The following is a 57,671-nucleotide window of genomic DNA, read 5'->3' on the forward strand; positions in this document are numbered from 1 at the left end:
GGTGCTGCGGGTACTAACGTGCCTCGAAGCGATCGCAAAAAAGGCATATGAGCCACTACCGGAACCGGTGAGGATGACGCAACACTACAAGGTAGTCGAACGGCGAACCGCCCCAAAGGATAAATTGGTAATGGTACAAGAAGCGCAAGAGCTAGGGCTTTACGCTTACGCCAAACACTTTGGGGACTTGAAGTCGGGCATCACCTACAGTCGGTTGCTTACCCACTACGAACGGGGTGGACAGTTCCCTAAAGGTGAATATGATGCTTTCCTTGCCAAGCATCCAGAAATCGAAACGTACTGGACTGATTTAGAAGCCCTTAAAGCCCGATGCTTCACCATTAACGGCAAACCGTACCTCCTCATTACCGAGGGGTGCATAAAGGCAATAAAAGGCTGTATGTGGGATATCCCTACGGTAGCGGTAATGGGAGTTGACATAGCCCTAACACCAGCGGCAAAGGGTACACCCGACTTGATACCAGGGCTGAAACGATTAGCTGAAGCGGGTCTTAACTTTATCATCGCTTACGATTCCGATCCACCTGAGAAGGTGGAAACCGTAAAAAATGTCCGCCGTGCCGAAAAAACCCTCACTAAACACCTGAAAGCCTATGGCTGCGAGGTACTATCGGTTACAGGCAATTGGAACCACGAGGACGGCAAGGGGATGGATGATTTCATCAATAATCAAGGGATTGAGGCCTTCAGGGCGGTGTTGATGAAAGCTAGCAATGTAGTTTAATCGCTTGACACAAGTGACACCAGCTCGACAACTCGGAGTAAAAAAACACCGACACCGCGCGAGATTGCAGCACAACTGGCCGAAGAATATCGCCCCCAGTGGAAATACCACGAAGAACAGCAAACATGGCGGGGATGGACTGGCAAGTGTTGGGAAAAGATAAAACCAGGGCCGTTTAAAAGCCTGATTGTCACTACGTTGGACGCAAAGGGCGTAAACTACAGCGGGATTGAGTACGTTAATAACGTCATTGAGATGCTCAAGTGTTACCTGCGAGAGGTTTACTGGCAAACATGGGATAAGTCCCGATACATCAATTTCGAGAATTGCGTACTCGACGGCGATACCCTTGGAACCTTGCCACACTCACCCGGCATGGGGTTTACTTCCTATTTACCCTTTCCCTACCAGCCACTAACAGGCGATCTAAGTGACCCCTTGGAAGCACTACGGGTGAACTGCCCTAGTATCCACAAATTTTTCCGGACGGCGATGCAGGGTGACGCCAAGAAAATATTCAAGCTACTGGCAATCATCAATAGTTGTCTCCGGTTTAGCTTTCACGGATATCAGCAGTTTGTTCACTTTATCGGGGTTCCTGGTTCCGGCAAGGGTACTTGCGCTCGGTTAATAGAGAAGGTAGTAGGGAAGGATAATACCCAACCTTGCAGTCTTGACAGCCTAAAAGACGGCTCAACTATTGCCAGCATTATTGACAAGCAATTAGTAGTTTTTGGCGATGAACGTAAACCCGTGGGAGTTGATAGCATTCTCCGGCTAACTGGTGGGGATAGCGTCAACTACCGGGAAGTGTACCAGCCAGTGGCAAGCGCACACTTTTATGGACTACTCCTTATCTGTAGCAATGACCCTATCTTCATGGGAAATACCACCGGGCTAGAGCGGCGCTTGTGTCTGGTTAATTTTGAAAACGCCATTCCCAAACACTTGCGGAATTCAGAGATGGAAGCCAGCTTCGATCCGGAAATAGGGGCGCTAATCGCGATCGCACTTTCACTCCCCAGTAGTGAGGTAAAGCAGGCAATTCAGGGTATCGGTGATGCTGAGATTGCAGATTTCAAGGCTGCTGAATGGGATATGAAAGTACGGATGGATAGCTTGGCCGCGTTCTTCGAGATGGAGCTAATTGTTGAGGACGGCGCACAAACCCGTGCGGGCGATCTGTTTGACAGTTATAAAGATTTTTGTGAGGAAATTAAAAAACCTGCGATGAGCCTGACAACTTTTTCGCCGGGTCTAGAGAAACTTTGCACTGAACTGCACCTGCCAGTCGTTCGCGATCGGAGCGGTCGTCACGTTACTTTTGTCGGTTTAAGGTTGAGGGGTAAAAATGATTATCACCCTACTTACTCCCAACAACTAGCACCGCTTTGCAGGACTTCTGACAGCACTAGCAGCACTTCTGCAGGACTTGTTGCAGGACTTCCGCCCATACAGGATATAGATTTGCAGGACTTGCAGGACTTACCTCCAAACATTTTGGGAAATTGTGAAAACACCGAGAAAAAGCAAGGTGAACCGGAAAGTCAAAACCAGGACAACCAGGAAAAAGTAGAAGTAAAGAAAGTTACCCCTTTAAGTCCTGCAAGTCCTGCAAACCCTATACAAGACAAGGATTTAAGTCCTGCATCAAGTCCTGCATCAAGTCCTGCAAACCCCCCCCAAAGTCCTGCAACCGCACAAAGTAAATTTCGTGGCGAAAAACTAGCAGACCAGATGCGAGAGGCAATAGCTAAAGGCAGCCGGGAAGATGCAAAAGAAGTTATGGAGCGTGTCGCTGCGTCGGGGCTGCAAGTAAGGGGCTTTTTTGCTAAAGCTTTTACTAAGGAGGAAAGTCTCAATATCCGTCTCTTAAGGGATTTTGACCTGACTAAAGGCACATCGGTTCAATATGTCGGGGCTAAGTTTGCGGAACAGTATAAAGGGGTCGTGCTAACAGTTGAGGGAGCTAACGCCCAGAACGAACTTTGTTGCTCCCTCCCGGATAGTGGCGGATACACAACTTGGTTGAAGCCGGAGGACTTACGCAAGCTCTAGTACAGCTCGGCGTAAGTACACAGACTATATTTGTGGTAGAAGAACATAGTTAGCTGAGACCCGTTTAGGTGGGTGATCGAGGAGTCAGAGATGGCCTTATTAATGCCTAAAATATTAAATTTAAGCGATGGCGAGCGTCATCAACTTCAGAAGTTGATCGACAAACACAAAACGCCCCAACAGCTAGTGCTACGAGCCAAAATAATTCTCATGGCATCAGATGGTCAAAACCATCGTGAAATAGCCCGAAGCCTAGAGATTAACCGACAGATGGCTCGCTTATGGCGAAACCGATGGTTGGAAAGCGAGGGAAAAGACTTATCGATTTTGCAAAGATTGCAAGATCAAGAGCGTGTTGGCGCACCAGTAAAATTTACCATGGAACAAGTAACTGAGTTATTTGCACTTGCCTGTTCCTCACCGTCCGATTATGGACGACCAATAAGTCACTGGACAGCTAGAGAACTGGCGGAGGAAATCATGTTTCAAGGCATTATTGAAAGTATATCATTCCGCCATGTTGGCAGATTATTAGAAGAAGCAGAAATTAAACCACACGCCTCGCGCTACTGGTTAACCCCCCCCCTGTGGATGAAGAATTTGATGCAAAAGTTAAAGATATTACAGGCTTATATCTGACTGCGATTGAACGCAGTCAAAATGGAGAACACACTATATCGGTTGATGAGATGACAGGAATTCAAGCCATTGAGCGTCTCGAAAAAGACTTACCAATGCGACCAGCAAAAGTTGCAAGAAGAGAGTTTGAATATATTCGTCATGGCACGCAGACCTTGATAGCGAATTTCAATATTGCGAATGGTAAGATTATCGAGCCAACTTGCGGAGATTCGAGAAAAGAATCCGATTTTGTACTGAATATTCGTCACATCATTGAAACTGACCCCGATGCCCAAAAATGGCATCTGATTATGGATTGTCTGAATACTCACCAATCTGAATCATTGGTGCGTTTGGTCGCCGAAAAAGAAGGCTTAGATATCGACCTCGGTATTAAGGGAAAAAGCGGCATACTTCAATCCATGAAATCTCGTGCTGTTTTTTTAAGTGACCCAACACATCAAATTGTTTTCCACTACACGCCAAAACATTCTTCGTGGCTTAATCAAATAGAGATTTGGTTCAGCATTTTAGTGCGGAAATTACTCAAGCATAGCAAGTTTCATTAGTCAGTACGATCTGAAAAATCGCATCCTCAATTTTATTAACTACTTTAATCAAACAATGGCAAAGCCTTTTAAGTGGACATATAAGGGTAAAGTCTTGGCGGTATAATAGTCTGTGTATTTACGCCGAGCTGTACTAGTAGTTTTTGGTTTTGGCTCCCTAAAGTCTAACTTTCTCCCTCTAGTCACTTGTGTCACGTGACTAAATACTTGACAGAACTAAAGCATTCGTGTCAACCTGTTAATAGTAAATCACCTGACACAAGTGAAATGACTAAAAACATTAATGACGCTAGCCTAGCCAACCTCAAGCACTATGAGGGTAAATGGGAACACGGGAAAACCCGCACTATCCGAGTACCGATCGCCCTAGCAGATCGGGTGCTGACTATAGCTCGACAGCTAGATAATGGAGAATCATTTTACACAAGTGATTTACCTGATGCTGCTGTCTTACTCAACCAATTGAAAGCTAAGCGCAAAAAGTCTAAATGCGACCTAGCGGACGTAGAAGCGATTTTGGATATGCTGGGTGACTTCTAGCATGAAGACTGCCTTAACCAAGCGAACGACTGGCACGGGGAGTGCGATCGCATCACTCACGCTATGTGTATGTTGTGATTGTAGGTTTTTGGGTTCTGACCGGGACGGGATAGCATTCTAAAGCAGTAGCCGCCAACTGTAGGCGGCTACTTTAGGAAATACACACAAAAGCACTACCTCACCCGTGTATCCTAAGCCGATCGCAAATATCGCTAAGGGGTAGGCTAGAAGATTGATAGAAGAGCTTGCTTGTAAGTGACTATCGGATAAGGGACACTGGGACAGGTGAACAGCCAAAAATGAGGCCCAAAAAGCCCCTAAAATGGCTGTTTTGCAAGAGTGTTGATAGAAATCAGGTACTTAAAGGCTGAAAGTATGGAAAAAACGTTATTAACCTTAGTCTGGATGGATTACCGGTTGTCTGTGTTATTAACAATTTCGATCCCGCTGGTAGTGCTGATTTGGGCTGTTGTGGCAAAAGCTGAGCCGATCGTCCGTTTGTCAATTATTTATTGGCGGGTGGCGAGTTTGCTGGCAATTACACTTTACCTGATGATGGCTGCGCTGCCTGTGAGCTTTGTGTCGTCGGTGATTGCCAGGGCCTTAATTCCTGCTAGTCTGTGGTTTTGGGAGGATTTAAACGAAGAAATTGCCGATCGACCGCAGTCGCCCCTGAAACTGGCTTTTACAGCTTGGCGGTGGGCGATTACTGTTTACAGCGGTTTGGGCGCTCTAGCTCAACTTTTCTTCTTAAGCTGTGCCTTTAAATCTCAAATTCAGATAATTGATGAACCTTTTTGCCGCGTTTGGTTAGATCCACCTTGGCTGTACAAACAAATGTTTCACCCTACGGCAAACCCTCAATTTTTGGGATTGTTGGGTATGATCGGTTTAGCAATTTATGTACTTTACTTGTCATATTTTGTGCTAATTAGACTAGGAAAACAGGGGAGGTCAGCTACCGGAAATTAAGTTTATTTGAAGTTAGTATTTCCCTCCTAAATTGCAGCTAAAGTATTTCACAAAAAGCTCATAAATCCCAAATAAAAACAGCCGGGGCGCATCTAGGACAATCAAACTACAGCATATTCCAGGTTTGTGAAGTACACCTCAGAAACCGGGTTTCTTTACAGTTCTAGCCTTTAAACTGATTCTGTTCAAGAAACCCGGTTTCTCTGTACTACACATATATGGAATATGCTGTAACAGCAGGTTGGCTGACGTGACCAGCCCAAAAACGGATACAAGCCGTGGACTCCAGTCGTGGATATCTAAAAATTTTAGACGAAGGTTCCAGCTTCCAGATTCATCTGTGGAGTAAATCTAAAGTCTAAAATTTAAAATCTAAAATCGACTGACAGCAATGTTATTGGGAAAGACTGTGATGGATAGCAAACAAGCCTACTTACAGTGCTTAGAAAGGCTGATTTGGGCGATCGATCGCCTGGAAGCAAAAGTCGAACCAAGTGAACTCGCTCGGATTGCCGAACTGATTGTTCAGCCGATGATGGGGCCCTGGCGGTTTTTTCACACTCCCGAACATATTTTTGATGTGGGGGGAGATGAAGACGCGATCGAGGTTTTGGCAGCTTTATTTCACGATACCGTCTACGTGCAAGTCGATCGCAGCATTAACTTTAACGTCAGCTACTACATCACTCCTGTTGCAAAAGAGGTTAACAAACAACTACAAATTCGAGATCGATCTGAACTGCCGGCGGATGCTATTTTCGAGATGGTAATGCTGGTATTCAATTTTGTACCGGGCGAAGTCCTCAATCCTTTCTCCGGACAAAACGAATTTCTCAGCGCTGTGGTAGCAGCAAAAGCTCTAGAACCCTTTCTCAAACGCGAGCAATTGCTTCAAATTGCAGGCTGCATTGAAGCAACAATTCCTTTTCGCGTCGCCGATTCTGGAGTAACGGTAAGCCAGCGCCTTTATGAGCGATTGCAAGCCATAAATAGCCTGTTTAACCTTAGTTTGACTGACGATGAAATGCGGGAAACGGTCAAAAAAGCTGTGCGAATCTCTAACCGGGATGTGATGAGTTTTGCTCACCATAGTTCAGCCCATTTTTTGGCAAATACCTGGAATTTACTGCCGGAAACCAATCACAATCTCATCTCCTGCGGTTTTTACACGGTTCGCGACTACCGAGTTGCTTTGGTGAAGATGGAAGGTTTTCTCAATTATCTCAAGCCAGAGATGATTTTCCGGCAGTTTGAAGGATATCCAGACGATCGCACCTATCAGCGCTGGGAAACTACTGCTAAGTACAATCTCGAAATTGCGAAGCTTTATTTGGGGTGCAAACTGGCTGCCCTAGCCCTGCTAGAAGCTCTTTCTTCGGATGTGGGGATTGAGGTTTCTCTGGCGATGATGACGGGAGGAATTCCGGATCGAGCTCCTAACTGCGTGCGCCTGGAAAGCTTTTTTCCCGAAATAGAGAAACCTTATAAACCTAAAATTAGTTTAGAAGCGGAAGTATTGAATTTATTAGAAAATGGGCGGGCTAAAAGCACTTCTAATACGGATTTGGAGAGTTCGCCCCTGACAACGTTTGTGGTAAAAATTGTTGGCTTTGACGAAATGCGCTATCAGTGCGATCGAGCTAAGGAATTTTTTCGAGAAAATCTCAACGCCGACGACTTTATTTCCGACTTTAACCCGATAGTTACAGAAATTGTCATAGATTCAATTCTCAAGTTGTTTGACAGCCGGAAATCTACTATCTACCGATACTACGATATCACTTCTAAGTTAAAGTCGCAACCCCAGAGCAATTTTCCCGATCGCCCTTTTCGCTCACATGGTTAACGAGCTTTAAATACAGTATTTTTGCCTCCTCTAGATAAAAAACTATTACTCACCTTATACAAGAGTGCAGCGATTACACCGTGACAGGATTGATTGCCTAGCCAACCTACGTCAATCTGGCTATCCATCCCGACACCAACAGCCCTACAGATATGGTGTGGGGCTTCCGGCCAAGATGCTAAAAGTTGATAAAAAATGGAAATTCGCTGGGAGCATCTCATATTTGTAAAAATACTTCTTCTGGCTCCTTCCTTCTTCTGGCTCCTTCCTTCTTCTTCTTTCCTTCTGCCTCCTGCCTCCTGCCTCCTGCCTCAAAGCTCCAATTTCTAGCGGAGGGCTGCAAAGGTGAGATGCTCCCAATTCGCTGCTGTTTGCCTTTGACAATTACTCTGTACAAAACGGATTTGATAGCTGGCTGTCACTCATCTGAGCTACCCCAGATAAGCGTCACTATAAAAAGCGACTGTTAAAGCACTTCCCCCCACAGCTACAACTGGGGAATAGCAAGTTCAAACGACTTGCCAACCACTAATCCCCAATCAAACCATGCAAACCACAAATTCAATTTACGCTCAATTGCCTCTTTGCTCTTCACTGCCCACACTGAAACGAAATAATAGCACCACTGCCAATCAAAACGTGCGCTATCTCCAACAATCCTTAGTTAAAAAGGGATATTCCGTCGCAACTGATGGATTCTTCGGCCCAAAAACCGAACAAGCAGTCATCAAATTTCAAAAGGAAAATAAGATTGCTGTTGATGGCATTGTCGGCCCTCAAACTTGGAGTCTATTAGGCGCTTGTTATACAGATGAACCCGGATGTTAAATCCAAGTTAACTAATCCTAGGCGCACGGCTAGCAAGAAACTGGGTTTTTTCACAACAATACTTCGTTTCAGCCCCCAGAAACGCTAAAAAAACTGGTGGTTGAGCGAAGCCAAAACCCCGTTTCTGCCCGTCAAAAGTGCATCCAGGACTATTAACATCATTTCCGCACTTCTCTGCTTTCAAACAACTTGCAAACAACCAATGGAGACTCAAACTATGCAAACCACAAACGCAATTCACATGGAATTACCTTCCTGCCGTTATTTTCCCCTACTCAAACGCAACGATGGCGTCACCCAAAATGAGGACGTTCGCTACCTCCAGCGGCTCTTGAACGCCAGCGGATTTTCCGTAACTACTGATGGAGGATTCGGCCCGAAAACCCAACAAGCAGTAATCAATTTTCAAAAGCAACAACAACTCGTTGCTGATGGCATTGTCGGCCCTAAAACTTGGAATAAATTAGGCGTTTGTACAACTATATTTTAAAGTTTGTACAACCATATTTTAAAAATAGTAGGGCGTGCATTGTGCGCCCTATTTCTCCGTCGAAGTTTCCACCCCACACCACCCATCCGGGGCGCCGTACATTCGATACTTGCGAGAGCGTTGGAAATACAGCATTGCTACCCGATCGTCCGGATTGATTTGTAAAATATTCTGAAATACTTTTTGGGCGGCCACAAATTTTTGCTCGTAGTAAAAATTGAGAGCTTCTTGAAAAACCTCCGCAGTTTGCTGCTTGAGTACAATGCTCTGCTCTGTTTCTGTATCGTAAATTTCAAACACTGACACAGCATTTGTCTTTCCTTTCACCGTTACTCGATCGACAAATCGGTACTTATATTTTTCAGGATCGTCTAGGCGATCGATAATTGCACCGCTAACTAGAATGCCCGCGCCGTAAACCTTAGTCAATCCTTCCAAACGAGACGCGAGATTCACCGCATCAGCAATCACCGTACTTTCCATCCGTTCTCGCTCGCCAATTGTACCCAACATCAAATTGCCCGCGTGCAAACCGACGCCGATCGCGATCTGAAACAAGCCATTTTTTTGTCGCTGCTGGTTATAGATATTTACTTCTTTCTGCATATCAATTGCTGCTCGCACACCATCTTCAGGAGATGTAGGAAACAGTGCCATGACCGCATCTCCAATGTATTTGTCAATAAACCCGTTATTTTTCCTGATTGCAGGGCTAACCCTTCCCAAATAAGTATTAATAAATGCAAAATTTTCATCCGGTGTCATCTTTTCCGAAAGCGCCGTAAACGAGCGAATATCAGCAAACAGCACTGTCATATCTCTTTCCTGATGTTCCCCTAATTTTACTTCAATAATACTCGGCTTTTCCAGCAAGTTTAGAAAATCGTGCGGCACAAACCTACCGTAGGCTGCATTCAGTTTTGCTAGGCGAATTTGCGTGTTAATTCTCGCCAACAATTCCTTTTTGATAAAAGGTTTAGTTACATAATCATTTGCTTCTAAGTTAAAAGCTTCTACCAAGTCGGTAGTTAGATTTTTTGCCGTCAGCATCAGAATCGGCATTTCTAAAGGCGAGTATTTTTTGCGAACTTCTCGACACACTTCATAACCGGTCATCTGCGGCATCATTACATCGAGTAAAATTAAGTCGGGCTTAAATCCTGATTCAATCAGATTTAAAGCTTCTAAGCCGTTGCTCGCTTGAGTAATCTCGTAGTTTTCTACAGAAAGACTGTTGATGATGACATGAATATTAATCGGCTCATCATCAACTACCAAAATTTTTAATTTTTCACTTTCTAGCAAGTCGCTATTGTCTGATAGAGGAGAATTTATTATAGAGGATTGGCGGGCTAGTTCAGGAGTGATTAAAATGCGATAACCCTCGATTAAATGCGGCTGTGTGCTGCTAAATTCCGGCTGACTCTCAGATACGGGCAAAGTAAAGGTGAATTGGGAACCGACACCTACAGTTGAAGATACCGAAATTTTACCTCCGTGCAATTCCACTAATTGCTTGGCAACCGTTAACCCTAAACCCGTGCCACCATATTCTCTACCAGTGGAACCGTCAGCTTGTTCAAAGGATTCAAAAATTCGCTCTAATTTATCTTCGGGGATGCCAATACCCGTGTCAGATACACTAATGGCTAATTGTGAGTTAGACGGTGATTGTGCGTTGCCCGTTACCAATTCTGCTGAAATTTCAACTCTGCCGCTTTCGGTAAATTTAATCGCATTGCCGATTAAGTTATAAAGTATTTGCTGCAAGCGATTCTCGTCGGCTGCTATTGGCGGCAATTCCGGAGCTACTGAGTTAATCAACTGCAAGTGTTTTTTGCCTACTAATGGCTGAGACAAAGTGAGAATTACAGAGACTATTTCTCGAATACCGACGGACTTAATTTGCAGTTCAATCGTTTTGTGTTTGAGCTGAGAAAAGTCCAGAAGATCGTTAATTAAAGAAGACAATCTTTTGCCAGAGGATGAAATCAAAGCTAAGTTAAAATTTGTTGGTTCTGGTAGTTGTCCTGTAGCACCGTCTATTAAAGATTCTGCAATCCCAATAATGCCGTTGAGGGGAGTGCGGAGTTCGTGGGAAGTATTGGCTAAAAATTCGTCTTTTAGTTTGTCGAGTCGCTGCAATTCGGTATTTTTAGTTTCTAAGGCAGTAAAAGATGCTTGCAGTTGTGCTGCCATGCTGTTAAAAGCAGCGGCAAGTACGCCCAACTCGTCGGAGCGATCGAGCTTTACAGTTTGGTCAAATTGTCCTTCTGATAAAGCTATTGCTGCATTTTTTAATTTTATAAGAGGTTTGATAATCCAGCGAGAAGTGAGAATTCCTAACACAGTTGCCATGCCCAAAGCTGCCAGACATAGTAACACTGTAGTTCGGTTGCCCGCATTAATTTGTTCCATAAAGTCGGCTTCCGGAACGACGACGACAATCAGCAAATCTAAACCCTTGTCGTCTTGGAAGGGCAGGACTTTTAAAAATTTATGCTGACCGTTTATCTCAACATTTAGTTGCTGTGCTTTTGTAATCTTGTTCAAGTTTTGAAAGTGAGTTTCTAAATATTTTGCTGTAGTTTGCGTTACTGCATCGCTGCTTTCTGTAACTTTAAACAGTTCTTTTTGACCGTTTTGGGTGCGGAAAGGTTTTTCGGGTGTGGAAGTTGCCAGCAGCGTGCCGTTTCTTTCGATAATAAAAGTTTGACCAGATTTACCTATTTTGAGGCTGTTTAAAAATTGACCGATACTGTCGAGACGCAAAGCAGCAATTAATACTCCTTCTAGCTGTTTCTGGCTGTTGTAAACTGGTTGCAGCGCGCTGAGGAGCAAGGTGGGTTCTAGGAAGGATATATAAACTGAACTCCAAGTTGGTTTGGCTTCGAGAGCCGCATAGGTGTAGGAAGGGTGCTGTCGGATGTCGAAGTTTTTGACGGTGGCTGCTAATGTCGCGCGATCGCCCCTATCATTAGTATTGTAAGAATAAAAATCAAAACCTGTAGATGGGCCCGATGCGTTAATCAATAAAGTGCCGTTAGACATCTTTTCGCCAGTGCGATATTCTCCATCTGAATTAGCGATGGATGTAAAATTGATATAAGGATATAATTGCACTTGTCGCCACAGATACTTTTCCCAAGCTGACAAGTCTTTCATGTTCACAAAACCCAGTTTCACTGCATCCAGCTTGCTTTGATTGATTTGGTGCGGAGTTTGCAGATAAGTTCTCAAATTTTGCTCAATGCGATTGCTCACCTCGCCCATCAACTGATCCGCCAGGTCATTAACTGCTCTTTGACTATTTTTAAATGATAAATACCCCACAATTCCTACCGCTGCAAATACTTGCAAGACAAAGGGAACTATGAGTACAGTTTGCAGCGTTGCTTTTCTTGAAAGTTTTGCCACTAAGCGCTTGAGAGAAAGAGTGGACATAACATTAGTTTAGGTTGAACAACCAGTTAATACTTGGAGCCAAGGCTTACCGCTGGTAAGTATTATAAACCATTTTGTACTTAAACACAACTTACGCCCGGAAGACCTGGTATTGTTTCTACAATCCTCAATCTTATACCAAATTATTAAAAGTCAAAGAGAACCCTAGGGACACGGCATTTCCGTGTCCTACTCCCGGCGGCGGACAAGGCATTGCCCTGTCCCTACCGATGTTCACATACAATATATCTGTATCACTACTTTCCATAATAGAGGTTACTTGTACTACTTTTCATCCAAAGCTTCTATCCCCGACCATCCTCCAGGCACTCCATACATTCCCTTCTTTAGAGAGCGCTGGCAGTAAATTGCTGCCAACTTATCTTGAGGATTTATGGCGCAAATCTTACTGAATAATTTTTGCGCTTCAGTAAAATTTTGCTCGAAATAAAGCTCCAGACCTTTTTGGAACTCAGCAGCACTTGCCTGTTTTAGTTGAATGCTTTGTTCTGTTTCTGCATCATAAATTTCAAACACCGATACGGCAGATTTTTTCCCTTTTACTGTGACTCGCTCGACAAATCGGCACATATATTTTTCTCGATCGCCCAAACGCTCTAAAATGGAGTCACTAACTAGAATGCCCGCCCCGTAAACCTTAGTCAATCCTTCCAAACGAGACGCGAGATTCACCGCATAAGCAATCCTTGTACTTTCCATCCGTTCCTCCTCCCCAATCGTACCCAACATTAAACTACCCACGTGCAAACCGATGCCGCTAGTAATCGGTGGGTAATTGCTCCGTTGTCGCTCCTGGTTGTAAATAATAACTTGTTTTTGCATTTCCACCGCCGCGCGAACAGCATCATCTGCCGACTCAGGAAATAGTGCCATAATCGCATCGCCAATATATTTATCGATAAAACCTTGGTGAGCGCGAATTACAGGACTCACTCGGCGGAGGTAGCTGTTGATAAAACTAAAGTTTTCTTAGGGAGTCATCGCTTCTGAGATAGTCGTAAAAGAGCGAATTTCAGAAAATAAAACTGTCATTTCTTTCTGAATTTGATCGCCTAGTCGGACATCAACAATACTTTCGTGTCCCAAAAATCGCAGAAAGTCGTGGGGGACAAATTTACCGTAAGCTGCATTGATTTTTGCCAGACTGATGTGAGTTTGATTCTGGCTAGCAATTCATTTTTGACAAACGGTTTAGTTAAAAAATCATTAGCCCCTGCATTGAAACCTTGCACTAAGTCAGCTACTTGAATTTTGGCGGTTAGCATCACAATTTGCCCTTCGATACCCGTGAATTTATCCCGGATTTTCTCGCCAACTTCGTAACCAGTCATCCGTGGCCTCATGAGATATAGCAAAATTAGAGCCGGCTTGTAGCCTCTGTCTAGAATGGCTAAAGCTTCTCTACCGCTGCTAGCGTGGGCGAGCGCATATTTTTCGAGAAGTAAATTGTTAGCCAATACCTGAATATTCACTATAAATCTAATTTTTGTTTCCAGATAACATCTTCAATCCAAATGCGATAGGGAAGCAGTCCCAACCGAAATAAAATTTCAGCAATCCGCTGCTGTTCTTCAACTGCCCTGTCCTGAATTGGCAGCAAATCGTAGCGGCGGCTTTTTGTTAACATGATAGCTGTGGTTATTTTCATTCCCGTTCGAGCGCTGATAAATTTCGCTGCTGGCTCGGGATTCTTAGTTATCCAAGTAGCCATCTGTCGCGTTTCTCCCATCACTATTTTAACAATATTGGGAAAGTCGCTAGCAAAAGAGCGACTTGCCAAATAGAAGTTTCTATCATTCATCAGCCCGTTGCTGTTAGTCAAGAAATGAACAGGCATAGTTTCCTGTAACTGAGCTAGAATTAGATAGTCCGACAGGGAATTAATTCCACGGGGCTTATAGCTAAAGTCCTCGCTATGAGGACTAATGAGTTTAAAAATTCGGCGTTGCTGTTGCTAAATACAGGTAGGAATTTAGATTTCCCAATTGCTATAAGACAACTATGGTGAGTTTTTTAACATCAAGCAAAAAGTTGATTCCTACCGTGAATCAGCAACGTCAAAAATTCTTTTTCCCAGTCCTCATAGCGAGGACTTTCGCTATGAGACAGGGATTTCAATCCCTGCCGGATTGGCGGACTAACGGGTGGGCGGCGTGAATCAGCAACGTCAAAAATTCTTCTTCTCAGTCCTCTTTGAGAGGACTTTCGCTATGAGACAGGGATTTCAATCCCTGGCGGACTACCGGGTGGGCGGACTACCGGGTGGGCGGGCTGACAGCTTAAGTTGACACCAATAAGCCGAAGATCCCGGAACGGGCTCTCCGGCCCGTTCCACAACACATCCAATTTTTTGTGGGGAGTAGGGGTTGGGCCGGAGAGCCCGCCCATAAAAGGGTTTATCGCCCGCTAGCTAAAGCCTCCCGCAATTTGCGGCCCCGCGATTTATCCCGAAGTTCTGGAGTCGCCATCCGCAACACAAAATCCAGCAACCAAGGCGCAATTCGGTGACACCAAACTGCTAGATGACTTTGCCATCCTACCAAGATTTCCGGCGCATCTTTCTGCAATCCCGCGACAAGTGCTAGGGCCACTTTTTCGGGAGTTGTGGGCACTACCCACCGGAATTGTTCCAAGTCTCGCACCATGTCGGTATCTGTTAGAGATGGCAGCAAAGCTGTGACTCGAACATTGTACTGAGTTAACTCGCTACGTAAAGCTTGGGTGAATCCCAAAATGGCAAATTTGGTAGCAGAATAAGTCGCCATTGTGGGAGCGGCTATTTTGCCCATTAAGCTAGAAACATTGACGATTGTTCCCTCTTTTTGAGTCGCCATTCGCCGAGCTATCAAGCGGGTAATTGTGTAGGTTCCGAGCAAGTTTAAGGCGATTTCTTCCTCGATTAACGGCAGCGGGGAACGCAAGAAAGATGCTTGGTGGGCGACGCCTGCACAGTTGACTAGCAGGTGAATCGGGCCGCAATCTCGCCAAGCTTGGGCGATCGCAATATTCACCGCTACTGACTGAGTTAAATCCAAAGCTAACGGCACTACTTCCGTGCCAAAAACATCGATTTCCTCTGCCAGTTCAATTAATTGCTTGCGGTTGCGCGCCACAATCAACAAGCGTTTGACTCCTTGTCTCGCTAATGCCAGGGCGATCGATCGCCCAATTCCGCGCGAAGCTCCTGTAACAAGAGCTGTTTTTCCTTGAAGTTGCATAGATTAAACCTTTTGGTAGATGCTCACTGCGGCACGGAGTTATGAGTTGTGAGTTGTGAATTATTAGTTATGAGTTAATTTTTTTGGCGGTAACAACTCATAATTCATAATGGTTTAAAAGGCTATCTTGTTCCGATAAGCCTAATTTATTCGTGGGGTTAACTCAAAACTAAAAACTGTTGAATCGCTAACGTGCGCGTGAGTTGAACTAAACTTTGGGTTCGCCAGAAATCAGTCAATTATCTGGTCATTTAACCTCATTCAAGCAGACAAACCTGAGATGGGCCAACCTAGTCGAGAATCATGTCAAAGCGGGCTTTATTACCGCTTTTTCTTCAGTCTGCAGAGGCGGACTTTGCCTGTGTAGCCGCGAATTTATTCGCCGGGTATTGGTTTCCTTCAGTCTGCAGAGGCGGACTTTGCCTGTGTAGCTGCGAATAAACTGGCCGGGAATATTCGCCCGGATGGGTTATTCGCCAGGGCTTAATTACCCCTCTTTTTTTAGTCCGCAGAGGCAGACGATATCCTGTGCCGGCGCGACTTACAATCGCCGGGGATTCGTGCGAATTGGCACAGGATAATTGAGCAATGCAGATTATCAATTCCACACCTCCTAGATATGAGAATTTCCTATCTACACACACCTTAACAACTTGACAGAGAAGCGGCAACAATTTTTAATAAATCTTCCGCAACACTTCTTTACAATTTTCTCAGACTGCCGCTTTCCAAGTGCCGTGAAAGCCCAAAGGTATGACACCAGGCAATTCTAGCTTGCAAATAGGTTCGCGGGAAAGTCCGTCGCTGTCAAATATCCAGACTTCGCTGCTGTCAGAATTGCCGTCATAAATAACTGTTACTATCCAACCTTTCTCCGACGAAATATCTGGAACGTAGATGGGCTCGGCGGGATAGCGATTTTCGCCACAGTCGGCAATTGTGAGATTGCGGGTTTGCGTGTCCAAACGGGCGATCGCACCGAAACGTTCCGGTACAATATCAACGTCAGGCCGATACATTGCCAGATAAATATATCGTGCGTCTTGCCCTATTTCGGCAGCAGGTACGATCGGAAACTCACAAGGTTTATCCAACAATTCTTCTATTCCTGTCACTTTCGCCGTCAGAGGATTGAGATGCACTCGGCAAAGAGTACCCTCCGCATCGGTGCTAGTTTCACCAGTCGGTACTTCTTTCAGTCGCTGATTAGTTTGAAAGTCAGCGAAGCGCACAAAATCTACCGCCACCGAACCATCTTCCTTCACAAAACCATTAGCAAAATGCCACTGGAACCAAGGTTCTGTTTCGCCGCGACTAACTAAAGAGAGAGTTTCAGAGTCAAAAACTAATATCTGAGTACCTAACTCCGGTTTCCACTGAAAGGACTCGCTATAACTGCTAATTCCCGTTAACAATGGCAAAAAATTGACTTGCACCGGCGGGATGAAAAATATCAGATACTTTCCCGCAAAAACAAAATCGTGGAGCGCGTAAATTCCATCTAAAGCAACTGTTGATTGTTGCACGACTTGGCCAGTAAAATCGCTTTTATACAGATTCAACTTTGTAGTCGCACCGTTGGTAACTCCAAAGTTGAAAATATTGCCAGTAATCGGGTCGCGCTTGCAGTGAGCAGAATAAACAAATTTACTATCTAAACTGCCTAAATCGTCCGTTCCCTGAGTTTCCAGGGTTTGCAAATCGAGGCGGTGAGGCGGGCCACCTTCCCACAATGCCAAAAGGCGATCGGGCAAAGCTAAAACAGAAGTATTGGCAGCATTTTTAACAGTTTTAGTCCACCGCAACCACACAGGGCCCGGTGCTGTCATGCCATAATTACTGTAGAGAAATTTATCAGCTTTTTCTTCAGCTAGATATCCCGCTGTTTTCACGTAGCGATAAACAGCCGTAGCACCGACATCGGTAAAATGTACTGCCAAAATTGCACCGTCGCCGTCAAACCAATGTCCGGCAGCAACACCGCCACGTTCCAAACGTCCGGGCCCGTTGCGGTAAAGACTGCCGCGCAATCCTTCGGGAATTTTACCGCTTTTAACCGATAGCTGAGTCAGCGGAAACTCTGCAGCCGGACGAGCTAAAGATTTAGCCCAAGATTTTTTAGCGGAGATTTTAGTGTCTGTTTTCATTTGAAACTGGCAATTTTAAACTGATATGACAGAAATTTTCCTATACAATTATAGCAAAAATTACCTAACACCTATGACTCTCCGCCGCCGTGCTCTGCTCAGAACTTTTGGGCTGACTGCTATTGGTACTCAGCTTTTGCCGCTCGCCCAAACTAGCCTATCTCCCCAAAGTGCGATCGCTAATCCGCGCCGCCTGCAAGTCGGCGATACTGTAGCCTTAATCAATCCTGCCGCTTTCAACTACGAAAAAGAAGTGCAGCCATTTTTTAAAGTTCTCGATAACCTGGGTTTAAAAGTTAAATTGGGAGAGCATTTTTACGATCGCTACGGGTATTTAGCAGGCAAGGATGCCGATCGCGCCGCCGATGTCAACGCAGCCTTTGCCGATGACTCAGTGCGAGCTATTTTTACCGGGATGGGCGGCTGGGGCTGCGGTCGGATATTGCCGCTCCTAGATTACAATATTATCCGCAATAACCCCAAAATTATTATGGGATTCAGCGATATTACTGCGCTGTTATTGGCGATTTATGCTAAAACTAATATAGTTACTTTTCACGGCCCTTTAGGTGTGTCAACTTGGAGTCCATTCACAGTAAATTACGTCAAAAAAGTTTTGTTTGACGGAGGTTCTGTGATGATGCAAAACTCCCACACCGTGCAAGTTCAAACAATCGGGCGCGGAACAGCTAGGGGAAAACTAATCGGTGGAAATTTATCAGTAATAGCAGCAATGGTGGGTTCTGCATATTTACCGCAGTGGGAAAACAGTATTTTGTTTGTCGAGGAAGTTGGCGAAGAAGTTTATCGCATCGATAGAATGTTGACGCAGCTCAAATTAGCGGGCATTCTTGATAAAATATCAGGTTTTATTTTCGGACAGTGTACCAAGTGCGAAGCTGAAAAACCCCAAGAGTCCCTAACCTTACCTCAAGTCTTGTCCGACCACATTCGCCCTTTGAAGATTCCCGCGTGGTACGGTTCAATGGTGGGACACATCCGGGAACAGTTCACTTTGCCGATCGGTCAAGAAGTCGAAATCGACGCTGACTCTGGTACAATTAAATTGTTAGAATCCGCTGTCAATTAAATCTTGAACTGTTCTGGATATTCGCTCGGCTCTTCCTCTGGTTCTGCATTACCGGGCTCTGACCATTAATGACAACTTAAGACTAAAAACCGTTGTATCTCTCGTTCACAGCCGAGTCTAGATCCCCCTAAATCCCCCTTAAGAAGGGGGACTTTGATCCATTTCCGGTTCCCCCCTTGTTAAGGGGGGTTAGGGGGGATCTGGGCCTAATCATCAACCAGCAGACCGGTATTACGTTTAACGTTAAATCGTCACCAACGGGCCGATGCCGATCATGAAAAAATTAAATATACAATTAGGACGATCGTGAAAAACCGACAATTCATTAAACCGCTAGCAGCAATTATCTTAGCAATAATTTGCCTGTTGCCGCTCAATGCCTGTGCGGCAGCAAGTAAAACCGCCAACAGCGACTCCATTTATCAGCAGCGAACAGTCCACAATCCCGACGGCATCGGCAAATTTTACATGGGTCGAGAAATTGCCCAAGTCATGGGATATCAAGGCGCTAGTTGGCTAGAAAGACCGTCTCGCGGCATGGAAGAAAAATCAGCTCGATTAGTCAATAATCTCGATTTAAAACCCACCGATATTGTCGCCGACATTGGAGCAGGAACAGGATATTTTAGCTTTCGCATCGCTCCCTTAGTTCCAGAAGGAAAGGTTTTAGCAGTTGACGTGCAGCAGGAAATGATGAATTTTCTAGAATTGAATAAACAAGAAAAAAATATCGCTAACGTTGAGCCAGTTTTGGGAAGTATCGACAATCCGAATTTACCGGAAAACAGCGTAGATTTAGTTTTGATGGTCGATGCTTATCACGAATTTGCATATCCCAGAGAAATGATGCAAGGAATTGTGAAAGCACTCAAACCGGGAGGCCGCACGGTATCGATCGAGTATCGGGGCGAAAACCCGCTGATTCCCATTAAAGGTTTGCACAAAATGACGCAGAAGCAGGTGAAAAAAGAAATGGCCGCCGTCGGTTTAGTATGGAAAGAGACAAAAGATATCTTGCCCCAGCAGCATTTGATGGTGTTTGAGAAAAAATCTCAAATTTAGCAGCCAAATAGAGCGATTGTTTACCATTTTTACTCATTTTTGTCAAGGTACAAAAGACGTATTTTTGAGGCGCGCGGGCGATCGGTCAAAAATTCTAAGCCTTAAGTAACCCTTAAGAGAGACATTTTACTAAAAATACCATTTACAATTAAAAATTGATAACCCAGAGGCGCTTCCTTCATTTTTCAAGCGAAGAAGTGTCGCTATTAAGAAGTACCAGCGTGAACATTCCAAGTTCCATCCTCACCATGCTCGCCGGCATCGGAGTGACTCTGATCAGTCTCTGGTACGGGCAGAATCACGGTTTGATGCCGATCGCCGCCTCTGACGAAGCATCCGACATAGACGCACTTTTCAATACAATGATGACCATTTCCACTGGACTATTTATCATGGTGCAGGGAATTCTCATCTTTGCTGCAATTAAATATCGCCGCCGTCAAGGAGACAATACAGACGGGCCGCCTTGGCATGACAACTTTCCCTTAGAAATTCTTTGGACAGCCGTGCCGGCGGTGATTATTTTAGGAATCGGAGTCTACAGTTTTGAGATTTACAACTCAATGGGGGGCCTCGATCCGATGGGCAATCATGACCACGGCACCATGCAAGCGCACTCTAAAATGCGGGGAAGTGCGATCGCAGCCACACTCTCAGATACACCCCAAAACGCCCCTCAAATTCCGTCTCAAAAACTCGTTGCTTTAGGGGTAGGCGCTTCCCCAGAAAATGAAGACAAACCAGCAGACTTAGTTGTCAATGTCACTGGTTTGCAGTACGCCTGGATTTTTAGCTATCCAGAAAGCGGCGTTAGTTCTGGCGAACTGCATATGCCAGTCAACCGCGACGTACAGCTAAATATCTCAGCCCAAGACGTGCTGCACGCATTTTGGCTGCCGGAATTTCGCCTCAAACAAGATGCAATTCCCGGGCGGCCGAGCGAACTGAGATTTACACCAACTAAAACCGGCGAATACCGGGTTGTTTGTGCTGAATTGTGCGGCGCTTATCACGGAGCGATGAAAGCTGTAGCAGTCGTTCACACGCCCGAAGAATTCGACGGTTGGCTGCAAAGCCAGCAAGTTGCTAGCAGTCAAAACTTAGAGCAAGCAGTTGCAGTCAATCCAGGGGAATTGTCAGACGGTGAATTTTTGGCTCCCTACGTCAGGGAAATAAAAATTAATTCCGAAACCCTCGAACAACTTCACCCAACTCATCACTAAAAATAGTCATTAGTTCCTGGCACTGGGTCTTCGATCCTGAGCTAATAACTAATGACTAATAACTAATGACTAATAACTATGACACAAGCACAGTTCCAAGAAAGTGCAAACACTGAGGCTCGCGGAACAGCGCCCGCCGATAGACATTGGCGCGACTACTTCACTTTTAATACCGACCACAAAGTCATCGGTATTCAATACCTGGTAACAACATTTATTTTCTATCTAATCGGCGGCGTGATGGCAACTTTGGTGCGAACAGAACTCGCCACCCCCGACTCCGATTTTGTCACCCCCGAACTCTACAACAGTTTATTTACTGTTCACGCGACGGTGATGATCTTCCTGTGGATCGTACCCGCCGGAGCCGGGTTTGCTAACTTTTTGATCCCCTTAATGATCGGGGCCAAAGACATGGCATTTCCCCGCCTGAATGCCGTTGCCTTTTGGATGATTCCCGTAGGTGGCGTCTTGCTATTGAGCAGTTTTTTTGTAGGAGCTCCACAGGCTGGTTGGACTTCCTATCCGCCTTTGAGCTTAGTTACTGCTCAAGCCGGGGAAGAAATTTGGATTCTCAGCGTTTTGATTCTGGGAACTTCTTCGATTTTGGGGGCGCTGAATTTTGCCGTTACCATCTTTACCATGCGGGTTCCGAGCATGGGTCTCAATGATATGCCCTTGTTTTGCTGGGCGATGATTGCGACTTCAGCGCTGAGTTTGATTGCTACTCCAGTCTTAGCCGCAGCTTTGATTTTGCTGTCGTTTGACTTGTTAGCGGGGACGGCATTTTTTAACCCGACCGGCAACGGCGATCCGATCGTCTACCAGCATTTATTCTGGTTTTATTCGCACCCCGCAGTTTACATTATGATTCTGCCCTTTTTCGGGGTGATTTCAGAAGTTTTGCCGGTGCATTCCCGCAAGCCAATTTTTGGTTATTTGGCGATCGCCTATTCCAGTCTCGCGATCAGCTTTTTGGGCTTGATCGTGTGGGCGCACCATATGTTTACCAGCGGTACTCCCGGCTGGCTGCGGATGTTTTTTATGATCACGACTATGATCATCGCCGTACCAACAGGGATTAAAATATTTAGCTGGTTGGCAACTATTTGGGGAGGCAAACTCCGGCTTGTCAGCGCGATGCTATTTGGGATGGGTTTTATCTCAACATTTGTCCTCGGCGGCATCACCGGGATCATGGTAGCTTCCGTACCTTTCGACATTCACGTTCACGACACTTACTTTGTCGTCGCTCACCTACACTACGTGCTGTTTGGCGGCTCAGTGTTTGGCATTTACGCTGCTTTTTACCACTGGTTCCCCAAAATGACGGGGCGGATGATTAATGAATTTTGGGGTAGAGTTCACTTTGTTTTAACCTATGTTGGCTTTACTGTAACTTTCCTGCCGATGCACGCTTTGGGGATGCAAGGAATGCCTCGGCGGGTGGCAATGTACGACCCGAAATTTACCACAATTAATGTCATTTGTACTGTCGGTTCTTATATGCTGGCAGTGTCTACAATCCCGTTTATCATTAATGTGATTTGGAGCTGGATGTACGGCCCCAAAGCAGGTGACAATCCTTGGCAAGCTTTGAGTTTGGAATGGATGACGACTTCGCCGCCCCCGATCGAAAATTTTGAAGGAGTGCCGGTATTGGCAACAGGGCCTTACGATTACGGCATGGAAAAAATTCAGAATACAGGGGAACGTCTCAGACTTAAGTTGAGGGAAAATGCCACCCGCAACGCCCAGAAAACAGGTATTCCTATTGCGGAGGCTCAAGCTTCAACTTTCTTTGGCGGTACTGCAACTTTGGTCGCTCCTGAATCAGAGATAAATGTTGATTCTCCTGCTGATGAAAGTCAAGATGGCGAATAGTTATTAGTCATCAGGCATTAGTCATTGGGCATTGTTGACGGTTGACTGTTGACTGTTGACTGTTAACTAATGACTGATGACTAATGCCAACTGACAACTGACAACTGACAACTGACAACTGACTTCTTCATTACCAATTTCTTATGCAAATTCCAGCGATCGATCCGACAAAAACAGCCCTAAATTACCACCACGAGGGCGAAGTAGAAGCACACGGCGTCGAGCATCCCGACCACCGGATGTTAGGGGTAATTGTGTTCCTGTGCGCTGAAGGCATGATATTTTTCGGTATGTTTGCCGCGTATTTGATTTATCGGGCGATGGCCCCCGTGTGGCCTCCTGAAGGTACGCCCGCGCGAGAGTTATTGCTGCCGGGAATCAATACGGTGATTTTGATTGCTAGCAGTTTTGTGATTCACAATGCTGATAGTGCAATCAAAAAGAATGATGCCACCGGAATGCGGAATTGGTTGCTCGTAACTATTGCTATGGGCACAGTTTTCTTGGCAGGTCAGGTTTACGAATACACTCATTTAGAGTTTGGCTTGACGACGAATTTGTATGCCAGTTGCTTTTACGTTTTGACTGCTTTTCACGGCTTGCACGTTACGTTTGGAGTGCTCCTGATGGCCGGTGTGGTGTGGCGATCGCGCGCGCAAGGTCACTATTCTAGCGAGCACCACTTCGGAATCGAAGCGACTGAGATTTACTGGCACTTTGTCGATGTGATTTGGATTGTTTTGTTTCTGTTACTGTATATTTTGTGACGCCTAGGTTCTGCTTGGATGCCCCCTTTTTTAGGGGGTTTTTTTTGTGCAGAAGTAGGCTCGACCTTCATTCACATGAATCAAAGCGGATCGCGCTATAGCGGTTCTCAAGCGTGGTGAGGTATGCCCTATGCCCTATGCCCTATGCCCTATGCCCCATGCCCCATGTTACTGAGAAAGGCTATAAACTAAAAGTAGCAATTCTCCTATCCAGCAGCATTGAGAAAATTATGCAGTGCGAATTGTGCGATCGACAAATGGAAGCATTAACCGCCCATCACCTCATCCCCAAACAAAACACCAAGCGGAAAAACGAAGATCCAAGCCCGACAATCGACATTTGCTCAGCCTGTCACCGCCAGATTCACTCTCTATTTGAGAACAAACACCTCGCCCAAGAGCTCAACACCCTGGAAAAGCTCAAAAATGACCCTGAACTCCAGAAATTTGTCTCTTGGATTAAGAAACAAAAAACCGACAAACGCATTCAAGTACGCAGCAAAAAAGCTTGATCGCAGGGCCACAACTCATATATATAGTCCTGGACGCAGTTACTCTCTGAAGCCCGGTTTCTTCATTAATTTTTAGTTTCCCAACCCAAAATTTTGCAGCGCAGCCCGGTTTGTTTGCGTAAATCCTAGTATAGTGATTTACTGATTCGTAACAAGCTGCCAACTATTATCATGAACCTCACCTCCCTCGAACTCGCAAAAGACCGATCGCGCATCTACAAAAACTACCTCCAAATGCAAATAGATGCCCAAGCTAACATCAACAAACTAGCTTTTTTAGACCGGGGCATTGAAAAATCTCCTTACCAACAACACATTAAAAACTATCCCGATTATCTCAAACAGAAACCCGACGGCTTAAAAGTAATTAGCTCTATTCCCGGCCCCAATAATCCCCTCAAACCTACTCCGTTTCCCAGCCTGGGAGAACTACCTCAAATTAACTCTCAAGGTTTAAATTTTTTGCACGCAGAAATTAAGGAAGCCTGCGTTTGCATTGGTACTTTTGTAGACGGCAAAATTCAGGCACAGTGGCTGGGAAAAAACGCGCTTACCAATGCTGAGCAGTGGAGTGCCACTAAAATTATTGCACTCCTTAATATCGTCAGCCAAGTAAATAGCAAATATCCCGACTGCGACATTGACAACTGCGTTGTAAGAGATGGTAACGGGCTAAGACACGATTTTTACTTTTACGATGTAGCAAAAGACATGGTTAACTATGCCTCAAATATAGCAAGTTCAAACTCCTTAGCTGCGATGTTCAAACGCTTCGATACTCGCATAGGACTAGAGCAATGGCTGAAAAGCGCTACTGGCAATAATGACATAATTTTTCGTGGCGATTACGGCGAAAATCCTTATCACAACAACCCCAAAATCTTCGATCTCACCAAAAAACAAGTGCTGCTAAGTGCGGCATTAAACAGTACCAAACAAAGTAATACCGTATCTGCTTATGATTTGACCAGGCTAATTTCCATGTTAGGATGGCACTTCCACATCGAACAGCGATCGCGCATGAAAGCATCTCAGTGGAACAGCTTAGAAAGCATTGTCAGAGCAATGGGACATGACAGCGCTCGATATGTAGATGTAGCAATTAAAACTTTGGGGATGGATAGCCTGATCACTTCTCCAGTAATTATCTCAAAATTGGGTTACGGACTGAGCTCGATCAGGGGAACCCTAGAAACAGTTTATGTGGCTTTAGTGCGGTTTGTTGACGAGCGGCCGAAAGCGGCGGGAAAGCCGGCAAAACTCAGAACTTTAGCCATGAGTTTGCGGGCAGAAAAACCTGTAGGCGGTTCCACTAGTGTCGATCGCCTAGCGATCGAACTCGACGCCAGATTTTGCGCCGAAGTCACGGAAATTCTCCGCCGGTTGTTTGCGGAAGAATTTTAAACGCGGGCGATCGACTAATTAGAAAGTCGGTGAAACTTGCGATAAAGCATCCTTTCCACTGGCTTTCCTCCCCGCAAATGTTGCTCAGTTATGGTCGCAACTTCTTCAGGGCAAACACCATTGTACCAAACCTCTTCTGGCAGCACCAACACCATCGGCCCGTTGCCGCACTGTCCCAAACAACTGCTAGCAACAACTTCAACTTCTGAGGGCGACAATTGCTGAAAAGCTGCCAGTACCTTTGCTGAATTTTGCTTGCGACAAGTGCGGTTTTGGCAAACAAGAACTTGCCTAGAAGATTCTGTGATTTTCATGTTTTTTCACTTGACATTCTGCTACATATATGCTATTTTTTTATCATGGGAATAGGTGCGCGCATATACGCCCAGATTTTGCCCAAATTTTATATATAGCGGTTCTCAAAAAAGTGAGGTATGCCCTATGCCCTATGCCCTATGCCCTATGCCCTATGCCCTATGCCGGATAGTACCTCATCTTTCTGAGAAAGGCTATATGCCCCGATTTTAAGGTGCGCCGCAGCGCACCCTACGGTTAATCTGGTGACAAACCTTTGGAAGCCAACCATTGTCGATCGAACAAACGCGACTGATACCGAGCCCCGCCGTCGCAGAGTACCGTAACAATCGTATGTCCAGGCCCCATTTGCTTCGCTAAAGCCACAGCCGCCCCCACATTAATCCCCACAGAACCGCCCATAAACAGCCCTTCTTTCCTCAGCAGTTGGTAAATCACGCGGACAGCTTCCGTATCGTGAATTTGGATGGCGTCATCTACCGGGGCATTCTCCATATTTGCCGTGACGCGAGTGGTGCCAATTCCCTCAGTAATCGAACTGCCTTCAGTCTTAATTTCCCCAGTTTTGAAATAACTGTAAAGCCCGCTGCCCATCGGGTCTGCCAAGACAATTCTCACAGCAGGATTTTTTTCTTTCAAAAACATTCCTACCCCAGCAAAAGTGCCGCCAGTACCAGTAGCAGTTACCCAAGCATCAATTTTCCCATTTGTTTGTTCCCAAATTTCCGGGCCAGTTGTCTCGTAATGAGCTCGGCGGTTGGCTAAATTGTCAAACTGATTTGCCCAGACTGCATTCTCCATTTCCTCCGCCAATCTTCCCGACAATTTGACATAATTATTCGGGTCTTTGTAAGGGACAGCGGGAACAGTCCGAACTTCAGCGCCCAAGGTTTTCAAAGCATCGATTTTTTCTTGAGATTGGTTATCGGGAATCACAATCATACATTTGTAACCTTTAGCGTTGCAAATGTGGGCCAAACCGATGCCAGTATTGCCGGCAGTGCCTTCAACAACGGTGCCGCCCGGTTTCAGCAAGCCTTTTTCTTCTGCATCTTTGATGATGTATAAAGCAGCCCTATCTTTAACAGAACCGCCGGGATTGAGAAACTCTGCTTTACCGAGAATTTCGCAGCCAGTTTCATCGCTGAAGCTGTTTAACCGAATTAGTGGTGTGTTGCCGATTGTGCCTACAAAGCCGTTTTTAATATCCATATTTTTTGCGTGTGTGTATCCTATAGCAATCCTAAATCATTCTCATAATTATTGTAGGGGCAATCCGACCCCTACTCCCCGTGGTTGCCCGATAGATAGGGGGTAGGCACGGGGAGTAGGGGTAGCACTACCCCTACAAATTTATCTGAATCATTTAGGATTGCTATATTATTAATTTTTACAAGAAGTTGATATTTATTGCTACCAGTTCTACCAAATCTTGCTCATATTGAGTATGAATCCCGGCAAAACGGGGTCGCTGCTAACGGTAGCAGGATTCTCCAAACATTCCTCTGGCAAACCAGGACGGTAAATATAAACTCTGCGATTTTTTCGGTCAATCAACCAGCCTAACTGCACTCCGGGTTCTCTCATATATTCTTGCATTTTTTCTTGCAAGGGCTTGAGATTGTCAGAAGCCGACCTGAGTTCTACTACAAAATCCGGGCAAATAGGGGCAAATTTTTGCTTTTGTTCGGGTGACAAAGCATTCCATCTTTCCAATTTTATCCAAGCAGCATCCGGCGACTTTTGGGCACCTGTGGACAGAGTAAATCCTGTACTCGAAGTAAACGCTAAACCAGTACCATTTTGTTCTGCCCAAACCCACAGCGGCCCAAATATATTACCTTCTCGGTTTCCCGTCTCCGAACCAGTAGGGGGCATAATTAGCAATTCTCCCGATTTGTTGCGTTCAATTCGTAACTCACTATTGATTTGACAGAACTCGAAAAACTCGTCGTCTGTCATTTGCAATTTTGGCGGTATTCGCAACACAATTGTTGATGACAGCATTTGGCCTTTCCTCCAATCTAAAGTGTTTACACAAGATTGCACAATTTCTTTGTTTGTAGTTAGCACTTGAGTGCTCAAAAATCAGGATTAAGGACTCAAGTCCTAGCTACAAGCTGGTGTGTGATAAATTCCAGTTGTATCGGAATGATTAAACCACAGAGGGCACAGAGGACACAGAGAAAGAGAAGAGAGAGATAATAATTCCGATGTCAACGGATTTGATATTACGTGCGAATTATAGAGGTAAGGTGTGCAGTGCACACCTTACCTAATTAGGTTCTGCGTCCAGGAATGCTAAACCTATTTATTCGGCTGAGGAGTCATCCGCAAATAAGGCTTAATCGGCGTATAACCTTTAGGAAATTTCTCTGCCAATTCTGCGGGGTCGGTAATCGAAGGTACGATGACGCAATCGTCGCCGTCTTTCCAATCAACCGGAGTCGCAACGCTGTATTTGTCCGTAAGTTGCAAGGAATCAATTACTCGCAAAATTTCATTAAAATTCCGACCCGTGCTCGCCGGATAAGTAATGCTCAAACGCAATTTCTTTTGCGGGTCAATCACAAAAACTGTGCGGATTGTTAAGTTGTTCAGCGAGTTGGGATGGATCATGTCGTAAATGTCGGAGACTTTACGATCGCCATCTGCTAAAATCGGATAATTGAGGGTGACTTTTTGAGTTTCCTCAATATCTTTAATCCAGCCCATGTGAGAATCCACATCATCGACGCTGAGGGCAATGGTTTTGACGCCCCGCTTTTCAAATTCCGACTTTAGACGGGCCACTGCACCGAGTTCTGTGGTGCACACTGGAGTATAGTCTTTCGGGTGGGAAAACAACACGACCCAGCTATCGCCAGCCCAGTCGTAGAAATTGATTTCGCCTTCAGAGGAAGCTTGGGTAAAGTTGGGAACTGTATCGCCTAATCGCAGAGTCATAACGGATTTCCTCTAATTTTATTTAAGGACTGTTCCTTATCATCCCATAATTGCCCGGTTTCTCGATCGAGCTGTAAAGGATTCTAAACTTTTTGGTCGATCGATCGGCAATTCCACTACTGTAATGTATGTGTGGCTTATACCGCTAAATTTTCTTGCTATGCTTTACTTTTTGCTTAAGGCAATACAGCCTATTTTAGTCCCGCTGTGTTTTGTGTCCGCCTGGGGCATAGTTTTTTTGCTGTGTTTGAGTGTCGGGCGTACTGTCACCGACTCCATGCGCCGAGCTCAGCGGATGCACCAAATCCCTTGTGCTAACTGCGTATTTTTCACCGGCGACTACCACCTCAAGTGTCCCGTTCAGCCTACTATAGCTTTATCTGAAGATGCGATCGACTGTCCTGATTATCGAGGGCATTCAGGAATTTACGGTTAAAAAATCCGGCCGCTGCTTTACATATTTCTTAACATTTCTGGCTCTTTCAATTAAACTTAACTTGTGGTAAAGAGATTTTCAGGAGTGTGGAAAGAATGCTAATTCAAAAGCTAAATGCCTGCGACGAGTTTATTGCTGGCGACGGTACTCAACTGCGAGAATTGCTGCATCCAGACAAACAAGCTGTGGATTTGCGTTACAGTTTAGCCCACGCCGCTTTGCCACCGGGACAAACTTCTGCGCTGCACTCCCTGACAACTTCTGAAGTTTACTACATCCTCAGCGGCGTTGGAGAAATGCACATTGACGAAGAAAATCAATTCGTGGAAGCCGGAGATGCAGTTTACATTCCGCCAAACGCCAAGCAATTTATTTACAACTGTGGCACAAAGCCACTAATATTTATTTGTATCGTCGATCCCGCGTGGCGAAAGGAAGACGAGACTATTTTCCAATAATTTTCTAGTTTTTATCCTTTTATCCTCATTACCCGGCTCTGCCCGGTAATATCAACTTCGGTAGCATCGGAATTAATATTACTCACAGTCAGGACACGGCAGTGCCGTGTCCCTACCCACATTAATTGTAGGGACACGGCACTGCCGTGTCCTCGGTATCATTCCAATGTAACCGGAAACGATATAACGCATATCTAGAGGCTCTGCCTCTACTGAAAAAAACATCACAAGCCGAAAATATATTTTAACAACAACAGCACCCAGCCATATGTACCGAGTGATTTCCTCTTTTTTCAACTTCGATGTGGAGTTGCAATAATCCTCGGATTCAGTTGCATTGCTCCCCTCTAATTAGTTGAGGAAGTATCAGCTTTGTTGGTGGGTGCTGCTATTGGTTTTTAATGAGACAGATGTGAGATTAGACAGCGTTTTACTCCTTAGATTCTATTGTGAACTTCGCTGCGGTATCTAGATGTGGTATCTGTCAGAGAAGCTTTTTGTTCGCTTCATATTATTAATTTAGCACCTTCTTCTAGAAGCGCAAGTACCTGCAACTAAACTTTACATTTTTAGAAGTAACTGCGGATAATTATGAAGTTAAATTAAGCATTGAGCTTTCTAGCTGCTCAGCTAAAATAGTAGAGTTCGGCTGTGCCTGCTGCTGCGAGAAACGGCATAATATCTGTATGAAAACAACCAAACTCATCAAACTGTGCGCCTTATCGCTGAGTATCTTTCTACTGTGCAGCAGTGCAGTGACAGCGCAAACCACGGCGAACCCTCAAACTCAGCAGACTTACACTAACCAAGAGATTCTGCAACAGTTGGTAAAGGCAAAAGTCGTGTATCTGGGAGAAACCCACGATAGCGCAGAAGACCACCAAGCTCAACTGGCGATTATCCGAGAAATGCAGCGGCAAAATCGGAAAATTGCGATCGCGATGGAAATGTTTCAGCGTCCCTTTCAAAGTGCGATCGACAACTACTTAGCAGGTAAACTGACTGAACAGCAATTAGTTGAGCAAACAGAGTACGATCGCAGATGGCGTTTTCCCTGGGAATCTTACGCCCCCATTTTGCGGTTTGCCAAAGAAAATCAACTACCTGTCCTCGCCTTAAATACACCATCCGAAGTAACGAGAAAAGTTGCCAGTCAAGGTTTAGAAAGCCTCACAGCAGAGGAAAAAAAGCACATTCCCCCAATATCGGAAATTCGCACCGACAACGCCGAATATCGGCAACTGCTGCTAGAAGTTTTCCAGCAACACCAAAAGGCAGGACAGGGAAATAGTAAGGCTTTTGAAAGATTTTTGCAAGCCCAAGTTTTGTGGGACGAAACTATGGCGGAAAAAATAGCTGAATTTGTCAAAGCAAACCCCGACTATCAAGTTGTGGTGTTGGCGGGAAAAGGGCACATTATTTACGGTTACGGCATTCCCAGTCGCGTCGAGAGGCGTTTGGGAGTCGGGAATGTAAAAATGCGATCGGTTTTACTCAATTCCAGTGACAATCCTGTTTTGTCGGCAGATAGACCCATTGCTGACTTTGTTTGGCAGCATTGATTTGATATGATCTCAAAAATATAACCCACTAAGCCAGAGGGAGAACCAAATCGTGAAAGTCAAGCGTCTAAAAATGAACTCATTCCGAGGCATCAGCGATTTGACCCTGGAGTTTGATACAGATGAGCCGACTGTGTTCATCGGTATCAACGGTGTGGGAAAATCCAGCATACTTGAGTGTTTGGCTATTCTTCTCTCCTGGCTGACAAAGCGAATTCAAACTCCCAATAGTAATGGACGTTCTTTCAAGGAAGATGATATCAAAAAAGGATGCAAAGAAACTCACAACGAAATTACAATTTCAATCAATGACTGGTCGGAAGTGGTATGGTCTTTAACCAAGGTCAGTAAAGGGCGAAGCAAGGATACTAGCAGCAACCTTGGGGAATTAAAAAGAGTTGTTGAGCACATACACCGTCAGTTAGAGGCTAATTCTTACGCAGCATTGCCTCTGGCTGTTTACTACCCAACTAACCGTGCCGTACTTGATATTCCTTTGAAGATTAGGACGAAACATTCGTTTGAGCAGATAACTGTTTATGACGAGGTTCTCACGGGAGGACAGATCGATTTTAGGCGCTTTTTTGAATGGTTTAGAGATCGGGAAGATTTAGAAAACGAATTACGACTAAATAATACTAATGAGTATCGCGATCGCGAACTAAAAGCAGTCAGATATGCGATCGCTAACTTACTAGACGGCTTTTCAAATTTACGGGTTAGGCGATCGCCTTTGCGAATGACTGCAGACAAACAAGGCGATGAACTGATCGTCAATCAACTATCCGATGGTGAAAAATGCTTGTTAGCACTAGCAGGAGATTTAGCAAGGCGTTTGGCGATCGCAAATCCGAATCCAGATTGCAATCCGCTTGAGGGTTCCGGCGTTGTTTTGATTGACGAGATTGAGCTACACTTGCACCCAAAATGGCAACGGGCGATTATTCCGAATCTGAAAAAAACATTCCCAAATTGCCAGTTTATAATTACGACTCATTCGCCACAGGTAATCAGCGATCTCAAATGGGTTCATCTTTTGAGGTCAACATCTGAAGGAATTGCGATCGATCGAGTACCATCCTTTGGGAAAGATAGCAATCGGATTCTAGAAACGCTTATGGGAACTCCAGAACGTCCGCAGCAAATTAGAGAATCTTTACGTGAATTGTTTCGCTTGATAGACAATGGCGAACTCGGAAATGCACGGCAATTGCGCCAAGAATTAGCACACCGAATGGGAGAAGAAGATCCTGAATTTGTGAGAGCAGATTGGCTAATTCAACGCAAGGAAATTCTCACTAAATGAAATATATTCAAAAGGGGAAAGAACCTCAAAAATTTTCCGACTGGAAGGCTATACAGAAGTCTCTCGGTGTCAACTATGATTACAAATATCTTTCCAACCCTGAGAAAAAAGCGGTACACATTTCTTTGCTAAGTGAACAAGGCTATATTTGCTGCTACTGCTGTATGAGAGTTGAGCAAAGCAATAGCCATATTGAACATCTAGCCCCCCAGAGCAAGACTGATTCAGAATTATCTCTTGATTACACAAATATGCTAGGCTCTTGTGGCAGATATCCAAATTGGCCAGAGTATTGTGGCAATAAGAAGAAGAATCTTGCGATCGGGGTTTCGCCACTACAAGCCAACTGTGAAGAATTTTTTAATTACTCTAGCACTGGTGAGATACTGCCAACTGCAAATAATTTAGCTCATCAAAAAGATGCTCAAAGAACCATTGAAGTTTTGGGACTCAATCATTTTGACTTAACAGAGGGACGAAAGCAAGCACTTGAAGCATTGCAAGGAATAACACAGGAAGAGGCAGAATTATTAGCTCAAGTTTGTCAACAAAGGAATGCACAAGGGCAATACCAGCCTTTTTGTAATGCAGTTTTGTATTTTCTCAAAAATTATTTTGGTATTTCTTAAGTTTAATGCTACCCCAAGATTGCGCGATCGATAATCGGACTTAATATAAACTTGACCCCACCGCATCACCCGATCGCAGATTGCAGAAACTCGATGCACCAAGGCACACTTTACATATCGGTCATCGGTCGGTTATATTTACTACAAACCGCGCGCCCGGTGTGGGAGACTCCTCAGTCAATCGATTTTAGATTTTAGATTTTAGATTTTAGATTGAAGCATTGGCCCCACGGATAAATACGTTCGGCAAGTTTCATCGGATACAGGTTTTTTATTTCTGGGTCCTGAGTCTGCGAAGGAATGAATCACGTGGCGGGTATCCTGGATGCTTTTAGTCACGTCGGCCCGGTTTTTTATTGGTGACCATTTATTTAACTAATATATGTTAAGGCAAGAGACAGCGATCGCCTTCCTTTGCTAAAATATAGCTTGGAAATGTCAAGATTATCTTGTCAAAATATCAGGAAATACCGTGAACAACAGACCAAAAATCCTTGCATTTGCCGGGAGTACCCGCGAAGCATCCTACAACAAACTGCTGGTTAAAGTTGCGGCGGCTGGGGCTAAGGCGGCGGGTGCAGAAGTTACTTATGTAGATTTGCGCGATTTGCCGATGCCGCTATTTGACGAAGATTTAGAAGCAAAAGAGGGAGTGCCAGAAAATGCCCGTAAATTGAAGGAATTGATGGTAGCGCATGACGGGTTTTTGATAGCTTCTCCTGAGTATAACAGTTCAATTACGCCTGTGCTGAAAAATGCGATCGATTGGGTATCGCGGCCAGCACCGGGTGAACCGGGATTGGTGGCATTTACGGGCAAAGTAGCGGTAATTATGAGTGCTTCCCCAGGCGGAATGGGCGGTTTGCGGGGATTAGTTCATTTGCGATCGATCCTGGGGAATATTAACGTATTGGTACTCCCGGATCAGAAAGCAGTTCCCCAAGCTTTTGAAGCATTTAATGCTGACGGTACGATGAAAGATCCCAAACAGCAGGAGTCTGTTGAGAATCTCGGTGCTAAGTTGTCTAATGTGCTGTCGAAATTAATCGCATGAGGCAATAAATTGATTTTGCAGTAGGGACACAGCAATGTTGTGTCCTCATTCTAGCTATACATATACGTAAGTCATGTTGAAAGTGAAATTGTACAGACAAGCATCCTAGGGCGTGTTTTCCAACTACTCAACCCTACGCTATTCCTACTCTGGCTTTTGCCATCCTTCATAAGCTGCTAGCAAAATATTCACGTAATAATTGTCGGTGATTTCCTTCACGGCTTCGATGCCTCCAGATTTCAACGCGCCGATGACTCGTTCTTTGAGTGCTGGATTTTTGGCGATACCTTTCACCGCTACGTCGATTTCTGCTTGGGTATCGGCGGGGATGTCGGGGGGATAGGAGCGATCGAGAATTTGCAGCAATTGTTGGATTTCGACGGCTGATTCGGCGAGGGTTTTGGGTTGGGTTTCGTGCAACTCGCCAGCTACTTTCGCGCCGCTTTGGATTTCTCCCCCGCTCATGTGTCCGACTCCAAATTTGCCACTTTGATTGTAGGTATCTCCTTGGCGGTTATTGTCTGTGTTGTTCATAGTTTGATTCTTTGCCCTAAAGTGATATGTTTGAGTGACTTGGATGGCGGGGGATGGATTCCCCATTAACTTAATCATAGCAAGGTCTTTGTTATCCTGGTTGCGACGCTTTTCGGCTTCCAATTCTCCCTGGAGTCTAGCAGCTTTCAGGTTCGCTTCATAAACATCTTGAAGCAGGCGTTCGATTTTGCCTTTGTCTGCGGTTTCGGGAACCTGAAGCGTCATCATCATATCATTGTCTTTGCGTTCCATGCCTTTAATCGAATCAAATGTGATGTCGGGGTACTCCTCAATCAGTTTTTGAAAGGCTTCTATGAATGCCTCTTTATCGATGCCATTCCGAAACAGAATCTGCACCACATTCATCATCTTTTTGTAAAACTTTTCAAAATCTCCCGGCTGGAAAACCCGATCGGGGTCGTGGGGAAGACGTTCGCGACTGCCTTTGTCATTTTCTGTTTCTAGGAAAAAGACGTACTGACAATCGACACCCGCTAGTTGGGGGTTGCTGCCGAAATTACAGGCTTGCAGGCACGCACCTGTCAGGTAGGCGGCAGTAAAATCCGTGCCGATGGCGAGGGTTTCAGTGAGGTTGGCATTTTTTAGGTTGGCTTTGTGCAAGGTTGCTTGGCTCAAGTCGGCGCGTTTGAGGTTGGCACCTTCTAGTTCTGCTGCCGTTAGGTTTGCACCGTTGAGGTTTGCTCCTTCGTAGGATTTCTGGTAACCCTCACCGGTGACGAGGAGTTGGCGCACCGCAGATTGTGCCAGGAGGGTGTTGCCGTGACGAGCGCGATCGAGTTCTTTAGTATTTTTCCAGCAAGTGCGGGTGAGAGTGGCATCGCGGAAGTTGCAGTTTTTGAGTGTAGCTTTGGTGAAGTTAGCATCAGTGAGGGTAGCACAGTAGAAGCGAGTTCCGCCGAGGGAACCGAAGGCGATGGCAAACTGGCGCACGATGGCAAATTTTTCGTCCCCTTTCATGGCTCGCCATGCGACGTAGAGGCTGAGAAGGATCACCGCGACGGCGATGACAACGACGACGGGTCCGCCTCCAGGGACGAAGACGACGACGGCGACGACGACGGCGACGACGACGACGGCTCCGACGACGGCGACGGCGACGGTGACGGCGATGGCGACGGCGACGACGACGGCTGCGGCGATGGCGACGGTGATGGATGCGACGACGGCTCCGACGAAGACTCCGATGACGACTCCGGTGAAGACTTCGGCGACGGCTCCGACGAAGACTCCGGTGAGGGCTCCGGCGACGAGGGTGATGACTCCAGCGACGACGGCGGCGACGGCGATGACGATTGCGACGGCAGCGGCGACGGAGATAGAACTAACTGCCTGAATGGTAAATCCCTGACGGACAATCGCAACAAATATAGTAATTAGGAATATCGCTATAACAATTTCTACTACCAGTTTTTGTGGCAGGCTCTGAACAGACTCGATCGTAGCCGCTGCCGTCAACCCTGGAAAGAACGCCACTATTCCTGACAAACCCAACATCAGCAATGCTAGCAGCCACTGTAGCGCCACCCAGCGCCGTTGTAGTCCCGCCGTGGCTCCCGCGAAGTTCGTCCCTGTCAGAGTGGCGTGGCTGAAGTTCGCTCCCTCGATATGGGCCTTGCTGAAGTCCGCTCCCGACAAATCTTGCTTGACAAACGACTGTCCCCGCAGGCTCACGCCCTTAAAATCTCGCCTGCCTTTTTTGTATTCTTGTAAAACTCGACTCGCTTTCATCGGTGTGCCGTTGTTATGGTTTCCCGTGGTATCTCGATATTGCGACGATCCCGATGTATTGCACTATTTTACATCCGATTTTACTTCCTTTTCCAAAAATAGAGTTTTTTAAGGGTTTTTGATGTTTTCTATCTTTGCGTATCTCTAACTGTATTTCCGCTCCTCACAAATCGAACAACTCATGTGGTTCATTTCCCATCTAATGTGCTGTCGAAGTTAATCGCATGAGGCAATAAATTCATTTTGCAGTTGGGACACAGCAATGTTGTGTCCCAATCCCAGCATCTGTTATTTTGCTGCCTGCATCAAGTGCGATTCATTGAATAAAAGCCTTGAAACGGCATTGTTAAAATGCCCAATATCCGACTAATTTCATTAATAAAAAAGTCTCGCTTGTCAATGAAAATTGTGCTGTTACTCAATTTAAGAAACTTCCAATCAGTACCCGTAGTAACAGCCCCATAAATGCTTTCAATTTGCTCTCCGCTGCGCTGATTAAATAATTGGGCGGCTACCATTTCTGCAATACACTGGCCTAAACCGGATTTAATACTTTCATTCTTAGCCTCTGTGAGAGTAATTACGGGGGCGCGAATTTCATAGGAATCCTTCGATGCAGTGAGAATATAATCGCAATACCCGTTTAAGCCCGCTTCTACATCTACATTGAATTCTGAACCAGAGAAAAAACCAACTTGAAAATTAAATTGCCGCCTGACTTCCAATAATATTGGAGCAATAATTAATTCAGCGCGAGCCTTTTCTGTATTAATTGCAGTAGCTAAAGACAGGTTTTCAGTTAAAGTAGTTTGCAAATAGGAACTTGGCTGTACCTCTGGGATATCACTAAACAAATCTAAAGGTTCTTCTACGGTTAAATTAAAAGATTCTCTAACTTTCGCTAAAGTTGTAAAGTCGCTGTATGCCACAGGTTAACCTCCTTGCTCGATTTTGGCGATCGCATTCTCAAATTGCTACAATTATAATTGATTGCCTGTTATTCTCACCCCCAAATTAACATGACATTCACCGGAGATCCAGACTCAGCACCTGCTTTGCCGACAGCAGCAGAAGCCGCAGTTGCCAAAACCAGCAGCCGCGCTTTAGAATCGCACTTGCAAAATCATCCGTCTGGCGAATCCCTCAAATTGATATTAAACGAAAAAGAGGGAAAGACAATTGACATACCTGCCGCAGCATTGCCACTGCTATTAGCAATTTTACAACAGACAAGCAGCGGCAATACTGTCAAGCTAATTCCAATTACTGAGGAACTGGATATCTGGCAGGTTGAGGCCATACTGAATGTCTCCCGCGAGTATGTGTGGCAGTTACTAGATTCGGGCGAAATTCCTTACAAAATGGTAAGTACCTGTCGCCGGATACGTTATGAAGATGTAATGAAATATAAAAAGCAGGATTATGACAAAAGAAGTAAAATACTTGACGAACTTGTCGCAGAATCAGAAGCACTCGGTTTGTACGACTAACTCATGGAAATTGTAAAAGTTGTCTGCGATGCTAATGTTTTGTATTCAGCCGCACTCCGCGATTTTCTGATGGAATTAGCCGTTGGTGATGTGTTTGAGCCGAGGTGGACAGAAGAGATTCACGACGAGTGGATGAGAAACGTGCTTCAGAACAATCCAAATCTCACATTAGAACAGCTTGCCAGAACCAAAAATCTGATGAATGCAAGCATTAAAAATTGTGTGGTGACTGGCTACGAGCCAATTATACCAGAGTTGGAACTTCCAGATCCGGGCGATCGGCACGTTCTAGCAGCAGCAATTCATTCTCGCGCGGATTTTATCGTTACTTTCAATCTCAGGGATTTTCCTACTGAGAATCTCAAACAATATAACATTGAACCGCTGCACCCAGATGACTTTATCCTGCGCTTTCTCAACTTAAAGTTTGAAGGTGTATGCAAAGCAGCCGAGAAACAAAGAATCAGGCTCAAAAATCCGCCAAAAACGCCTGACGAGTATTTGGGAACGCTGGTAGAATTGGGACTGCCGCTGTCAGCAAATCGGATGCGAGAATTGTGCTATCGAGATTAGTGCGATCGCCAACCGCAGACTTTTCCGAGTTTCTTCCCAGGTTTATTCTTGTATCTTCTCACAGGCTAACTCTTCGGCATAGCCAAGATACCACTCATCTACTTTTTCCCACACCGCAGTAAATCTATTTACCCTTGTGCCTCTACTTGAAAACGGGTATAATTTTATTTCCGAGAGATAATAGCTCGTGAAAGTATTACCACAAATTGTACCAAAACCGCATCACCCGATCGACGTAAAATAAAACCACCCGATCGCAGATTGGCAGAAATAGACAAGAGTAGGCATACTTGAACCATCGGTCATCGGTCGGTATATTTCTTCCAAACAGCACGGCAGGCGTGGGAGACTCCTCCGTTACGCCTGCCCTGCAGTTTTATTTAATAATTGTTCGATTTCCTACGGCATAGCTTCGCTTCCCCTAAATTACCCCATTTTTTTCTTCTTCCAAGCCTCCACAAACGGCAAAAACACCGACACCAACTCCTGCCGATTCATCACCAAAGTCGGATATGAAATCCTGCCGTAATTCTTCCCCACTTCCAGCGGAAAAATCCCCTGAGATTCCAGCGGTAGCCAAACCGCACCAGCAGCCTTCACAATTACCCAACTCCCGGCAATATCCCAAATTTTCGGAGTCGCTTCCACCCCTCCCATAGCCACACCCGAAGCCACAGTCAAAAAATTGTAACTAGCCATACCCAACATCCGAATTTTACTCGGAAGATGAGGCCCGATTCCCACACTTCGGGAACACAAATTAAAAATATGATTCCCGCTCATTTTATCAGCAGTGGGACAAATCGGTCGATTGTTCAAAAACGCACCTTGAGGCATATTTGCCAATACGTTGTGGCCCGCCAAATCCCCTGCATAAAAACCGTGAAAAGATTGATTAACTGGTGGCAAATGCACGCAGCCAAAAACCGGAGTTCCGCGATACAATAAACCCAAAGAAATCCCCCAAATCGGAATTCCCCTAGCAAAATTAGTCGTAGCATCCAGAGGATCGACAACCCAACACCATTCCGTATCTGGGAAAACGTGTTCTCCTTCCTCGCTCAAAATTCCGTGACTGGGAAAAGTAGATGAGATCGCACTTCTAATTTCTGCATCCGCCCAATTGTCAGACTGCGTAACCAAACTCCCATCATCCTTCTCATCTGCTTGTGCAGAACCAAAATCTTTCAAAAACTGCTGGCCGACTGTCTTGACAGTAGTCTGAGAAAAACTTAAAATTGAATCCCAAAAATTAGTCATTAGTTATTCGTTATTAGTTATTGGTTATTGGTTATTCGTTGTTGGTTATTCGTTATTACAATAACAACTAACAACGGCCAACTGCCAACTGACAACTGCCAACTGACAACTGACAAAACCTTAGTCTAATTCATTTTCAAGAATAGTGGCGATCGCACTTTTAGCATTATCCTGAAATTCCCCAACATCCACCCTACCCAACAGCCAAACAGCCAGAATCATACCCACCGCCGGCACAGCAAAAACCAACCCATAAGCCAACATCGGCACCCCAAACAAACTTCTGCCCAAATCCAAAATAGCACCGCCACTAATCGTCGCCACACCCCGCGCCATCGCCTGCGACAAACCCCAAGCGCCAATAAAAGTCCCAGCAGTTTCCGCAGCAGTCAAATCCAACATCAAACTCAGCGCACCAGTCGTCGTAATACCCGAAGCTAAACCAAAAAACATTAAAGCCGACTTAAACACAATTGGATTTCCTGTGAATCCCGATGCAATAATTAAACCCAAACAAGCAGCAACCGACAAACAGCCCAACCTAATCGTATTTTGCTTGCCAATGCGCGGCACAATTAAAAAACCAGTGGCGCTCAAACCGATCAGAGTACCAGTACCATAAATAGCATTTAAGCGAGTAGTTTCCGAAATCGGCATCTTAAAAATTTCGCCGCCGTAAGGTTCCAAAACCGCATCCTGCATAAACAAGCAAATTGTCATAATCAGCAGGAAAGTAAAAAACAAACCGGTTTGGCGGCTAGCAGTCAAAATCCGCAGCGCACTTCCCAGAGTAATTTTATCTTCTCGATTCACTGCGGACGATCGCACCCCGTACCGCGAATACTTTTTCTCAACGCCAAAAGTTGCAATCCCCACCAACAGCAAAACCAGCGCCGGCACCTTCACAAACAAACCGTTAATCGAAGCCTGCAAAACTTCCCGTGGCACATCCCCATCAATTTGCTTCAGCAAACCGCTGCTAACAATCGCCCCGATAATAATACCAACCATCAGCATCGACCACACCACACCAATCAACTTCGATCGATCCTCCTCATCGGAAACATCCACCAACAAAGCAGCAAAAGGAGTCGAACTCGAACAAATAGCAATACCGTAAAGCGCAAAAATCAAACCCAACAAACCCACCCAACCGTAAGTAGGAGTCGTCCACCCCACAGCCTCCAAACTGCTGCCCAAGCGCCACATCACCTGTACCGCCAAAAAAGCAGAAATCACAAACAAAACCCCGCCCATCCACACATAACCCGTGCGGTGATGGCCAAACAAAGGCTTAGCATCAGACATTTGCCCGAACCACACCCTAGCCGGGGCGACAAACTGGTGCATAGCCAGCGTACCAGCCACCACAGTAGCCGGAATCGCCAACTCCTTAATCATGACGCGATTGAGCACCCCCAGGGTCAAAATCGACATCATGCCCAATCCCATCTGAAACAAACCCAACCGGAACATAGTCAGCAGGGTAACTCTCTTGATAGCAGGAGTCGCGGAATCTGTTAATCTTGAATCTGGTAAACGGTCGATCGACATAACTACTCAAATAAACACATCATTTGCACTTATAGTAACTGAGATATCGCAACCCGCCACCTTTCCTCCCCCGGCTAGAAGCTCGATCGGGATTATTCGTATAAATTCATATAAAAATAAAGAGAATCAATAACTGTGGATTTACCAACCGTGACAACCATTACCCTAGGACAAAACGGCCCAGCCGTCATTCCCCTGTGCGTCGGAACTTGGGCTTGGGGCGACAAACTATTTTGGAACTACGGCAGCAACTACGGCGCCGCCGAAGTCGAAGCAGCATTCAAAACATCCCTAGACAGCGGAGTCAACTTCTTCGACACAGCCGAAGTCTACGGTAACGGCTTGTCAGAAGAATTGCTGGGGCAGTTTATCAAAAAAACCAGCCAACCCGTGCAAATAGCCACCAAATTCGGCCCCGTACCTTGGCGGATTACAGGAAAATCAGTTTCCGAAGCCTTAAGTGCCAGCTTAAAACGCTTGCAAGTCGAACAAATAGCCCTCTACCAAGTGCACTGGCCATTCACTTTTTTACTCAGTCAAGAAACCCTGATGAACGCCTTAGCCGATGAAGTAAAACAAGGCAGAATTCAAGCAGTAGGAGTCAGCAACTATTCAGCAGAACAGATGCGCCAAGCCCACAAAATACTAGCAGCCAGAGGCGTTCCCCTAGCAACAAATCAAGTCCGTTACTCCTTGCTGTCGCGGCAAGTAGAAAAACAAGGAATTGTGAGTGCAGCCCGCGAATTGGGCGTCACAATTTTAGCTTACAGTCCCTTAGCCCAAGGATTGCTTACCGACAAATACACAGCCCAAGAACCACCTACAGGAGCCAGAAAAATGGACTCCCGCTTCAGCAAAAGTGGCCTCGAAAAAATTGAATTAGTCATGTCTACCCTGCGAAAAATGGGCAGAAAGCGCGATCGAACGCCCGCCCAAGTTGCCCTAAACTGGTTGATATGCCAAAACGGAGTCATCCCCATTCCCGGCGCCAAAACCGCCAAACAAGCCCAAGAAAATGCAGGCGCTTTAGGCTGGAATTTGAGCCAAGATGAAGTCAATCAATTAGAATTAATGACTCGTCCTTGGCGAGAATAAGTTTGTTAATTGTTGACTGTTGACTGTTGACTGTTCGCTGTTCGCCGTAGGTTGGGTTTTACTTCACTCTACCCAACCTACAGTTCACTTTCTTCTCCCCTCTTCCTTCTCCCCTCTTCCCTCTTCCTCCTTCCCTCTTCCCTCTTCCTTCTTCCCTCTTCCCTCTTCCTTCAATTATGAAAATCTTAACTGACTGGGGCTTCACGCGCGAAGGCTGGCGCAATAACAGCCGCGGCGAATATTTAGTTTTGCTTCAAGGAGGATTGCTCACAGGATTTGTAATCTTACCAGTTTATCAACTGCCAGGATTAAAAATTCAATCAACCCACTTACTTTATATTATCTGGTTTATGGCCAGTATTCTCGGCTTAACCGGATTAATTTTCATCATCAAAGGATTGATAGACTTAGGAAAAAACCTCACACCTTTACCGTATCCCAGAGAAGACGGAGAATTAGTCCAAACAGGCATTTACGGAATAGTGCGGCATCCATTATACAGCGGCTTAATTTTAGCAGCCCTCGGCTGGACACTTTTTCAAATGAGCATATCCCACTTAATAGCCAGCGCACTATTAATAATACTTTTCGAGATCAAAGCCAACCGAGAAGAAACCTGGTTAACCAAAAAATATCCAGAGTATTCAGAGTACCGCCAAAAAGTCAAAAAACTAATTCCCGGAATCTATTAACAGTTCGATCTAAAAACCTCGCTGTCAACAGTCAACTGTCAACTGTCAACTATCTAAAGACCATTACCAATTAGAATAAACGGTGCCCAGTAGTATGGATGATGCAAACGACTGGCCACTGACCGTTTCAAACCGCTGCGAGTTTGAGCTAAAATTGATAAATTGGCCGATCGACCCAACACTGAATCATCACCTGTAATTAAGGCTATTTGCGCTTTTTGCAAAGCTTCTGCCTTTTTATTTCCCGACAGCAACGCCGTATAAAAAGCAACCATCAAAGCTTGAGTGCCACCATCATCTACTTTCCATAAAGAAGCGATCGCAGCTTTTGCTCCTGTTTCCTGTATCTGGTAGCCAAAACCTAAAATTTCTTCTCCATTACCTAGTTTACCACCTATCCCCGTCTCGCAAGCACTCAATACTACCAAATCTACATTCAGTAGGTTTAAAGTTTGAATATCGGGCAGGGTAATTGTATCCTCATCACCTAGCAAAATAAACGAATCTTCTGGTTGTCCGGTAACAAACATAGCATGAGTTGCCAAATGAATAATGTTATAATCTGGCAAACGCGGAATCATTGTGGCACGATTGAATTCCCGATCTATTAATTTTGTAGTTCCCGGCACCATCGCAGCTAAATTTTCCACTTCCAGCCCCGCAAATTGCAAGCCAGAAAAAGCAAATGGAGTAGACCCCCGTTTAAAAGTAGAACGACGCGCACCAAAAGCAGCCGCCAAAACGCGAGGTTGATAAGTCGTTTCTCCATTGAATTTTGTGAGGCTCGTAGCAGTAATATTATTAATTGCAAACCGCTGCCCCAACCATTGTTTGCCATCGTATAAAGCTGCTAGGGGAATGTAGCGTAACTGTCCATCAGGAGCATAAATAATGCTTTTAGCTTGTGCTTCAGTCAGATCGTCTTCTAGGGGTTTGATTAACCAATTATAAAGTTTCTTAGCTGGGATTTTGGCATCGGATTTGGGATCTTCCAAAGCCATGCGAAATTCCACAATTGCTTGATTGAGTTCTTGTTTTTTAACTGCTACAGTACGTCGGAATGGGGGAGAGTCAGCAGTTGTTATTACCAATTCTAAACGGTCTTCTAAAATTAAAGGCTGAATCAATACGGCTTTTTTTTCTAACCGCTGCAATAGGTCTCCCCGTATGGTATTGAGTTGAGCTAGATTCACAGTTTGTACTCTAGCATTAGGGCTGAGTTGTTGGACAATAGCAACAATTTCAGGGGAGTTAATAAATTCATTGAATGTGCCGCGCATTTCCTGCTGCATTTGCCTGAAATTGGCAATTTCTTGTTGCTGCAGGGGCGTGCGGTTAGCTACGGGAATTTTTTCTAATTCAGCAAGCTTTCTGCCTAGTTGAATCTCTCGATTTAAAATTTCATTGTGCCTGTTGCGAATTTGCTGTTCTTGAGGAGTTAAGGGAATACCTTGTGCTGTTTGTTCGTTTCCCCGAACGGAATGCAGGTAATCTTCTATTTCTTGAATTTTGAGTAAATCGAGGACTTGTTGTGCTTCTAAAACTCGGTCTTGTTGCAGTAATAAATCGGCAAGATGGCGATAGGTATCGGCGACAGTAGTAGTGTAAGAGCGCTGTTGTTCGGTGGGTAGAGAGCGCAATTCGCTGCGAATTGATTCGGTAACGTTGACAGATTCTTTATAGAAAATTATGGCTAATTCTGGTTGATTTTGTTTGAAAATTACGTCAGCAATGTTACTGAGAGTAATTCTTTCTCCAGGGCGATCGCCTAATTCTTTACTAATTGCTAAAGATTCCTGATATAATTGCAAAGCCTGGGAATATTGACCAATTCTTTGATGAACTGTACCTAAACTATCCAAAGTATCACCTAGATCCTTACGATTGCCAAGATTTTGGAAAATTGACAATGCTTGTTTGAGGACATCTATGGCTTGAGAATACTGACCTAACTGCTGGTAAACTACGCCTAAATTGTTAAGGGTCTTTCCAAATCCTGTAATATCGCCAATCTCTTTACTAATAATTAAAGCTTGCTGATAAGAGTTTAAGGCTTCAGTAGACTGACCCATTTTCTCATAAACAAAACCAATGTTATGAAGAGTTGTTCCCATGCCTCGTTTATTATTTGTTGCTTGATAAGTAGCTAAAGCTTGTTGATATAAGTTTAGTGCTTCCGAGTATTGACCCAGTTCGCTATAGGTTGAACCAGTTAGATCGAGAATATCAGCTTTATGAGTAGGATTATTTAAAATTTCAAATATCACTAACGCTTGCTGATAAAACTCTAGAGCACGAACATACTGCCCCAAATTTCCGTAAATTATTCCAAGATTGGCTAAGGCACGTCCTTCACCAGCTCGATCTCTCTCTTCTCTACTAATAGTAAGAGCTTTTTGATAGAACTCTAAAGCACGATAATAATCCCCCATTTCTTGATAAACAGCACCAAGATGAGTGAGAGTTTTACCAACTCCTGCTCGATCGTTAAACTCTTGACGAATAGCGAGAGCTTGCTGCAATACTTCTAACGCTGGTTGGTATTCGCCTAATAATCGATATACGTCTCCAAGCTTGTGGAGAGTAGCTGCTTCCCCAGTACGATCGCCTAAATTTCGACGCACTTCTAATGCTTTTTGGTAAAACTCTACTGCTTGATGATATTGACTGAGACGGTGGTAAACAACGCCTATTTTGTGAAGAACTTCCCCCTCACCTGGGCGATAGCCGATTTTTCTCCTAATCTCCAAAACTTGTTGGTAGGTTTCCAGTGCTTTTTGTAGCTCGCCGCTATTTAATTGCTCGTTCCCCTGTTGAAAAAGTCTATCTGCGTCAGTTTTAGTATTTTGGGCATTTTGTGCTTGTTCTGGCACTTCCAGCGCTAAAGCATTCGATTTTTGTAACAGGGGGGAGCCGAGCAAAAGCAGGTAGCAAAAAATAAAAGTTGATATCAAAGATAATTCCCTCACTTTTAGCTAACCCTAAACAAGTTTACCTCAATAGGTCATTTGCCTTAAGAACAAGAAATTCCTCACCTGTACGATCGGCTATATTACCTGGAGTGGGTGGTCTGACATTAGGAGGCTCTGTGATCGGTGGTGTGTGCGGAGTGTCCTTTGTGATCGGTGGTTTTTGTGATCTGTGGTTTGTTCGGATCGCTATCTGCGGAATGTCCTTTGTCATCGGTGGTTTCTGTGATCGGTGTTTTTTTCGGAGTGCTAGCTGCCTTTTTTTCTGGCTCAGAACCACGAACACTTAAAATAGTTTCTCCAGCACCAAGCCTCAACCCGTTTGTTACAGAAACTAATTCCTCAGCTACCTGACTGGCAGATTTTTCATTATTACTCATTTTCGTTCTTGCCTCTCACCTCATGATTTCCAATTTCATACTCCCTCTAAAAACTTTTTCCGGAAAAAATCAAAATTTTCTCTAAATTAACTCCCCAATCCTCCGGCAAAGCGTTGCGGTTTTGCCAAACTTGCCTTGAGTTTGGCAATCTGCGTTTCCAGTTCCTTAACTTTTCGCGTATTTCCTAAAGCTTTGTGACTGTTTATGGCTTGCGCCAACCAGCGAAGTGCTTCTTGCTTTTCGCCGATCGCCCCGTACAACTCCCCCAAAGCCTCCTCTAACTGTGCTTGCTCCCCGATGTCTTTGGCTGCACTAGCTAATTCCTGTGCTTTTAGATAATTGCTCTCTGCCAGCAATGTCACCCCTTCTTGCCAGTATAAATCGCCTAGCTTGCGATATGCAATAGCTTCTCGAAAACCCGTTGCTACCAATGCTTCCAATGTCTCGATCGCCTCAGATTTCAAATCCGAACCGATGTAAAAATAAGCACGTTGCAAAGCTTTGGTTTTCTCGGCAATTTTTTGACTGTTAATTTGCTCGATCGCCCCTTTCACCAGTTGCTTTTCCTTCGTTGGTAGCATTCGGAAGCTTCGATCGGGCAGTTTTTCCTCGTCAGATGTCCTACCGTTTTCTGCTTTTACCACCAGTAAATACACAAATCCCGGTTCCAGTTGTGGTGTTCCCGGATACACTACTTCATTTCCATTAACTTTTGTTTCCCAAATTGCCCGATCGCCCTTCACTAAACTAACAGTATAATTATTAACACCGGGAACTTTATTCCAACGCAATTTCGGTCGATCGTTCAGCAATAAAGTGCGTCGGGGACTGATAATATAAGGAATTAAGACATCAAGAGGCCCGCGAGGATCGGCAGTATAATCCTCACAGTCGAGCGCTAGCATTTCCCGTCGATGGATACCTGAAACTTGAGGATGCAATCCATTAATTATCGGATAAACTCTTGACGCTGTGACGATCGGGATTAAAGGCGTCAGCCCAAAAATAGCAAAGTAAGTAAATGTTTTGCCTTTGAGATTGATTGGTGTCAGCTTGGATGGATGATTATTTTTCATGACCTAAATTATTTTTCATTGTTCGCGATCGCATAAACTTTGGAAATCTTCATTAGTCCTCTAAAAGAGGACTTGTGCTTTGAGGCAGGGGTTTAAACCCCTGCCGGACTATCGGAGATACGCTATAACTTTAAATTTTGAAAATTTTTGCTAAATTCTTGCCGTATCCATCTCTGTTCTTCAGAAGACTCCGACTGCAAATTATCATAGCACTTTTTCCAATTAGATATAGATGCTTGTTTATTGCCTTGACGTTCTAAAAGAACCGCTTGCAAACAGTAAGCAACAGAGCGATCGCTGGAAATATTAATCGCTTTCGTCAGGTTATTGTTAGCCTCTTCATATCGCCCTAACTCCAACTGCGCCCAACCTAAATTTTTGTAAACGGCATACTTAATTTTGCGATCTTTAGCAAGTGGTAAAGCTTTTTCTAACAGCGGTATAGCTTTTGCATATTGTTTATCTAAAATTTCTAACCGTGCCAAATTATTTAAAGCTTGATTAAAACCTGCATTGACAGCAATTTGATAGGCAGCGCGAGCCCGATCGTACTCTTGTTTGTCTTCATGAAGGACGCCTAAATTATAGTTAGTCTGACCATCATTTGGTTTAAAAAAGAGAGCTGTTTTATAAGAGATTTCCGCAGTCTCTAAACGTTTATTCTTGTAACTTAAAAAACCTTCTTTCTTAAGAAAATATACTATTTGGGGTGAGAAAGTCCACCAACCACCTACCAAAAAAAAGCTAGCTAGAGCTAGTTTGCCTACCCAGTTAAAACGAATCCTATTTTTGATAGGATTCGTTTTACTGGGCTCGATCGATTGTTTAATTTCTGGCAACGGTTTCGCCAATCTTTCCAAGGGCGAGCGCGCGTCTCCTCGTGCCAAAATCTGCAATATTTCCTGGCAAATTTGCGGTCGCTTTCCGGGGAAAATCGCCATCATTCGGTCAAGCAAATTTGCCAGATCCGGTGAAACTTGCGTTGCTTTATCTCGCCATATTAATTCACCATTGTCAGGATTTTTAGGTAAATCGATCGGCACTTTTCCTGTCAGTAAATAAACAAAAGTACGTCCTAAAGCAAAAAAATCAGATTGCGGTACTGCATGACCCTCTGCTTGTTCGCTTGGCGTATAACCAGCGGAAATAATCGCAGTTCCCGTATAATTTTCTTTTTGTTGCCGCAAGTAAGTTTCTGTTACTTCTCGCACCGCACCAAAATCAACTAATACCAATTTGCCATCCGGTTTTAACATGATATTGGACGGTTTAATATCTCGGTGAAAATACTGCTGATCGTGCAGTAAATTGAGAATTTGTGTGAGTTGTGTCAACCACTCAATGGCTGTTTCTGTATTTATTGGTTGATTCGCTCTTGCTAACATCCACTCTTGTAAATTTTGCCCCGGTATTTTCTCCATTACCAAACATGGTAACGGTTTGCTACTACCTTCAGGCCAATTAAAATATCCGTCTTTTTCTACATGAGGAATGCCAGGATGCCTTTGGCTCATTAAGAACTCTGCTTCTCGCTGAAATAAAATGGTGGCTTTTTGCTTAATATCTGGGTTATTAAAGTTATCTAAATTCAAAACTTTTAATACTTTGATAATGCCACCATCGTCTACTTCAAAAATCTCGCCAAAGCCACCGCCACCAATGCGATCGATAACTCGATAGCGATTTTGCAATATGAATCCTGGATGAATTAACTTATTTGGAACCATAGAACCTCTTAAGAACCTGTAGGGGCGGGTTCGCCAACTGATTTAAAGCTTGCAGATCGGTTACATAAACCCGCCCTCCCCACTCTATATTTCAGTTTCTCCTAGCAGTTTGAGAAGATTTTTCTCTGCATATTGAAGCTTTGGGGAAGGACACTCGCGCAATTTTGACAAAAGTTCTTTTAGCTGCATTTGATAATTATTTATTCGAGTTAAATCTAAGCGTTCTCGAACTTTGGTTAAGATCGGGTGTAGCTGAGTAATTTTAGTGTCCTTGAGTTCTGGCGATCGCTCGAAAGCATGACTTCCGATTAAACCTATTTGTTCGATGGATGGCGCTTGCATTGCTTCTCGAACATTTTGACATATTTGTTCGACAAGTTTCTGAGTAACATATTTCATCATCACAGGTTCGAGAGTGAATTTGGATTCAGCACTAGAAGGGGAAAGCTCTTTTTCGATTAAGGAACGTCTTACCAAGGATTCTAATACTGTTAGTAATTCGGAACTAGAAACGGCTGCTGATAATTTTGCTTTCAATTGGCTCAAGGAAATCGGCTGCTGTTCAATGGCCAGCCAGTACATCACAGCTTTTCCTACATCTGATAACCGCTGAAAATGTTCGTTAAGTAAATTGGCAAATATATCGCCAATAACTAAGGAACTCTGACCCATAAATTGACTAATATTTCCATTAAACAACTCTTGAATTGTGGTAGCAGTAATTTTCAGTGCAGCAGGATGACCTCGGTATATTTGTATCAGTTCATCTAAGCCGTTTTCTGAGTCAGAAAAACCTTTGGCAGCCAAAAGCATTTTTGCCTCTGTTTGTTTTAAGCCTTTAACTTGTAATGCACGTACAGGTAAGGTTTCGCCTGCTAAAGATGCAACCTCTACAGGCTTTTCTCGCGATAGGAGTAATAAGCAGCTTTTATGCCGTTCTTCTCCTATTCGCCGCAGTAGTTGACCGTAGCTTTCATAACCGTCTCGGTAGTAGCCAGCGATGTCTCCACTTCGCAAAATCATTTCCCAATCATCTAGGATCAGCAAACAACGGCGATCGCGCAAATTCTTGAGCAGGGAAGAAATTTGCTCGTCTACAGTAGTTGGCAGTTGCGTTTCTGGGGAACTGCTGGCAAATGAATTCAACTCACTCAAAATTGTGAGTAAGGGAGGTGCATGACGGAGACTGCGCCAAATTAGATATTCAAATTCACCCTGAAGTTGTTCTCCCAGTTTAGCAGTCAAAGCCGTTTTACCAATACCTCCCATACCCAACAGCGCCACCAAGCGACAGCGATCGCGGAGTACCCATTGACTGAGGGTATTTAATTCTGCGGCGCGGCCGAAAAAATTTGAGACTTCCGGCGCTTCACCCCAATCTTGGCATAAAGGAGTGCTTGTAACTCCTGAAACATCGCCAAAATCCTCGATGTTGACCAATTGTTCCGCTATTTCTGGTGCAATTGGCTGTGCGGCTATCTCTGACTGGAAGTGCGATCGCCTTTCCAATGCCGTTTGAAAGTTTCTTTTACTGACTCTTTCCCCTAAAGCTTCCGAAAGCAGCTTCCATAACTTGGGGCCAACATCTTGCATCAGGTATTCGGCAGCATATCCGTAAGCCTCTGCAATCTTATGATACTCCTGCCCTTGCCAAGCTCCCCTCAGAATTATTACTTCTATATCTTTTAAGTGTCTGTTTGTTTTGGCAAATACGGCCGTATCTGCGAGTTTCAGCCCTTCTTCAAAATTCATAACGTTAAAAATTTTTCATTGGATCTTGAGTATAACCTGAAGTTTACTGAGGTTTACTTATTTAAACTGAGGTTGCCTCAGTTTTTTTGTTTTTGGATTGAATTTTAACAACTTAGGTTATCTATATCGACCGTACAATAACAACTCGCTACTGTATAAATATCAGCTCAAACAAATGGTCTGAGGCTAAATCAATCCTTTACAACACTTACCTTGAGGTAAATTATGGCTGTCAATCATAACGTTCCGTATTTCAGTCAATATGATAACGGAATTGAACCCTGGCGCACTTGCGGTGCTACAAGTTCGGCAATGTGTCTGAAATACTTTCAAGTTGCAGATTTAGGCCCCTTTGCACAGTACGAAGATGATGTTAAAAAACGTTTCGACAGGCTGGGAATCGATCACGGTTCTCCCGATGGCATCAAAAGATTGTTAGAGGGTTTGGGGTTGAGAGATGATTTGACATTGAAAGGGAGTCTTTCAGACATCACTCGCTCTCTCGATTCTGGCGAGATATGTATATTGCACGGTTATTGGACTGTTCCGGGTCACATTCTAGTTATTCGCGGTTATAACGACAAGGGTGACTTTTTTGTGAACGATCCAGCCGGAGAGTGGTTCTACGCAGGCTATCGGAAAAATTCCCCATCTTCACCAGATAACAAGGGCGAAAACAAGTTATACAGTCGTAAATTGATATCCTCCGCTGGCAATGCTTTTAGTTTGCGTGAAGCTTTATCTTTTTATGACAATTGGGACAGTAGCAAAATTGACTCTACTGCAACAATGTGGCTGCATCGAATTTCTAAATAACTCTCAAAATTTACTGGTTGGCGATTGATATCGCCTCGGATGAATCGCCCATAAAAAAGGTTTGTAGTGAGGACTTTAGTCCGCATTTTTCCCAAATCTGTAAGAAAGGACGCTCAGTCCTTACTACAAACATCATTACTACTTGGAGCTGTGAATATGAAGATTGAAAAAGTTGAGTTACAAATTAATGACGGGATTATTGATACCCCTCACCTGATTGATGAAGTCGAAATCCTGCAAAGGCGCTTGAAAGATTGGGGATTATTACCAAAAGATGCCAAAATTGACGGGCTTTTTGGGTCTGTCACTAAGGCCGCAGTGGAGCAATTTCAACGGATGCGCCCTGCCGATCGCAGCCAATTTGTCCCAGGCGGACTAAAGGTAACAGGTAAAGTCGATCGCAATACCTGGGCTGAGTTGCTGAAGGTGAAGCCAGAAGAAATCGCAATAGTTACTCGCAAACCCAAGATTTGGGATATGCCAGGTGGCTTCTCCAGCGTTGATAATATTTTAGATATTGCTCAATGCATATCCGAAATTCGCCCCTTTGCCAAGAAAAATTTGCCTCTTATCCTCAATCAATGTCTCGATAATGGTGTCATCGATCGCGGGCAAATTGCCTATGTTTTTGCAACAGCCGAACATGAATGCCATTTTGGACGTTTGATGATGGAATTAGCTGATGGGTGGGATTATGAAGGCCACGAAGATTTAGGGAACACTGAATCCGGTGATGGGCCTCGCTTCAAAGGCAGAGGTTTCGTCCAAATTACAGGGCGTCACAACTATCAAATCTGGAGTGAAAAACTCGGAATTAATTTGATAGATAATCCAGAAAAAGCCGCTCTCCCTGAAATCGCTGCCATGATTCTAGTTCGGGGAATGCGCGATGGTAGCTTTACGGGTGTAGGTTTGAGTGATTTCATTGTTGGCGCCGATCGCGATTTCTATAACGCCCGAAAAATAGTGAATCGACTGGACAGGGCTGACCACATCGCGCAGATCGCTGAGCATTACTTCAAAGCCATAGCCTAAACAGAAGTTGCCCCCTCCGTGGGGTAACTTCCACCTACAAATTAAACAATTCGGAGTCATTTTTTATGTCATTTACAGCAAAAGTTGTAACAGCAGCAGCGTGGGGAGCCAGACAGCCAAAATCTGGAACATTTCCTTTTCAAATGACTATTCCCCGCTATGTCATCGTCCATCATACAAACAACCCAAACCCTCCCGACGATGCCTCAAGAGGCACGCTTGAAGGAGCGATTAAGTTAGCGCGAAACATTCAAAACTTTCACATGGATGATAATGATTGGTCGGACTCAGGACACAACTTCTTAAATACAACCGGAGGGTTGATTTTAGAAGGTCGGCACGGTTCCCTAGATGCTGTGAAAAAAGGGTTTTGCATTCAGTCAGCCCATGCAGGGCAAGATCCAGGAAAATTAGCCAACGGCAATCAATCTCCTGGTATTGAAAATGAAGGGAATTTCATGACTTTCCAAATGAGTGAAAAGCAATGGGAGAGCCTTGTAGAACTTTGTGTGTCATTATGCGATTCTTGCAATATTAGTCCGCTCAATATCAAGGGACACAGAGATTTCAGCAATACTGATTGTCCGGGTGATTTGCTGTACAGTCAACTTCCCAGTTTGAGAAAACAAGTTGCTGATAAGCTAGGTATGCAATTCACTCCCGAACAGCTAGAAAATGAGTCGCCATTTGTGACTCTACGCTTGGGTTCAACAGGTTCAGCCGTTATAAAACTCCAACAGCGATTGCGCGATCGGGGATTTAATCCAGGAGCAGTTGATGGTGTATTTGGTGAAAATACACAAACGGCTGTAAAAGCTTTCCAGCGTTCTGTTGGACTTGAAGATGATGGAAGAGTTGGTAGCCACACTCGAACTAAGTTAGGACTTAGTTAAGCTTTAATCATTTAGGAGGTTAATCAAATGACACATTCTTCTATAGTTGAGACTCAACCAAATTCTTCAGAACATGGAAAAGAGCTTGCCGAATTATTCCAGGAAGATAATGGGAAATACTCGACAATGCGAGCCATGAGTTTTATTGCGCTGATTGCAGCGATTGTGTTTGGTGCAATAACAATAACTAGCAAAGATTCTGAGGGGAAATACATTACAACTGCTTTTTTAGTTGCTGCTTTCGCGCCAAAAGCTGTTCAAAGATTTGCAGAACGTATGTAAATCAAGTTGAGTTAGATGGATGATGAAAGCAGCAGGCGCATTTGTCTCTGCTGTTGCCACAGCTCGAAATTCTCTATATTTGAGTTACCATCTCTCTCAACGATCGCCCTCACGTGCTCCATCAGCTCGATCGCCAACAATACACCAAACTGCTAGCTATTAGAATGACGATCGCACCTCACACCTTCATCTCCTCACAAAATAACGGGAAATGAAGGTTGCAGGCGCGATCCCTCTTTCTCCTGACTAATGCTAATGACTGATGACTACTGACTAATGACTGCTTTCGGAGTCAACTGACAACTGACAACTATCAACTGACAACTGTCAACTGACAACTATCAACTGACTTTCATTCCTGCCGCGTACCATCAGGCATCACCGCACCCTTTAAATTCGCCCCTTCTAAATTAGTATCCAACAGCAAAGCGTTCCTCAGATTAGCACCCTTCAAATTAGCACTTTCCAGATTAGCCATCCACAGATTAGCCCCCTCCAAATTCGCCCCCTCCAAGTCAGCATTAACAAGAAAAATACCTTTCATAAAAGCTCCTGTTAAGTTAGCATTTCTCAAATTACTCCCTCCCAAATAAGCATCCTCTAAAAACGCATTTTCTAAATTGCTTCCCTCCAAATTTGCCCCTGCCAAATTGCTGCTTATCAGGTAAACCCCAGCCAAATTTGCCTGTTTCAAGTTAGCGTTTACCAAATGCGCGCTCCACAAATTGGCATCTTTCAGGTTGGCTTTTTCTAAATTGACGCCTTCCAGAAAAACTTCGCTCAAATTCGCCCCGGAAAGATTGCAACCTTGACATTCCCTCGCTGTCAGCAATTGCCGGACTTGATGCTTGACTGACGAACGGTTCGCTGCGAAAATTATTAAACCTGTAGTTGCTAAGGCAATAATACTAAAAGTGGCCAGCCCGATCGCACTTACAATTTTCCTTTGTCCCGCGCCTCGAAACATCCGCTTGCAGCCCCTAAAAATATTTCGATAATGGTTCGTATGTATAACCTAGTTCCTTCCTTCCCCTGCCCCTATGAAAAAACAGTTAAAATTTAAATTCCTGACGATCGCACTTATTGTAAGCTTAGCAATAATCGGTGTCGGATGCGATCGCATTTTCAAAAAACCATTTCAACTTCCCGCCTCAGCCCAACAAGAACCCTGGCCAATTCAAACAGGCCTCCGATCGGCCATCCTCCGCGAAAATATACCAACAGTCAACCGCGTAGTTTTAGTACCCGACGAAGCCACATTCTTAGCAGCCATCCAAAAATGGAATCTCAAAGGAAACTGGCCTATTCTCATCGAAGACCAAAAATATGCGCCCATGTTTTTGCAGCGCTTTCAACCCGAAGAAATAGTCCGTTTGCCAAGCATCAAACAGCAACTGCCAAAAAATCAAAAACTCCAGCAATTAATGCTCAACAGCGCAGCAGCCGCCTGGAATGCCACCGATACTCCAACCTTAAAAGCAAAATGGACGCAACTCGGCTGGGAACCCCCAGGAGTAGTAATCACATCAGAAAACGACCCCGCACGATCAGCAGCAGTTGCCTTAGCAGCCGCCCACGGCCAACCTTTAGTATTTGTAGAAGGCAACTTCGGGAAACCCAACGATACCCTCAATAACACACAGTGGAAAACTCTGCAACTAGCAGTTACAAAAGCTGTCGAATCAACCGGATATTTTTACTCTCAACTCGCAGACGCGATCGACACAATAACCATTGTACGCCAACTAGCAGTCAAATATCAATCTCCTGAAAAACCAGACGAACAACTAGCCGTTACCGACGGTTTGGGAAGACACCCCAACGGCGAACGCTGGGCGGCTGTTGGCTGGATTTACGGTTCCGAGGTGCGATCGATCTATCAAGCCATGTGTGCCATATTTCTCGACAGCCAAACAGCCATGCTTTATGACAGTTACCCCAAGGAAGGAAATTGGGCAAAATATGAAATGGAGGAAGCAGCTAGCGGACTAAAAACCATAGGTTTAAATGTCCAAGTAGTGCAGCAACCAGAATCTAGCCTGGAAAAGTGGAGGAGTTTAGCCTCAAAACCGTGGACATTTGACTTAATATTAATGAATTCCAAAGGCTATCCAAAATCATTCCAAGTGGGCAACGGCGACGCTTCAGTTGAAGATATACCAAAACTTCAATTTCCTGCCGCAATCCACATGATCCACAGTTGGTCAGCAGCAGCCCCCGATGACACAAACACCGTTGCCGGAAGGTGGCTAGAGAATGGTGCTTACGCATATATTGGCAGCGTCAACGAACCTTTTTTATCGGCATTTATTCCACCTAAATTAATGGTCGATCGCCTAAAGCGAGGAGCACCCTTTTTAATCGCAGCACGCCAGCTAGAATCCCCACCCTGGAAAGTCGCCACCATCGGCGATCCGCTAATGTCGATCGCCAAACCCCGGCCAAAAATTCCGCCCACTCAACAACCGATGTGATAGTATGCGCGAGCAAGGGATTTAAAATTGGAGATTTGAGATTTCTGGTTTGAGATTTGTGGTTGTTAGGTAAAATCTCCAAGCGCCAATTCTTTAATTTGAAAGTTGTTTTTTACTGAGTTATATGATATTGCGAGTTCAGTGAGGCGATCGACCTAAGCGCCAAAACTCTAAATATAGTTAATGAGGATTATCGCGAGAGTGTATCTAAGTTTGAATGTAACTGAGCATACAATCACGCCAAATCCGCCGCTCCTCAGAATCAGTCATTCCACCCCAGCGGCCAGCCAAAAAAATTTACCCTAAAATACGCCTTAATATAAGTTGTCAATTCCCCTAAAATCACTCAAAATGAAAATAAGAAATAAATTGTAATATTATATAACTTCTCACCGAAGAATTAACCGCTAAATGAGAGCCATCCCTCCTGTGGATCTGCCGCCACCCGGGCCAACCGCAGCAACTCCCCAAGCCTCCCGACTAAGCCCGCTATTCAACCGCCTGCACCCCAGTCCAGAAACCCTCCTGCTCATCCTCTCCCTAGTCATCGGGGGAGTTACGGGCGCAGGCGTCGTCACGTTTCACTACCTCATCCACTTCATCCACACCCTGATGCTGGAAGACTTCATGGGGGCGATCGCCTCGAAAGGCTCTTGGACGCTAGCCTGCATTCCCACCCTCGGCGGAGTCATCATCGGGCTGATGCGGTGGCGATTTCGGGACTTTGGCCCGAATATGTCTTCCTTAATTGCAGCCACCCGCGGGCTGCAAGAACTCTCCCCCCTCAAACCCATCACCAAAATGGTGGCAGCCTCAGTTTCCCTCGGCACCGGCGCATCCCTCGGCCCGGAAGCCCCCAGCGTCGAAATCGGCGCTAATTTTGGAATGCTGCTGGCTCAAGTCTTACAGCTCTCCCCAGAACGGCAGCGCTTGCTCCTGGGCGCCGGAGCAGCAGCAGGTTTATCGGCCGGGTTTAACTCTCCCATCGCCGGAGTGTTCTTTGCCTTAGAAGTCGTGCTCGGCAGCACCTTCGCCACTTCCTCAGTCAGCGTTGTCTTGCTCTCCGCCGTAGTTTCCGCGCTCATCGCTCAAATCTGCTTGGGAGCTCAGCCGGCCTTTTCTTTGCCGATATACGATGTCCGCAGCCCCCTAGAACTGCCTCTGTACATGGGA

53 protein-coding genes (1 of these 53 running past the window's edge) are annotated in these 57,671 nt (G+C 44.8%); 32 read left to right on the forward strand and 21 right to left on the reverse strand.

All coding sequences use genetic code 11. From position 1 onward, the window contains the following. The 7 genes from QUB12_RS18130 to QUB12_RS18160 all read left to right on the forward strand — a co-directional run. Positions 1 to 745, forward strand: a 745-nt coding sequence (locus QUB12_RS18130; RefSeq protein WP_333307872.1) for a DUF3854 domain-containing protein, incomplete at its 5' end; no start/stop codon positions are given. Between the two features lie 75 nt (positions 746 to 820). Then, entirely contained in the window at positions 821 to 2,803 is a 1,983-nt protein-coding gene (locus QUB12_RS18135; protein WP_333307908.1) for a DUF5906 domain-containing protein, read from the forward strand. 90 nt (positions 2,804 to 2,893) lie between these two features. After that, positions 2,894 to 3,442 carry a helix-turn-helix domain-containing protein gene (locus QUB12_RS18140; RefSeq protein ID WP_333307873.1) on the forward strand — a complete coding sequence of 183 codons (549 nt, stop codon included), beginning with the start codon at positions 2,894 to 2,896 and terminating at the stop codon, positions 3,440 to 3,442. Continuing rightward, the gene (locus QUB12_RS18145; RefSeq protein WP_333307875.1) at positions 3,391 to 3,993 is read left to right on the forward strand and encodes a transposase; all 603 of its coding nucleotides are present in this window, start codon (positions 3,391 to 3,393) and stop codon (positions 3,991 to 3,993) included. The genes QUB12_RS18140 and QUB12_RS18145 overlap by 52 nt, the downstream gene beginning before the upstream one ends. Before the next feature lie 267 nt (positions 3,994 to 4,260). Further along, positions 4,261 to 4,533, forward strand: coding sequence for a hypothetical protein (locus QUB12_RS18150; protein WP_333146652.1), 273 nt, complete (start codon positions 4,261 to 4,263; stop codon positions 4,531 to 4,533). A gap of 375 nt (positions 4,534 to 4,908) precedes the next feature. Then, positions 4,909 to 5,505 (forward strand): DUF3177 family protein, encoded by a 597-nt coding sequence (locus QUB12_RS18155; RefSeq protein ID WP_333146654.1) that lies wholly within the window; start codon positions 4,909 to 4,911, stop codon positions 5,503 to 5,505. Between the two features lie 391 nt (positions 5,506 to 5,896). Beyond that, a complete protein-coding gene (locus QUB12_RS18160; protein WP_333146656.1) occupies positions 5,897 to 7,351 on the forward strand; it encodes a hypothetical protein in 1,455 nt (484 codons plus the stop codon). A 217-nt stretch (positions 7,352 to 7,568) separates the two neighbouring features. Here the strand turns inward: QUB12_RS18160 and QUB12_RS18165 are convergent, their stop codons facing one another. Further along, positions 7,569 to 7,748 carry a hypothetical protein gene (locus QUB12_RS18165; protein ID WP_333146658.1) on the reverse strand — a complete coding sequence of 60 codons (180 nt, stop codon included), beginning with the start codon at positions 7,746 to 7,748 and terminating at the stop codon, positions 7,569 to 7,571. 149 nt (positions 7,749 to 7,897) lie between these two features. On the opposite strand from QUB12_RS18165, the gene QUB12_RS18170 reads away from it, so the two are divergent. Together QUB12_RS18170 and QUB12_RS18175 are read left to right on the forward strand one after the other, a co-directional pair. Then, complete coding sequence (locus QUB12_RS18170; RefSeq protein ID WP_333146660.1) at positions 7,898 to 8,179, forward strand: peptidoglycan-binding domain-containing protein; 282 nt, start codon at positions 7,898 to 7,900, stop codon at positions 8,177 to 8,179. A gap of 217 nt (positions 8,180 to 8,396) precedes the next feature. After that, a complete protein-coding gene (locus QUB12_RS18175; protein WP_333106594.1) occupies positions 8,397 to 8,669 on the forward strand; it encodes a peptidoglycan-binding domain-containing protein in 273 nt (90 codons plus the stop codon). 48 nt (positions 8,670 to 8,717) lie between these two features. Here the strand turns inward: QUB12_RS18175 and QUB12_RS18180 are convergent, their stop codons facing one another. The 6 genes from QUB12_RS18180 to QUB12_RS18205 form a co-directional block, all read right to left on the reverse strand. Further along, positions 8,718 to 12,113 (reverse strand): ATP-binding protein, encoded by a 3,396-nt coding sequence (locus QUB12_RS18180; RefSeq protein ID WP_333146662.1) that lies wholly within the window; start codon positions 12,111 to 12,113, stop codon positions 8,718 to 8,720. A 285-nt stretch (positions 12,114 to 12,398) separates the two neighbouring features. Further along, a complete protein-coding gene (locus QUB12_RS18185; protein ID WP_333146665.1) occupies positions 12,399 to 13,067 on the reverse strand; it encodes an adenylate/guanylate cyclase domain-containing protein in 669 nt (222 codons plus the stop codon). Between the two features lie 119 nt (positions 13,068 to 13,186). Continuing rightward, a complete protein-coding gene (locus tag QUB12_RS18190) occupies positions 13,187 to 13,606 on the reverse strand; it encodes a response regulator (protein WP_333307878.1) in 420 nt (139 codons plus the stop codon). Further along, positions 13,606 to 13,971: a hypothetical protein gene (locus QUB12_RS18195; protein WP_333307880.1), complete on the reverse strand. Its 366-nt coding sequence runs from the start codon at positions 13,969 to 13,971 to the stop codon at positions 13,606 to 13,608. The genes QUB12_RS18190 and QUB12_RS18195 overlap by 1 nt, the downstream gene beginning before the upstream one ends. 559 nt (positions 13,972 to 14,530) lie before the next feature. Next, positions 14,531 to 15,352, reverse strand: a complete 822-nt coding sequence (locus QUB12_RS18200; RefSeq protein WP_333146671.1) for an SDR family NAD(P)-dependent oxidoreductase — start codon at positions 15,350 to 15,352, stop codon at positions 14,531 to 14,533. A 713-nt stretch (positions 15,353 to 16,065) separates the two neighbouring features. Next, entirely contained in the window at positions 16,066 to 17,499 is a 1,434-nt protein-coding gene (locus QUB12_RS18205; RefSeq protein WP_333307882.1) for a carotenoid oxygenase family protein, read from the reverse strand. 73 nt (positions 17,500 to 17,572) lie between these two features. On the opposite strand from QUB12_RS18205, the gene QUB12_RS18210 reads away from it, so the two are divergent. From QUB12_RS18210 to QUB12_RS18240, 7 genes are all read left to right on the forward strand, one after another. Further along, a complete protein-coding gene (locus QUB12_RS18210; RefSeq protein WP_333307910.1) occupies positions 17,573 to 18,589 on the forward strand; it encodes an LD-carboxypeptidase in 1,017 nt (338 codons plus the stop codon). Positions 18,590 to 18,892: 303 nt separating this feature from the next. Then, positions 18,893 to 19,651 carry a class I SAM-dependent methyltransferase gene (locus tag QUB12_RS18215; protein ID WP_333307912.1) on the forward strand — a complete coding sequence of 253 codons (759 nt, stop codon included), beginning with the start codon at positions 18,893 to 18,895 and terminating at the stop codon, positions 19,649 to 19,651. Positions 19,652 to 19,872: 221 nt separating this feature from the next. Beyond that, complete coding sequence (locus tag QUB12_RS18220) at positions 19,873 to 20,874, forward strand: cytochrome c oxidase subunit II (RefSeq protein WP_333146676.1); 1,002 nt, start codon at positions 19,873 to 19,875, stop codon at positions 20,872 to 20,874. A 78-nt stretch (positions 20,875 to 20,952) separates the two neighbouring features. Next, positions 20,953 to 22,758, forward strand: coding sequence for a cytochrome c oxidase subunit I (gene ctaD / locus QUB12_RS18225; protein WP_333146678.1), 1,806 nt, complete (start codon positions 20,953 to 20,955; stop codon positions 22,756 to 22,758). A 143-nt stretch (positions 22,759 to 22,901) separates the two neighbouring features. Continuing rightward, the gene (locus QUB12_RS18230; protein ID WP_333146680.1) at positions 22,902 to 23,525 is read left to right on the forward strand and encodes a heme-copper oxidase subunit III; all 624 of its coding nucleotides are present in this window, start codon (positions 22,902 to 22,904) and stop codon (positions 23,523 to 23,525) included. A 158-nt stretch (positions 23,526 to 23,683) separates the two neighbouring features. After that, on the forward strand, positions 23,684 to 24,037 hold the full coding sequence (locus QUB12_RS18235) for an HNH endonuclease (RefSeq protein WP_333146682.1): 354 nt from the start codon (positions 23,684 to 23,686) through the stop codon (positions 24,035 to 24,037). A gap of 171 nt (positions 24,038 to 24,208) precedes the next feature. Beyond that, complete coding sequence (locus QUB12_RS18240; protein ID WP_333146684.1) at positions 24,209 to 25,441, forward strand: hypothetical protein; 1,233 nt, start codon at positions 24,209 to 24,211, stop codon at positions 25,439 to 25,441. A 14-nt stretch (positions 25,442 to 25,455) separates the two neighbouring features. On the opposite strand, the gene QUB12_RS18245 is transcribed toward QUB12_RS18240, so the two are convergent. The 4 genes from QUB12_RS18245 to QUB12_RS18260 form a co-directional block, all read right to left on the reverse strand. Beyond that, positions 25,456 to 25,755: a (2Fe-2S) ferredoxin domain-containing protein gene (locus QUB12_RS18245; protein WP_333146685.1), complete on the reverse strand. Its 300-nt coding sequence runs from the start codon at positions 25,753 to 25,755 to the stop codon at positions 25,456 to 25,458. A gap of 238 nt (positions 25,756 to 25,993) precedes the next feature. Next, positions 25,994 to 26,968, reverse strand: coding sequence for a cysteine synthase A (locus QUB12_RS18250; RefSeq protein ID WP_333146687.1), 975 nt, complete (start codon positions 26,966 to 26,968; stop codon positions 25,994 to 25,996). 210 nt (positions 26,969 to 27,178) lie between these two features. After that, the gene (locus tag QUB12_RS18255; protein WP_333145721.1) at positions 27,179 to 27,763 is read right to left on the reverse strand and encodes a Uma2 family endonuclease; all 585 of its coding nucleotides are present in this window, start codon (positions 27,761 to 27,763) and stop codon (positions 27,179 to 27,181) included. Positions 27,764 to 28,063: 300 nt separating this feature from the next. Next, positions 28,064 to 28,702: a peroxiredoxin gene (locus tag QUB12_RS18260; RefSeq protein WP_333145723.1), complete on the reverse strand. Its 639-nt coding sequence runs from the start codon at positions 28,700 to 28,702 to the stop codon at positions 28,064 to 28,066. A gap of 160 nt (positions 28,703 to 28,862) precedes the next feature. Between QUB12_RS18260 and QUB12_RS18265 the strand changes: the two genes are divergently transcribed. From QUB12_RS18265 to QUB12_RS18290, 6 genes are all read left to right on the forward strand, one after another. After that, a complete protein-coding gene (locus QUB12_RS18265; protein ID WP_333145777.1) occupies positions 28,863 to 29,138 on the forward strand; it encodes a hypothetical protein in 276 nt (91 codons plus the stop codon). Between the two features lie 95 nt (positions 29,139 to 29,233). Next, a complete protein-coding gene (locus tag QUB12_RS18270; protein ID WP_333307884.1) occupies positions 29,234 to 29,596 on the forward strand; it encodes a cupin domain-containing protein in 363 nt (120 codons plus the stop codon). Between the two features lie 686 nt (positions 29,597 to 30,282). Beyond that, positions 30,283 to 31,158, forward strand: a complete 876-nt coding sequence (locus QUB12_RS18275; RefSeq protein WP_333307885.1) for a ChaN family lipoprotein — start codon at positions 30,283 to 30,285, stop codon at positions 31,156 to 31,158. Between the two features lie 52 nt (positions 31,159 to 31,210). After that, positions 31,211 to 32,464 carry an AAA family ATPase gene (locus QUB12_RS18280; protein WP_333307887.1) on the forward strand — a complete coding sequence of 418 codons (1,254 nt, stop codon included), beginning with the start codon at positions 31,211 to 31,213 and terminating at the stop codon, positions 32,462 to 32,464. Next, positions 32,461 to 33,093 (forward strand): retron system putative HNH endonuclease, encoded by a 633-nt coding sequence (locus tag QUB12_RS18285; RefSeq protein ID WP_333307889.1) that lies wholly within the window; start codon positions 32,461 to 32,463, stop codon positions 33,091 to 33,093. Before QUB12_RS18280 ends, QUB12_RS18285 begins: the two co-directional genes overlap by 4 nt. Before the next feature lie 472 nt (positions 33,094 to 33,565). After that, on the forward strand, positions 33,566 to 34,147 hold the full coding sequence (locus tag QUB12_RS18290; RefSeq protein WP_333307890.1) for an NAD(P)H-dependent oxidoreductase: 582 nt from the start codon (positions 33,566 to 33,568) through the stop codon (positions 34,145 to 34,147). Between the two features lie 144 nt (positions 34,148 to 34,291). On the opposite strand, the gene QUB12_RS18295 is transcribed toward QUB12_RS18290, so the two are convergent. Further along, positions 34,292 to 36,430 (reverse strand): pentapeptide repeat-containing protein, encoded by a 2,139-nt coding sequence (locus QUB12_RS18295; protein WP_333307891.1) that lies wholly within the window; start codon positions 36,428 to 36,430, stop codon positions 34,292 to 34,294. Positions 36,431 to 36,735: 305 nt separating this feature from the next. Next, complete coding sequence (locus tag QUB12_RS18300; RefSeq protein WP_333150613.1) at positions 36,736 to 37,359, reverse strand: hypothetical protein; 624 nt, start codon at positions 37,357 to 37,359, stop codon at positions 36,736 to 36,738. 90 nt (positions 37,360 to 37,449) lie between these two features. On the opposite strand from QUB12_RS18300, the gene QUB12_RS18305 reads away from it, so the two are divergent. Together QUB12_RS18305 and QUB12_RS18310 are read left to right on the forward strand one after the other, a co-directional pair. Then, on the forward strand, positions 37,450 to 37,920 hold the full coding sequence (locus QUB12_RS18305) for an excisionase family DNA-binding protein (RefSeq protein ID WP_333055517.1): 471 nt from the start codon (positions 37,450 to 37,452) through the stop codon (positions 37,918 to 37,920). Between the two features lie 3 nt (positions 37,921 to 37,923). Continuing rightward, complete coding sequence (locus QUB12_RS18310; protein WP_333307892.1) at positions 37,924 to 38,493, forward strand: PIN domain-containing protein; 570 nt, start codon at positions 37,924 to 37,926, stop codon at positions 38,491 to 38,493. 426 nt (positions 38,494 to 38,919) lie between these two features. On the opposite strand, the gene QUB12_RS18315 is transcribed toward QUB12_RS18310, so the two are convergent. Both QUB12_RS18315 and QUB12_RS18320 read right to left on the reverse strand, forming a co-directional pair. Further along, complete coding sequence (locus tag QUB12_RS18315; protein ID WP_333307893.1) at positions 38,920 to 39,753, reverse strand: inositol monophosphatase family protein; 834 nt, start codon at positions 39,751 to 39,753, stop codon at positions 38,920 to 38,922. Between the two features lie 120 nt (positions 39,754 to 39,873). Then, the gene (locus QUB12_RS18320) at positions 39,874 to 41,307 is read right to left on the reverse strand and encodes a BCD family MFS transporter (protein ID WP_333307895.1); all 1,434 of its coding nucleotides are present in this window, start codon (positions 41,305 to 41,307) and stop codon (positions 39,874 to 39,876) included. 150 nt (positions 41,308 to 41,457) lie between these two features. Here QUB12_RS18320 and QUB12_RS18325 point away from each other — a divergent pair, with 150 nt between their 5' ends. Together QUB12_RS18325 and QUB12_RS18330 are read left to right on the forward strand one after the other, a co-directional pair. Then, positions 41,458 to 42,402 (forward strand): aldo/keto reductase, encoded by a 945-nt coding sequence (locus QUB12_RS18325; RefSeq protein WP_333307914.1) that lies wholly within the window; start codon positions 41,458 to 41,460, stop codon positions 42,400 to 42,402. 176 nt (positions 42,403 to 42,578) lie between these two features. Further along, entirely contained in the window at positions 42,579 to 43,094 is a 516-nt protein-coding gene (locus QUB12_RS18330; RefSeq protein ID WP_333151339.1) for an isoprenylcysteine carboxylmethyltransferase family protein, read from the forward strand. Between the two features lie 53 nt (positions 43,095 to 43,147). On the opposite strand, the gene QUB12_RS18335 is transcribed toward QUB12_RS18330, so the two are convergent. The 5 genes from QUB12_RS18335 to QUB12_RS18355 form a co-directional block, all read right to left on the reverse strand. Next, positions 43,148 to 46,048, reverse strand: coding sequence for a tetratricopeptide repeat protein (locus tag QUB12_RS18335; protein WP_333307897.1), 2,901 nt, complete (start codon positions 46,046 to 46,048; stop codon positions 43,148 to 43,150). A gap of 122 nt (positions 46,049 to 46,170) precedes the next feature. Continuing rightward, positions 46,171 to 46,443, reverse strand: coding sequence for a hypothetical protein (locus tag QUB12_RS18340; RefSeq protein WP_333307898.1), 273 nt, complete (start codon positions 46,441 to 46,443; stop codon positions 46,171 to 46,173). An 86-nt stretch (positions 46,444 to 46,529) separates the two neighbouring features. Further along, a complete protein-coding gene (locus QUB12_RS18345; RefSeq protein ID WP_333307900.1) occupies positions 46,530 to 47,519 on the reverse strand; it encodes a tetratricopeptide repeat protein in 990 nt (329 codons plus the stop codon). Positions 47,520 to 47,641: 122 nt separating this feature from the next. Next, on the reverse strand, positions 47,642 to 49,246 hold the full coding sequence (locus QUB12_RS18350; protein ID WP_333307901.1) for a serine/threonine-protein kinase: 1,605 nt from the start codon (positions 49,244 to 49,246) through the stop codon (positions 47,642 to 47,644). An 84-nt stretch (positions 49,247 to 49,330) separates the two neighbouring features. Continuing rightward, positions 49,331 to 50,998 carry an NB-ARC domain-containing protein gene (locus tag QUB12_RS18355; RefSeq protein ID WP_333145743.1) on the reverse strand — a complete coding sequence of 556 codons (1,668 nt, stop codon included), beginning with the start codon at positions 50,996 to 50,998 and terminating at the stop codon, positions 49,331 to 49,333. Positions 50,999 to 51,223: 225 nt separating this feature from the next. Here QUB12_RS18355 and QUB12_RS18360 point away from each other — a divergent pair, with 225 nt between their 5' ends. The 4 genes from QUB12_RS18360 (at position 51,224) to QUB12_RS18375 (ending at position 54,024) form a co-directional block, all read left to right on the forward strand. Next, positions 51,224 to 51,814 carry a C39 family peptidase gene (locus tag QUB12_RS18360; RefSeq protein WP_333145747.1) on the forward strand — a complete coding sequence of 197 codons (591 nt, stop codon included), beginning with the start codon at positions 51,224 to 51,226 and terminating at the stop codon, positions 51,812 to 51,814. 156 nt (positions 51,815 to 51,970) lie between these two features. Then, the gene (locus tag QUB12_RS18365) at positions 51,971 to 52,849 is read left to right on the forward strand and encodes a peptidoglycan-binding protein (RefSeq protein WP_333145749.1); all 879 of its coding nucleotides are present in this window, start codon (positions 51,971 to 51,973) and stop codon (positions 52,847 to 52,849) included. A gap of 65 nt (positions 52,850 to 52,914) precedes the next feature. Then, positions 52,915 to 53,742 carry an N-acetylmuramoyl-L-alanine amidase gene (locus QUB12_RS18370; RefSeq protein WP_333145752.1) on the forward strand — a complete coding sequence of 276 codons (828 nt, stop codon included), beginning with the start codon at positions 52,915 to 52,917 and terminating at the stop codon, positions 53,740 to 53,742. 27 nt (positions 53,743 to 53,769) lie between these two features. Continuing rightward, positions 53,770 to 54,024: a hypothetical protein gene (locus QUB12_RS18375; protein ID WP_333145754.1), complete on the forward strand. Its 255-nt coding sequence runs from the start codon at positions 53,770 to 53,772 to the stop codon at positions 54,022 to 54,024. 352 nt (positions 54,025 to 54,376) lie between these two features. On the opposite strand, the gene QUB12_RS18380 is transcribed toward QUB12_RS18375, so the two are convergent. Next, positions 54,377 to 54,991: a pentapeptide repeat-containing protein gene (locus QUB12_RS18380; protein ID WP_333145756.1), complete on the reverse strand. Its 615-nt coding sequence runs from the start codon at positions 54,989 to 54,991 to the stop codon at positions 54,377 to 54,379. 73 nt (positions 54,992 to 55,064) lie between these two features. On the opposite strand from QUB12_RS18380, the gene QUB12_RS18385 reads away from it, so the two are divergent. Then, positions 55,065 to 56,498, forward strand: a complete 1,434-nt coding sequence (locus QUB12_RS18385; protein WP_333145759.1) for a hypothetical protein — start codon at positions 55,065 to 55,067, stop codon at positions 56,496 to 56,498. A 411-nt stretch (positions 56,499 to 56,909) separates the two neighbouring features. After that, positions 56,910 to 57,671, forward strand: the 5' portion of a protein-coding gene (locus tag QUB12_RS18390) for a chloride channel protein (protein ID WP_333145761.1). 822 nt of this gene lie beyond the right edge of the window; the window shows 762 of its 1,584 coding nt (coding positions 1-762); the start codon lies at positions 56,910 to 56,912; its stop codon lies off the right edge, out of view.

The organism is Microcoleus sp. B7-D4 (assembly GCF_036705125.1).
Classification (GTDB): Bacteria; Cyanobacteriota; Cyanobacteriia; order Cyanobacteriales; family Microcoleaceae; genus Microcoleus.

Coding starts and splice junctions, on each gene's coding strand:
- QUB12_RS18140 (WP_333307873.1), top strand. CDS start 2,894: ATGGCCTTATTAATGCCTAAAATATTAAATTTAAGCGATGGCGAGCGT.
- QUB12_RS18150 (WP_333146652.1), top strand. CDS start 4,261: ATGACTAAAAACATTAATGACGCTAGCCTAGCCAACCTCAAGCACTAT.
- QUB12_RS18155 (WP_333146654.1), top strand. CDS start 4,909: ATGGAAAAAACGTTATTAACCTTAGTCTGGATGGATTACCGGTTGTCT.
- QUB12_RS18160 (WP_333146656.1), top strand. CDS start 5,897: ATGTTATTGGGAAAGACTGTGATGGATAGCAAACAAGCCTACTTACAG.
- QUB12_RS18170 (WP_333146660.1), top strand. CDS start 7,898: ATGCAAACCACAAATTCAATTTACGCTCAATTGCCTCTTTGCTCTTCA.
- QUB12_RS18175 (WP_333106594.1), top strand. CDS start 8,397: ATGCAAACCACAAACGCAATTCACATGGAATTACCTTCCTGCCGTTAT.
- QUB12_RS18180 (WP_333146662.1), bottom strand. CDS start 12,113: ATGTCCACTCTTTCTCTCAAGCGCTTAGTGGCAAAACTTTCAAGAAAA.
- QUB12_RS18195 (WP_333307880.1), bottom strand. CDS start 13,971: ATGCCTGTTCATTTCTTGACTAACAGCAACGGGCTGATGAATGATAGA.
- QUB12_RS18200 (WP_333146671.1), bottom strand. CDS start 15,352: ATGCAACTTCAAGGAAAAACAGCTCTTGTTACAGGAGCTTCGCGCGGA.
- QUB12_RS18205 (WP_333307882.1), bottom strand. CDS start 17,499: ATGAAAACAGACACTAAAATCTCCGCTAAAAAATCTTGGGCTAAATCT.
- QUB12_RS18210 (WP_333307910.1), top strand. CDS start 17,573: ATGACTCTCCGCCGCCGTGCTCTGCTCAGAACTTTTGGGCTGACTGCT.
- ctaD (WP_333146678.1), top strand. CDS start 20,953: ATGACACAAGCACAGTTCCAAGAAAGTGCAAACACTGAGGCTCGCGGA.
- QUB12_RS18230 (WP_333146680.1), top strand. CDS start 22,902: ATGCAAATTCCAGCGATCGATCCGACAAAAACAGCCCTAAATTACCAC.
- QUB12_RS18235 (WP_333146682.1), top strand. CDS start 23,684: ATGCCCCATGTTACTGAGAAAGGCTATAAACTAAAAGTAGCAATTCTC.
- QUB12_RS18240 (WP_333146684.1), top strand. CDS start 24,209: ATGAACCTCACCTCCCTCGAACTCGCAAAAGACCGATCGCGCATCTAC.
- QUB12_RS18245 (WP_333146685.1), bottom strand. CDS start 25,755: ATGAAAATCACAGAATCTTCTAGGCAAGTTCTTGTTTGCCAAAACCGC.
- QUB12_RS18250 (WP_333146687.1), bottom strand. CDS start 26,968: ATGGATATTAAAAACGGCTTTGTAGGCACAATCGGCAACACACCACTA.
- QUB12_RS18255 (WP_333145721.1), bottom strand. CDS start 27,763: ATGCTGTCATCAACAATTGTGTTGCGAATACCGCCAAAATTGCAAATG.
- QUB12_RS18260 (WP_333145723.1), bottom strand. CDS start 28,702: ATGACTCTGCGATTAGGCGATACAGTTCCCAACTTTACCCAAGCTTCC.
- QUB12_RS18265 (WP_333145777.1), top strand. CDS start 28,863: ATGCTTTACTTTTTGCTTAAGGCAATACAGCCTATTTTAGTCCCGCTG.
- QUB12_RS18270 (WP_333307884.1), top strand. CDS start 29,234: ATGCTAATTCAAAAGCTAAATGCCTGCGACGAGTTTATTGCTGGCGAC.
- QUB12_RS18275 (WP_333307885.1), top strand. CDS start 30,283: ATGAAAACAACCAAACTCATCAAACTGTGCGCCTTATCGCTGAGTATC.
- QUB12_RS18285 (WP_333307889.1), top strand. CDS start 32,461: ATGAAATATATTCAAAAGGGGAAAGAACCTCAAAAATTTTCCGACTGG.
- QUB12_RS18295 (WP_333307891.1), bottom strand. CDS start 36,430: ATGAAAGCGAGTCGAGTTTTACAAGAATACAAAAAAGGCAGGCGAGAT.
- QUB12_RS18305 (WP_333055517.1), top strand. CDS start 37,450: ATGACATTCACCGGAGATCCAGACTCAGCACCTGCTTTGCCGACAGCA.
- QUB12_RS18310 (WP_333307892.1), top strand. CDS start 37,924: ATGGAAATTGTAAAAGTTGTCTGCGATGCTAATGTTTTGTATTCAGCC.
- QUB12_RS18315 (WP_333307893.1), bottom strand. CDS start 39,753: ATGACTAATTTTTGGGATTCAATTTTAAGTTTTTCTCAGACTACTGTC.
- QUB12_RS18320 (WP_333307895.1), bottom strand. CDS start 41,307: ATGTCGATCGACCGTTTACCAGATTCAAGATTAACAGATTCCGCGACT.
- QUB12_RS18330 (WP_333151339.1), top strand. CDS start 42,579: ATGAAAATCTTAACTGACTGGGGCTTCACGCGCGAAGGCTGGCGCAAT.
- QUB12_RS18340 (WP_333307898.1), bottom strand. CDS start 46,443: ATGAGTAATAATGAAAAATCTGCCAGTCAGGTAGCTGAGGAATTAGTT.
- QUB12_RS18345 (WP_333307900.1), bottom strand. CDS start 47,519: ATGAAAAATAATCATCCATCCAAGCTGACACCAATCAATCTCAAAGGC.
- QUB12_RS18350 (WP_333307901.1), bottom strand. CDS start 49,246: ATGGTTCCAAATAAGTTAATTCATCCAGGATTCATATTGCAAAATCGC.
- QUB12_RS18355 (WP_333145743.1), bottom strand. CDS start 50,998: ATGAATTTTGAAGAAGGGCTGAAACTCGCAGATACGGCCGTATTTGCC.
- QUB12_RS18360 (WP_333145747.1), top strand. CDS start 51,224: ATGGCTGTCAATCATAACGTTCCGTATTTCAGTCAATATGATAACGGA.
- QUB12_RS18365 (WP_333145749.1), top strand. CDS start 51,971: ATGAAGATTGAAAAAGTTGAGTTACAAATTAATGACGGGATTATTGAT.
- QUB12_RS18370 (WP_333145752.1), top strand. CDS start 52,915: ATGTCATTTACAGCAAAAGTTGTAACAGCAGCAGCGTGGGGAGCCAGA.
- QUB12_RS18375 (WP_333145754.1), top strand. CDS start 53,770: ATGACACATTCTTCTATAGTTGAGACTCAACCAAATTCTTCAGAACAT.
- QUB12_RS18380 (WP_333145756.1), bottom strand. CDS start 54,991: ATGTTTCGAGGCGCGGGACAAAGGAAAATTGTAAGTGCGATCGGGCTG.
- QUB12_RS18385 (WP_333145759.1), top strand. CDS start 55,065: ATGAAAAAACAGTTAAAATTTAAATTCCTGACGATCGCACTTATTGTA.